Below are 42,405 nucleotides of genomic sequence, written 5' to 3' on the forward strand. Positions count from 1 at the left end.
GGGAGTAGGGAGTAGGGAGTAGGGAGTAGGGAGTAGGGAGTAGGGAGTAGGGAGTTAGGAGTTAGGAATTAGGAGTTAGGAGTTAGGAGTTATTAATAAAGTGTCTGTTTATCTGCTTATCTCTCATCCCCAATGCCCAATGCCCACTCCCCATTGGTAATTGATAACTGCTCACTGATTACTGATGACTGTCTGTAATCCTTGCCAGCGGCCGCGTAATGATGCGAGTAATTTTTTACCTGCTAGCAATCCTTCGGAGGGAAGAAATCTTAACCACTGAATGAAACCCATTGCTTCGCGGGTTCCTATTGTTGTAGCCCAGAATAAAAATGCTAATTTTTGCAATGGTGAAAAGTATTCTAATAAAGCTACAGTTTCATTGTGTACGGCGTTAGCGAAGGCAATTTGATTAAAGCTGTTGCGTCGATCTTCGTCAAATCTCTTGGCTGGATAATGATTAACCGCTACTTGTGGATCGTAAATTAACTTCCAACCAGCTCGTTTTAATTTTAAAGAAAAAGCTAATTCAAAGTGAACTTGAGCGCCGGTACCTTTCATCCGTTCGTCAAAGTGCCAGCCTTGGATGGCAGCACGTCGAAAGCTCATGTTTACTCCTTTGAGTACGTCAACTTCCCGCGCTTCGCCAGTACCTATATGATGATTGCCGATGACTCTACCAAACCAGCTTACTTGCCCGACTGTTCCCGAATTACCATCTTCTAAATCGCTGCCATGATAAACCCAATCGCGCCCCCCAACTCCACCGACGCGCTCGTCTGCTAGATAATGACTTTCAATACGCGCCAACCAATCGGGATGGGGGGCTGCATCATCATCAGTAAAAGCTACAATATCTGAACAAGCTTCATCAAGTCCGGCATTCATGGCTGCAACTACTCCAGTAATAGTTACCGTTGCGGTGCGTAATGGTAAGGTTGTGCTGTCAAAAGCTGAGAGGAATGACCAAGTTTCAGCATCCGTATCGCGCACTACCACTATGACTTCATCAGCCGGTCGAGTTTGATTTTTCAAGGCTTCCAAGCAGCGAGCTAAATCTTGGCTGCGTCGGTAAGTTGGTATGATGAGTGCGATCGCCATTATTAATTAATCTCCTCAAATAAGTCTACATATTGTTGTGCCATGTTCTTCCAGGTGTTTTGCAGGGCAATTTCTCTAGCAGTTCGACCCATGTTACTTCTTAAATCGGGATTAACGCTTAATTTTTGCATTGCTGAGGCTATTGCTTTAATATCGTCTGGGTTTGGCAAAACTATCCCGGCTTCTGGAGTAATCAAAGGAGCAGCACCCGTACAGCCTGCGGTAATTACTGGTAAACCTGTCGCCATTGCTTCTGTAATTACTAAACCGAAAGGTTCGTAGCGCGAAGGAAATACGAAAAAATCTACAGCTTTCATTAAAGAAGGGACATCGCGGCGAAATCCGAGGAAATGCACTCGGTCGTTAATTCCCAGAGATTTCGCTAATTGCGGATAAGGGCTACCATCGGTAACACCTACCACCGCTAAATGTAAATCGGGAACTTCCACCAAAGCTTTTAGTACGGTGTCTAAATTTTTCCGAGGTAGTCTGATGTCACCAACAAACATTGCTAAGGGAACTCCATCGGGTAAATTCCATGTTTGACGACTGACACCGTTACCGGGTGAAAATTCCTCGATATCTACCCCATTACTAATGACTCGAATTGCCTTTTGAGGTACCCCGATTTCTTGTAAATCTTCAGCGACTTTATCGGAAACTGCAACTACTATTTTTGTATTGTCAAATGCTTGTTTTTCCCAACGGGTGTTGAGTTTCGTATACAGCAACTGATATGAATTATATAAAAATAGGTATGGATTAAAGATAGTTTTTTTGGCAGCAGGTGTAGCTTCTAATTTAGAAAACTTCAACCAGGAATTATGCACGAAATGTACCGCATTCACATCTGAATTAGCCCAGGTAATAGCACCATTTACTTTAACTAAATCGAGGCGATCGCGATGTTTTTTTAACCAATTAGTACTTTTGTAAGCAAACACCATATTCCGCATTAATTCTGTGGGAACTTTTGCGGAAATAGGAACCCAATTAATAGAAGAGTGTTTTTCTAATTCCGGAGCAATCTTACTTGCTAATACCGTTACATGATGCCCGCGACGAATAGCTTCCCAGGCAACTTCATAATTTACCCTTCCTTGACCATCACCTTTAATTAAACTGTGAGTAACAATGCAAAGCTTCACGATACTATCAGCCTGCTATAAGATTAATAAATAATTTAGGTTTTTCAGTACCTACTATGCCAAAAGTTTACAAAAAAAGCTGCGATACTTATTAAGCAAAAATTATTCTGTTCCCTATTCCCTAATCCCTCTTTATTCAAGAAACAATTACTGAAGAAACTGCTTCCGATTGAGGAACTTCTTTCTGTTCCCATAATAGATGAATGCGAGAACGACGAATAATTTCCGGCCAAGCTTGGATTGCTCCTCGCTTCAATAAATATCCGCTCATATGAACAAAATATATAGTTAAAAAAGCCAATAGCTTAACGGGATTGGGAAACAAGTTTTTATAACGTTTAATACCAATATAAAGTCTCGCTGCTTCTATATGTAATTCATAATTACTTACGCCACCAATACCGGGTTCATTAAGTACGCTATCGGTGCTTTTTTCATTTACTTGTAACTTAAGGCAAGATATGATTTTGTAACCGTATTTAATCGCTCGCAAACAAAGTTCTGCATCTTCATAACCAAAATAAATATCTTCATCCCATTGTTCCTGAGAGAAAAACTGTCTGGGAAATAATGCAGCATGAATTACGACTGTTTCCGGAGTACCTTCAGTAGCGCAAAAGTAACCTCGAAAAGTTAGTTTAGAAGGTAGCAGTTTCTCTCCTTGAGTACTCGTGCTAGTACCAGTGAGAATAGTATATTTTCTTTGCTCGTTTGGTATCTGAGAATATCTTTCTACAGCATTAGCAATAAAATCAGGTTCAACACAAATATCATCATCAACAAAAGCTACAAAATCTGTTTCCAATGCCGAAGTTGCATTAACTGCGTTATTACGATTGGCACAAACACCGCGTCTGGGGCCTGTAATATAAGTTGTTCCTGGATATTTTTTGACAACTTCTCGATTAATTTGCTGTACTTCAAAATCCTGTGAATCATCAGAAACAACCACCGAATGGGGTTTAACTGTAGAATTCCATAAAGCTTCTAAACAATCATTAAGTTGCTTGGAACGATTTCTGGTTGTGATACAAGCTGCAATTCTCATACGAAAATACCTTCCTTGATTTTGTAATAGTTGAAATACTTTTGATGGGGAGTAGCAAGTAGCATTGGTAGACTACTAAAATTTAGCTGCTATTTTAGGTGGAGTAAAACTTAATATTAGTGCGGCTATTGTCCGCAAACTAAAGTGTCTCTTTAAAGAATGGCAAAAACGAGTACGTGCTTCTGTAGAATTTTCACTCCGCATCAAGCCGATTCCCAAATTTGTATTAATTTGTCCCCATTTCTGATGAAAATGAGGATAAAGTTCTTTTAATTGCTCATCTTTCATAAATTGCTCGTAGCAGAAAAGATCGGCTTTAGCTTTGCGTATTTTATTTTCAAAATTCCGCCTCCCACTTTGCATAGTTTCGGTTTGTTCGTGTTCGCGATATCTGGTCAATTTAGCAGGGAAATAATAAGCTCCCAAACTAGAACGACAACACAAATAATTTAAATAAATATCCCACGAACCACCTACTTCTGGGGGAATGCTATCCCAATCAACAATCTCTCTACGAATTACAGCCGCAGTCGCACTGGAAACGGCTCTATCTATTAAACCCAATTTATGAAAAGGTTGGTAGATCCCTTCTTTTAAATTTGCCCGTTTATAAAAATGCGAGCATCTTTTTGTTGCAGCAGCATCAATTGTGCCGTCTGCTTTAATAACGTGATGGTCGCAAAAAGCTAAAGCTAAATCGGAATTGGCTTCTAATGCAGGTACGAGCTTGGCTAAAAAGTCTTTTTCCCATATATCATCGTCTAGCAAACTAGCAACATATTTACCACGTGCCTTTTTAAAAGCATTCATAGTATTGGCAAACATTCCCAGGTTGGTTTGATTGCGAAAGAAGCGAATTCTATCATCTTCAAAAGACTCAATTATTGACTGAGGATTTTGAGGACTGCAATTATCGGAAACAATAATCTCAATATTCTGATATGTTTGTTGAACGGCACTTGTTAATGCTGCTTTCAAATATTCCGGGCGATTATAAGTGGGAGTTATAATACTGACTAAAGGTTGATTTTTTTGGTTATTGCTTGTCATATTATTACTTGTCATATTTTAAATCTATACACTTTTTCTAGTTACGCCGAATTTTACCATTTTTTGAATAACACTAATTGTTCTATTCAATAAAATTATACGACTTGCCGCCCTGACAACTTTAGGAGATTTACTATATTCTAATGCCCTTTTTATTTGCAGTAAACCTTCAGGTATTTTGCCTTTTCTGATTAAATAATCTGCTGATTGTAAAGCGAGGAAAGCACAATTTTGTTTTACAGTTCGAGCAAGCTTAGTATTTGTTTCTTCAGGTAAATAAGATTTAAAGATAGTTTCTACAGTATTGTAATTTTCCTGAATAAAAATATTGCTTTTGGCATTAACATTATTTGCAGATTCTAAATGTACGCGCCACAGAGCTAAAGGTTCTGCTTCAAACCACATTGGATAATGAGCAAAAATTCTGACCCACATTTCCCAATCTGCACTGATACCGCAACGTCTATCGAATCCTCCCAGGTTTTCATAAACCTCGCGGCGCACTACCGCAAGAGAAGGTACGGAAATACAGCAAAGTTCGGCAATTCTGTGCAGCCAAGTTTTGGGCAAAATACCACTGTTAGGCATCTCAAAATTGGATAAACCTTGCCATTGATTATGTTTATCAATCAATACACTGCGACAAAAAGCAGCACCAACCTCTGGATGCTCCTCGAAAGGCCGTGCCATCTTTTCATAAAAACCCTCTCTGACGCAATCGTCACTACACAGCAGATGAATCAACTTTCCTTTCGATAATTCAAAGCAGGTTTGAAAGTTATTCATAATACCTACATTGCTCGGCTGACGGTAAAACTCTACACGCCCTGCACCTAATTCCTCTACAACTGCTGCTGGGTCATCTTCTGTAGAATTATTATCAACAACCACAATTTGCATTTTATCTATACCTGGATCTTGTGCCAAAACGGTCGCTAATGTGTACCGTAGATATTCCGCACAATTATACGTAGGAATCATCACAGACCAAAGCGGACGCTTTACTTCTTCGGAAACTGGCAAAATGCTTGGGCGATAAGGATTTAAGTCATTCATAGCTTACTTTACAAGGATTTTTTTGTATAAATCGAGTACGTAATTAAAAGCGGAAATTTTATGCTTCGCTTGTTAAAGCCATAATTAGTTTGCCATCTTGAACGTTATGTACCGCAATCTAGATTTAGAAACATAAATAGGCTTTTTAGTCAAGCTCAATAAAACTCTATATATTGAGTTGTCATTGATACTTTTTATCTAGCTACAAAAAAGTTATTTGTAGATAATTGCTGTCTGTATCTTTTCAATAGGTTATATCAAAATATATGTATGTTAGGCGAGAGCTTTTTGATGATTTTTTGGAATTAAAATCTTATAGATAATCTTCTTTATGAAAGCTTTAAATAAGGACTCGGTAACTACCAATATTTACCTGAAAAAGAGCGACGAAAAATTTTAGTTAGAAGAATATTACGCAACATATCTTTTAATCTTTTTATATAGATGATGCAACGATTAATATAAGCAAGACACAATCTATAGATAACTGCAAGTTAATTTTTTGAAGAAAGTAGCGATTATCAAGTTCAATATGAGATATGGCAGTACAACGATTAAAACTCCATTATATTTGCTTGACCCATTCAGCGGCAATACAGTTTTCTGCAATAAAAATTGTCAAAGTTGATTTTATTTTTTGTTAATAACCATTAACAAATTATTCTTTTTTTACATAAAAATAAGGCTTGCCGATGACAAGCCCAAAAAATATTATTCTTATATATTCCAAGAGTAAGCTTAACTTTTTTAACTTGCCTGACCGACTTCATTTTGTATTTGATGATATTTCCATAACTTACCGCGTTGTTGTAGTAAGTCTTGGTATTTTCCTTGCTCAACAATATATCCTCCCTCCAACACAACTACCTTGTCGGCTTTAGCGATTGTAGAAAGTCTATGAGCAATAGCGATAACTGTTCTACCTACAGAAAGCTTTTCTAAAGATTCCTGAATCAAGCGTTCCGATACAGAATCCAAAGCGCTGGTGGCTTCATCCAAAATCAAAATCTGGGGATCGCGAAGTAATGCACGCGCTATGGCTATCCGCTGTCTTTGTCCCCCAGATAATCGAACTCCGCGATCGCCAAGTTGGGTATCGAAGCCTTGAGGCATATCTTCGATGAATTCTAGTGCATTAGCAAGCCGAGCGGCTTCTTTAATTTCCGCTTCGGTAGCGTCGAGGGTACCGTAAGCAATGTTATTCCAAACTGAAGTATTGAAGATAAAAGTATCTTGACTGACAACAGCCATATTTTTTCGCAGCGAGTAGATGTCAATCTCTTTTAAATCCACTCCATCAATATAAATATGCCCTTGTGTTGGATCGTAAAATCGAGGAATCAAATCTGCTAGGGTTGTCTTTCCAGCCCCAGATGCTCCCACCAAGGCAGTTGTTTTGCCCTTTTCCAGGGTAAGGGTAATATTGTGTAGCACTAAATTGGTTGGTTCGTACCCAAAATCAGCAGATACTATATCAATAGAACGATTTAACTGCTGAAATTCGGTAGAACCGTTTTGGAAGTAAGCTTGGTTATCGCTTTCTAACAACTGTTTAACATTATCCATCGAACCGTTCAAAGTACTAAGGAAAGCTAACGTTCCATTGATATCTTGAATGCTGGGTACAACGCGCATCAGAACAAAGAAAAATGTCAATAATGATGCGACTTGTAAGGTAAATACTGTAAAAGAAAGAATAATTAAACCGATGATAGCAGTAGTTGCAATAGCTGAAGCTATTGGTTTTACTAAAGTCCAAGCCTTGGCAACTTTTATGGAAGCATTCAATAATTGACTGCTAACGCCATAAAAACGCTGACGTTCAAAGTCTTGCGTACCCGATGCGTGAACCGTGCGGATACCGTTAATAAATTCCGTGGCTGTTGAATGAAAAGCACCGTTAGCATTAGAAATACCAAAGCTCGATTCTCGAACGCGAGCATTGAGCGTTGAAAGTCCCACACCTAAAAGTGCAAATAGCAAGACTGAAACAATTGAAAGCTGCCATGATATGGCAAACATGGTGATAAAGTAAACAGCTACTGCCATGCCTCTAATGATCACGAAAGCAACACCACCGAAGCCTTGTTTTAATCTCTCAATTTCAGTGGTGATTGTATTTATCAGTTCGCCGGAACGGGTTTTGACAAAGTAACTTAACGGTAATGCTTGTAAATGTTCAAACATCCGCTTACGCAAGCGGTCTGCAAGATGCAGTTGTGCTGATTCTGTATAGATCGAACTGAAGTAATCAAATGTAGAACGCAGCCAAGTGCTTAACAATATTAAGATTGATATTCGATACATACGGCTGGTTGCCGAAGTTTTAATTCCTAGTATCCAGATATCAAACCAAGCAAAACCTGTTTGAATTGGTTCCGCATCGGCTGCATTCGTTAAGCTTTGTAGAAAAGTTAGCAAAAAACCAATACTGAAACCTTCAAAAGCCGCTGCTAATATCGAAAAAACTATAGCGTAAATAGTAACCTTACGGAAGTGTTTAAATTCTCGCAGTACTAAATAGTTATTCTGCCAGAATTTGGTAGCTTTAAATAAATTGCTGAATGGCTCGTATATTTTTGAATGCATATATATTTTTTTAACTATTAGAGTCAGAGCGATATTTGAATTGTGTTTTATTTGAGAAGATTTTGGGCAATATAGTCACTCCCGCCTACTACCAGTGTTTTTGTAATTATTGCGCTCGCGGCTAAAATGCCAACACGAGAGGTCAAATATCGCTCTTAAAAGTGCTGGCACTTATTATCATTCTTTGTAAACTTAGTCTTTGAAACATGAATGATATTAATTCGATAGAAAAAGCTAATGTATTAATTAAGATGTTTGACTATCTAAATGTAATATATTTGATTCTTCTGCCTCTACTTCCCAAGAACCCATAATTCCAGGTAGATTATTCAATTGCTTCTGTGATTTGGGAGTTAACCTTACCGCATCTTCTAAAGTCCAGCAGCGAGAACCGAACAAGCCCATTTCGCCCCGGATTACATTCAACAATTGCGGTAAGTTATTCAAACCGTACTTACACATCCAGTTTCCTAATTGTGTAGTTTCTTCATTTTTCTGCAAAACAGATGTTGTGCGAAATTTGATTAATTTAAATAATCTGCCTCTTTCACCGACATACCAAGAGCGTTCAAACAATGGTGCTTGAGCATCAATTTTCATTACTGTAGCTAATAACAGCATCAGTGGACTCACCATAAATAGAACTACGGTGGCGATCGCCCATTCGCCAAGACGCTTCATCGATGATAAAAAGTAACTGTTGGGTTTGGGTTGTTTTCGCTCGGCACCTATCTGTAAATATATTGGTTTAGAAGCACAGTTCGCAGCATCTGCCCAAAGCTTTACTTTCTCTTCCCCTAATTTTGGATCTATACGAACTAACTTCACGGAAGAATGTTCCAAGCAATTTTTTAAAGATTCATAGGTATCTAATAAAGGCATATAAGGCTGCTTAACCGTACCGATAGGCTTTACCAATAATTGATTGCGTCGCCATTGAAGAGTGCAGTAAGTAGAGCTATTAGCTTCAGATACACTAGAGCTATTGTTTACAGTTGGCAGTAAGTTGGTTTTCATATTAATTTCAACTAATAGAGTGGTAGGCAGCTAGTCTTATATAGAACGTGTCAAAATGTCCTTAATATCCGTATTTTTTGGCTTGACTTCCAAAAGATGGAAGTTGTCCAGGCAAATATTCTTAGAGAGAAAAGTTCCGTTACGGTAATTTCATACCTTACCGGATCGATTTTTGAAGATGTATGTTGAAAGAATATGCTAAACGTAGATAAATCTACCTGCGCCTCGCTATGACTTTTTCTTTTTGCAACGGTATTCAATAAATAGGATATAGGAAACCATAGAAATAACGTTATCTAAAAATGAATTCTTTATTTACTCTTCAAATATTTACTACTTTATTCTCAGAATTATTAAGGTAGTATGAATTCTATTTTGGTAACACTTAATCACCGTATTCCGGCGGAGTCTAAGCGATTGTAACATAAATATTTTTTACGATTTAATCAACCTTTATCTTTATCTGAGGTTTTTTCGTAAATAGACGAAATATACAGGGGAATTTACGCAAACTTCATATACATCCCCTCAAACATGGTTCAAATTTAATAAAACTATATTGAAAAGCAAGTTATTCGATTTTAAATTTGCCTCATTGAAAAATATTCTTGTGCGCGGCTTGCCGGTAGCAAAGTAGCTAAACAATAAAAATCATCGAGTCAGGCTAAAGAGTAATAAAAAGAGTTTTTAAATTTTACATTTTGTTACATATCTCGTTTTTTAGTGCCTGCCTATCTACTTACTTCCCCTTGAAATCAATTGATGCGGTTGGGATCTAAAGTAGGTTGAAACTGACACAACAGCACGATTCTCGTTAAGCATGAAGAAACCTAATTTTTAGTAGGGCAGGCGAACTACCTAATTAAAAATAAAAAAGGCATACGCTTAAATAAAAGCGCAGCCTTAAAGTTTATTTATTCAAGATTACGGTTAATTCAACATCTATTCTTCTACGGCTCCTTTCAAGGCTAATTGCTGTTGCTTGACGTTGGGGACGTAGCTATAGCCAGTTTTTGAAACTCCATTTGCGACAACCCCAAGTAAATTGAGTTTACCCAGCATGGCTGTAGCTTGTGCGAGTTGGCTGCGAGTTACTCCTCCAATACTTGCTACCATGACTACCCCACGACAAGTCGATGCGGTGAGCAAAGCATCTACCAAACCGAGAACTGCTGAAGCATCTAGGATAACCAAGTCGTAGTTTTCTTCAAATGCGCTCATTAAATCTTCCATGCGAGGAGAGCTTAATAGATTCGCAGGGTCTTCTGGAACTGGCCCTGCGGTTAAAATATCTATATAAGATGAGCCTGAAGATTGAAGAGTTATCTGGTTAGGTAAAGCTACATCGCTTGTCAGCAGAGTCGAAAGTCCTTGTTCGTTGGGTAAATTCAGATGTTTGTGTACGCTGGGGTCGCGTAAATTCGCATCAATTAATAGTACCTTTTTATGTAGACGAGCAGCACTCATTGCTAAACCTAAAGCCAAAGCTGATTTACCTTCATCGGGTAATGCCGACGTTATCATTAAAGATTTAAAGGCGGAAACAGAATTGAGTAATTCTATATTTTTATAAATTAGGTCGAGCGATTCCCAGCGCGGTGGCGATTGCAATACCTGAATCGTCCAGGGAGCAAGAACTTCTGGCTTGCCAAACGGTAGTTTAAATACCGATTCTTTACCTTTAGCAGCCGGTAATTTAGGAGTTGTTCCTAAAAGTGGGATGGCAAATTGTTTCTCTAATTCGGCGGTAGTGCGAACTGCATCGTCTCCTGCTTCCCTAGCAAAGGCTGCTATACCTCCCAACATCAAACCAACTACTCCACCTAATAACAGGTTTTGTTGCAGATCCGGACCTAAACGATCTCCTTCCTGGGGTTCTTCTACTACTTCCCAGTTAAATCCACCTTTGTCAAGTTCTTGTTCTACTTCTTGCTCTGCTGTCAATAGCTCCTGCAAGCGGTTTCGACTGCGTTCTACCTGGGGTTGTAACCGATTATACTCAGCTAGCAAACGAGGAAATTTTGTCAGCTCTTGCTGTAGCTGCTGTTCTTTTTCTGCCAAACTTTGGTCGCGTGCGGCTAAAGCAAACAGGTTTGTTTGGGTTTCTACTAAGGTGCTAGCAAGGTTAAGATCCGTTTGAGAAAGCTGTCCCTGGCTGAGTAATTCACCAGTATTTACGTCACTTGCATCAACATTACTTCCTCCCAAAGCTCGTCCTACTTCTTGTTGTAGTAGCTGCTTTTGTTCTGTAAGCTGTTCCTTGAGCTTTAAAACATCGGGATGTTCGGCTGTAAAACGTAGATTTGCTTGGGCGATCGCCAGTTCGGTTGTTTGGATTTCGTTAAGCAAGCTTTGGTAGCGAGTGGATTGACTCAAACGAGAAGAGACAAGTGCTTTCTGGGGAGTACGTTTTAATTGTTTTTGTAATGAATCTAAACGTGCTTCAGCTTCTTTATATTGATTGCGAGTTGTAGTTCGTTCTTGTTGAATGTTATTTAAAGCATTTTCATAAGCTTGAGCTTGTGTTTGGGGGTCTGTTAAATTCTGAGAGTTACGAAATCTTAACAACTGTGATTCAGCTAGGTTTAAGTCGTCTGTTACCTTTTTCTTCTGTTCCCTAATAACTTTCAGACCATCTCTTAAACGCCTTCTCTGCTGTTCTTTGTTGTAATCGAGATAAACTTCCCGTATGGATTCTAATACTCTTTGTGTCTTTTGCGGGTTTTTAGCTGCATACTCGACTTGAAAGATTTTAGTTGCAACGTCATCGTCTTTTGACCTTAATTGCTTTAAAGACAAAGAACTTTTTATATCTTTTACGGTAATTTCCGGGTATTCAGGCTTAAGTTTTTCAACTGCTTGTTGAATAAGTGAAGAACTACCCATCAAGCTTAATTGAGTCGCGGTATCTATCTTCACATTCGAGTCGGTAAACTGATTTTTATCTAGCCCAGTTCCTTCTGCTTTTCCCTGATAGTTTTGCTCTACCAACAGTTCCATCGAACTTTTATAACTAGGCGGGGTTTTTTTATAAACATAATAACCCGCGCCTACAGAAGCTAAAAATACTATCAAAAACCAAGGAAATCGCCGGATTAATACCGCAAACAACTGCCCGTAACCCGGTTCTGAATCAGCAGCTGGATTGACATGGGGACTTAAACTCGTTTGCATAACTTTTTTTATTTCCTCAGCTAACAAATCAGGGACTGCGATCGCTGTAAGCTATTAGTTTGGTCGATGACTTTCTCGACTTTACTAAAAAATGCTTCTTCTGAAAAATTTGCTACAGCATGATTGCGGATGTTTTCGTAATTCCAATAGATTTCCCTGGCTTCTAATAAGGCAGTTTGTAGGGAGTCAGGCGTTTGCCTTTTAAAAAACACTCCTGTTTTTCCTGGCACCTGAGTATCTAAAACTCCTCCCGCACCGAAGGCAACTACCGGGGTTCCGCTAGCGTTTGCTTCTACCGGAACCAACCCATAGTCTTCTAAGGCTGCGACTATTACAGATTTTGCTTTCGCAAATAACTGGGTACGTTCTAAGTCGGATACGTGACCCACAAATTCAATATTTTTCAATGCTTTTGATTGTAAGCGTTCTCTCTCTGGGCCGTCACCTGATATTTTCAGTTGCCACCCCAGCCAGTTAAAAGCCTCCACTATTATATCAAGTCGTTTGTAACCTATCATCCTAGCTGATGCCAGAAAATAGTCATCTTTGGAATGCGAATAAATAAACTTACTGGTATCAATTGGATAGTTAATAACTATTGCTTTTTTTCCATAAATGCTTTTGATACGACGCGCTACAACGCTAGAATTCGCAATATAAAGGTCTGGCTCTTGTGCATAAGTTAGGTCAACATTTCTCATTAATTGAAATACTCTTTCAATTAACGGAGCAAAATACTGATAATCAGCATATTCTCTTAAATAAGTTTCGGTATCCCATAGAAAACGGGTAACATTATGACAGAAGCAAACGTGTCGTGCCTTCGGGTTTTTTCGTACTGCTTTAGCAAAACTAGTGCTGCTACTGATAATTAAATCATATTCTTGCAAGTCTAAAGCACGAAAGGCAGGAAAATAAAAGGGAGCCATTAACCGGAAATATTTGGCTGCACCAGGAATATGTTGTAAATAAGTTGTCTTAACTATCCTTTCGCCTAAGTCAATGGTTTTTTGAGCATCGTATAAAGATGTAAAAACGTCAGCTTCAGGAAAGCGCTTACAGAGTAATTCAAATACTCGTTCTGCGCCACCTCTTTGGGTTAAATAATCATGAACTAAGGCAATTTTCATTTTTTTTCCTATGAAATTACAGTTTGCCTGTAAGCAATGTTTAAAAATTCTATTGGATTTTTCTCGGAGCTTATATTTTAATCGGAATATTTAACATTTTTATTCTTAGTTTTACAAATGTTTTTTACTTTCAAGAGTGAAAAATAGATTTAATCTTTAAAAAACATTTCGTATGATGAATATATTGCCTGCTTAAAGCTAGAAGGCAAGTTAGGGGTTTGCGATTTATAAGCTGCAATCGCTTGATGTTTTTTTTGTTTAAAGCTACCAAGAGATAATCGGTACAGATGACTATTTTTATGCAAATATTCATGTTTTGACAGCGGATTTCGCCACAGCATCCAAATTGGATATTGCAAAAGTTCTATCTGCATTTTCGATTTCTCAATCGCACTCTTTACTAAAGAGTAAGTAGCTTCATGGTCTGGATGTCCATCATGGTAATGTGGAACGTAAACTTCTTGTGGTTCAAAGGATTGGATAATTTCGACTAATTTAGCAATTAATAAGTTTTGTTTCTCTGGAGACAGTTGACCTAAAGAACCATCAGTTTCGCCAAGATATAAAGCTTGTGAAGGTTCGATACCCAAAATATCAAGAGCTTCCATCGCTTCTTCTTGGCGAAATTGAACAACATTCTCCGGTTTAACCCAATCTGGTTTACTACCGAAACGTCCATCTGTAAGAAACACCACTTTAACGGGTATTCCTTGAGAACGCTTGAGAGCGATCGTTCCTCCACAACCGATGGTTTCATCATCTTGGTGTGGAGAAAATACTATTGCTGGTTTATTGTTCGCCTCTATTGGTTTGCTTTTGAAGCGTAGTAACCAATTATAAAATACATTGTAGTTTGCATCTCTAACGGCTGCTCCTAAAGTTATTCGTAATTGGTTTAAAGGCAGTTTAAACATAGGTTAATAACTCGTTTTTAATTCCGTATTGCAGCATAATTTTTTCAACTGTTTCTCTATAGACTTGAGCAAAGTGTTCTCTTGTATGATTTTCTCGCACAAATTCCCAAGAGTTTTTAGCCATTTGTTCGAGTATTGATGGATCTAATTGTGAAATATTCTCGATGCTTTGCTTAATTTCTTCCACAGTGTTTTCTTTTAAAATAACACCATAATCATCGCTGATATCTACGCTAGATTCATAACTCACAATTGGAATTAGACCCGTATGCATACAGTTGATAACGCATCCGCCGCCACCTTCGGAAGAAGAAGGATAAACAATAGCTAAACAACTGTTAACAATGTCTAGAAATTTTTGAGAGGTAACATCAACCCAACCAACTGTATGAATGTTAGGAGTTTGATAAAGTTCTTTATAAAAAGCTGTTTCAAAGTCTTTTTCTTTATTAATCGGGCCGCAAATAGTTAAGTTGTAATCCGGCATTTGGGAAAATGCATCTAAAAGTAAATCCAATCCCTTATGAACGAAACCAGCGCTACCAAACCACAGGAAGTTTTCACGGCAAGCGGCAAAATCTTTATCTGGCCAAGGATATAGTGTTGGAGCAGAAATAGGAACTCGGTACAGCGGTTTATTTGCGTATCTAAATGTATTCATCGTAAACTCGTTGCCAAGAACCGTAGCGCAATCGGCATACTCGATGGCTTTGTTTGGCTGCTCGAATCTTTTAGGACTTAAAGTAATGCCGCGTCTTTGCTGCAATCCTAATAATCTATTGGCTTCAGCGGCATTATGAAATAATAGATGCGCTGTATCGGCATGAAATATTTTGATGCAATCCTGATTTAAAAATGGTAGGCATCTTTGCAAATTCCAACGTGTTTCAATAAAAAAGTTATAGTGTTTTTTAGGAATAAATACATCGTTGTAAAACCATATAACATCAACGTTATAACCAAAATCTAAATAGGTTTTAGCCATTTGCAGGCATTCCCAATGCTGGGTATGAGAAGTTGGGAGGGGTTGCCCTGGTTTTAACGTAAATGGATCTACAACATAAGAAAGCAGTACGTTTCCGACTGCTGGTTGATTTGGCCCAAGTGAAATCATCCGCCGTCTTTCGAGACGACCTTGTATTTTATCGGTTAATACAGTAACGTTGTCCGTTACGCGCTTAATTAAATTGGTTTTCATAAATAAATGTCCCTGAGAAAGCTAAATAAAGTTTGAACTAACAATAAATAAATTGAATGTTGTGAGAAGAATCTTGAGAAAGACTCTTCGCTACACAACTCATGTCTTCTACGCTACTAAGGTAAAATGATAGCGTAAAGCATCACTTTCAAAACCGTTATTTTGTCAAGCTATTGCCAAGGTTTTAGATGGAGTGAATTTTGCGTTTTGTTCGTCTCGCAGTTTGTCGCACAGTCTACCTTGTGGTAATTCTACGTCATCGTAGGTGAGAACTTGGTCTTTAGAAATGTCTCGTTTTAAACGGCATCCTTCGGCTAATCCCATCGGTAATAGATTTTGTTCGCGAACTACTTCGGAGTTCTCACATTGCCCGTAGCTCATATAGTAACCAATGCCATCAAGGGTATCTCCAGCTTTGAGGTTAATTTTAGCGGTGGCTACCACGTCTACAATCGGACCACCCAAGGGAGACATGACAGCATCGCCGAACAGTACCGCACGGGCTACTGATAGAGGTACTTCAAAATGGCACAAGTGATAAGGGGTATAGAAGCTGTAAAGAGGGCCTTCACCTAACTTGTAAAGGTTAAGATAATGCTGCTGTTTGGGGTCGTCATGAGTTGCAAAAACGAATACTCCAGGGCCGGGTTTAGCACCGACAACATAATCAACGATACCGCCAAGTTGCTTTAACTGCTCTATATCATACATTGAGGTCATTTCATCAACATGACCTTTGAAGTCGTAGCCGAGCATTCCTCTTTGAGCAACTTTCATTCCCGTCGCATTAGCAACAATTGCTTGCTCGAAGGAGATTTTACTGCCGTCAGCGAAGCTAGTTACCATATGAGGCTTTTGTCCCCAGCGTTTGGCAAATGCTTCTTGAGTAGTTGGGTTGCGGTAAGGATCTTGCAATCCCTTGATATTTCCACAAAGTAATGGAGTTAAACCAATACTTTTAACAAAGCGATAGAGATTCATTTCTACCCCCGGTTGATCGCCATCACAAGCAGAAAGGATAACTCCGGCTTTGTCAGCGTAAAGTTTCAAAATAGAACCGATAGTACCGTCAAGTTCGGCATTCATCATAATGATGTGCTTGCGATGAGCGATCGCCTCCATCACAACATGAGCGCCAAATTCAATTGCTCCGGTTACTTCGATAATTGCATCAATACCTTCGGCACGACACAGCAGCATTGCATCTTCGGTGATTGCGTATTCACCTTTTTTTACCGCATCTTCCAAATCCGCTACATTGGAAATTTCTTTAACAGCGTCAATTCCTGCCTCTGTATAAGCTCGTTTTGCAGCATCTACACTACGGTTAGAAATCGCCACCAATTCCATTCCAGGAACCGAGTTCGCAATTTGATTGGCAATTCCCCTACCCATAAAACCCGCGCCAATCATTGCTACCTTAACTGGGTTTCCTGCTTCGGCGCGTTTTTGTAAAGCGTTGTCTATGATAATCATAAATTTAATTCCTATTTAGATATCCTGGTTTGAGTAATTCTTTGTATTTTCCTGGTTCCCAGGCTGAGCCTGGGAATTAAGGTTTAGAGGCTCTGCCTCTTGGTTATTGAAACTAGTACAAGTCGGCGTAAATAAGGCAACCATTAAAAATAGCTGAAAAGCCTAGAAAATCAAACTTCTTACTTCTTACTTCTTACTTCTTACTTCCGCGAAGCGGTACTAGTGCATTCCGGTGAATTAAAAAAATAGCGATTAAGAAGCGCCCCCAACGCTCATCATTCTCATCAAAGGCCACTTGGTGTCTTTTTCAGACATTTCAGTTGCTTCTAGAGGCCATTGGATGTTGAAAAATGGGTCGTCGTAGCGCAAACCTTTTTCGTATCCGGGGGTATAAAATTCACCGACCATGTACATAACTTCACAACCATCGGTTAATGCTTGGTAGCCGTGAGCAAACATTTCAGGTATGTATAAAGCACGGTGGTTATCTGCCGATAATTCCACGCCGAAATGCTGTAAATAAGTAGGAGACTCGGAACGCATATCAATGATTACGTCGTAAATAGAACCTTTAGTACAGCGAACTATTTTTGTTTCTGCTGCTGGTGCGGTTTGATAGTGCATTCCCCGCAAGGTGCCTTTTTTATGGTTAAAAGACAAATTACACTGAGCAACCACTGGCTTTAAACCATGCTCTTCAAGTTCTTTAGCGCAGAAAGTACGAGCGAAGAAACCACGGCTATCGTGTTTTTCTTCTAAATCAATGGTGTAAGCTCCTTGAAGTCCGGTTTCGGTAAAAATCATAACTACCCTTTTGAAATAATTGAATTTTTTGATGTGGTACGGGAATACTCAATAGCCGTACCTGTTTTATTTAAAAGCTGGAAATTTGAAACTTAAATTTTGCTCTTACTTTTTAGCCCAGAAGAAATCTTTATCGATTTGCTGAGTGCGAATCAAATACTCTAACTGTTTCAAGCGGGTGAATCCTCTAGAGAAAAATATCTCCTCTGTCATGTCAATTTGGTTAAATACTTCAAATAGTTGCTTGGCTCCCAGACGGGCATCCCAATCGCATTTAAAGCCAGGTAAAACAGTATTGATTTTTTCAAAGGAAACTCGGTAGCTGCGGTTATCTGAAGCATTATCGCCAAAGCTCAATTTACATCCAGGAAATGCTTCGGCAACGAATTCAGCTATTTCTTTAACTCGATAATTATTAGCGGTATCTCCGACGTTAAATATTTGATTGTGTATGATATCGCGAGGAGCTTCCAAAGCACAAATAATAGCTTTAGAAATATCTAGAGCATGAACTAATGGCCTCCAAGGAGTACCATCGCTAATCATTTTTATTTCTTTGGTAGTCCAAGCTAAACCAGCTAAGTTATTTAAAACAATATCAAAACGCATTCTTGGAGAAGCACCGAAAGCAGTCGCATTCCGCATGAATGTAGGAGAAAAATCATCGTTTGCTAGCGGTTGGACATCTCTTTCTACAAAGGTTTTACATTCTGCATAAGCAGTTTGGGGGTTCACTGGGGATTCTTCAGTAACATCACCCTCGGTAGCAACACCATAAACGCTACAGGATGACATATATACGAAGCGGCGTACACCTGCCTGTTTTGCTAGTTTGGCAAGACGAACCGAACCAGCATGATTGATATCGTAAGTAATAGTTGGCGATAATTGTCCGGTAGGATCGTTGGATAGTTCGGCCATATGAACTATAGCTTCTACCCCTTGTAAATCCTCCAAGGAAATATTACGGATATCTTTATTTAAAGTTTTAGCAGTAGTTTCGGTACCGTTGTACAACCAACCTACTTTGTAATAACCAGTGTCTACACCAATAACTTGATGTCCCCGTTCAATTAACAATGGAGCTAATAAACAACCGAGATAACCTTCTGTACCAGTAACTAAAATTTTCATTGATTTTGATTCCTATTAATTATTAGTCATTCAGATCGGGATTTTTTACGAAATCAAACTTTTAGCAGTTGACTGCTGTTGGTTTGAGATGTGCTTGCTCTGGAATTTCTGCCGCTACAGCTTTGCCAATTTCTATAGAAGAGGTAGCTGCTGGAGAAGGTGCATTGCACACATGAACGGAGTTTTGACCTTTGACGATTAAAAAGTCGTCTACTAATTTCCCATCGTTCATCAAAGCTTGAGCGCGAACCCCTGCATGGGTGGGAACTACGTCTGACGAGCGAACTTCAGGAATCAGTTGTTGCAAGCTTTTCACAAAGGCTGCTTTACTAAAAGAACGAATAATTTCTTTGATTCCTTCATCTGAGTGTTTTGCAGCGAGTTTCCAGAAGCCAGGATAACTCATTACTTCCGCAAAATCCCGTAGATTAAAATCTGTTTTCTTATAACCTTCACGCTTCAAACTAAGTACGGCATTTGGTCCTGCATGAACTGTACCGTCTATCATCCGGGTAAAGTGAACGCCGAGGAAGGGAAAATCTGGATTGGGAACCGGATAAATCAAACCTTTTACTAAATGACGTTTTTCTGGGATAAGTTCGTAATATTCACCGCGAAAAGGTACAATCTTAGCCTGGGGATCGACGTTTCCTAATTTGGCTACACGGTCAGAATGCAAGCCAGCACAGTTGATTACGAAGCGGGTTTCAAAACTGCCATTGTTGGTTTCTAAAACCTGATTTTGACCTGTAGCAACTATCTTCTCAACTTTAGTGTTGAATTTGATTTCGCCGCCTTGTTGCTGGATAATTTCCGCGTATTTCTGGCAAACTTGCTTATAATTTACAATCCCAGTTGATGCTACCCAAATTCCTGCAACACTAGTTACGTGGGGTTCTTTTTCCTTAACTTCTTCACTCGTGATTTTTTTAACATCTAAACCATTTTCTAAACCTCGCTGGTAGAGCTTTTCTAAACGAGGAATTTCTTGAGGAGAAGTCGCAACAATAACTTTACCGCAGACTTCATGGTCAATGCCGTGTTCTTGGCAAAATTGTACCATCGAACGGCAACCTTCGCGGGAAAACTTAGCCTTGAAGCTACCAGGTTTGTAATAAATACCCGAGTGAATAACACCGCTATTATTACCAGTTTGGTGAAACGCTACTTGATTTTCTTTCTCTAAAACTAAAATCTTTGCTTTTGGATAGCGTTCCCCTAAAGCCATGCTAGTAGAAAGACCGACTATACCCCCACCTACAATTACGAAATCATACATCTGTTTTGCGGCTCCCCTGTAACTAAAGTAATTAAAGTAATTGAAGTAATCAAAAATGAAATTATCCGGCGTTAGAAATCAAAAGTTACGAGTGTCATAATTCATAACTCCGGTGGTACTAACTGATTTACCAAACCTTCCAAGGAGCTTCGTCATTTTTCCAAAGGTTTTCTAAATAATTTTTATCTCGTAAAGTATCCATTGGTTGCCAAAAGCCATCGTGTTTGTAAGCAGATAGCTGTTCCATATCAGCCAGCTTTTCCAATGGTTCTTTTTCCCAAATAGTGGAATCACCTTCAATAAAATCAATCACTTGAGGTTCTAATATAAAAAAGCCACCATTAATCCAAGCGTTGTCTCCATCTTGTTTTTCCCGGAAACTAGTGATTTTGGTTTGTTCTTGTCCTAAAACAATTGCACCAAAACGCCCCGGTGGCTGTACTGCGCTTAATGTTGCTAAAGATTGTTGTTCTTGATGAAATTTTAGAAGATTGGTGACATTAACGTTACTAACACCATCACCATAGGTAAAACAAAAAGTTTCGTTACCAATATGTTCTTTGACTCGCTTTAATCGTCCACCTGTTAAGGTATGATCGCCTGTATCTACCAAAGTGACGCGCCAAGGTTCGGCATAACCACAATGTACGTTCATCTGATTAAATCGCATATCAAAGGTTACGTCTGACATATGCAAAAAGTAGTTAGCAAAATACTCTTTAATTACGTACCCTTTATAACCACAGCAAATAATAAAATCATTAATACCGTGAGCGGAATAAATTTTCATAATATGCCAAAGAATTGGCTTACCACCAATTTCTACCATTGGCTTCGGTCTAACGCTAGTTTCTTCACTTAAGCGCGTACCCAAACCTCCAGCCAAAATTACTGCTTTCATAAAAACTGCCTCTAATGTTTCTAAGGTAGATGATTGAATAGTTCTCTTGTGATTCAGATTGAGATAAATTTTTATTTTCTCAGTATAAATTTAACCGTATTTTTACTATAAATTGTAAAGACGAGATAAATATAGCAGTTTTGTCTGTGAAAAAATGAAAAAGCTTAGTTTACAATAAAAGCACAATTCAAGACTTTTGATTTTACGAAGTTAAAAATCACAAAATTCCTTTATTTACTTCTATAAAGTTAAGAATAAATAAAGTTATATAAACTATTTTTGATATATGAAAAAGCCAGAAAAAGAATCGATAAATTGACAATATTTTTTCTGTATTGCTTATCTAAAGAGTTATTATATCAAGTCAGGATAATTACATATTATTCTCCGAATAAAAGTAAAAAAAAAATGGTTTTCTGTGCAAAACCTGGTTTCAAAGGGATTTAGCGCTAATTTAAGACCTATAGTTCCGTTGGGCTGCCACCCTTCAAGAATAATCTGGTAGGTTGAACAACTGAATATTTATTCTTTACTCTTATTCGAGACAACCTATCAAGCATAATTATTATATTGATTACAAAAGCTTTTAGTACTTTAGTTTTGTTTACATTATGGATTCGTGATTTATTCTTACTATACGAGTTATGTGGCACAGAGAAGCAGTCGATACAGCATGAGGGCGCGATCGCAACGCATTCACTCTTCAATATATCTGGCAATAAACAACAGAAAATCAAAGAAAACCGTGAATTAAGCTAGCTTAGTTAAATAAGTAATATTACATAAGAAGTATAAAAAAAATTACATTTAAAACGATATAACTTACGCAATCGCAACGAAGCGTATAGCGTGTCCCCTAAGAAGCATAAAATTAAGGATTCCACAGCGAACCGATTACCCCCAACCCCCGCGCTAATTTGGGGGGCTTTGCGGGCCGTCTTAAAAGTTTGATCGCACTGGGTAGATTAAACCTAAAAATTAATCAGCGCGGATGCAATATAAAATCGCATCCGCGCTTAATATGTAAATTAAACTGTTTTTGACTTATGTGGTGGAGTACTAGTACAAGTCGGCGTAAATAAGGCAACCATTAAAAATAGCTGAAAAGCCTAGAAAATCAAACTTCTTACTTCTTACTTCCGCGAAGCGGTACTAGTAATAAGCATTCGGACATTAATTGTTATTGGTCTATCACACTTGTTTTTTGAAATAAGGTATCGCATTTGTTGTCAACAACAACGCAGATGCTGCTAAGTGCTTGCTGGTAATTATCCATATCATCTTTTTCCAGGGAAATTTTAGCCGCTTTTTGCAAATCTTCTATTGCTTGCTGACGATATACATTGGACTGTCCTCCGCCATATTGTGCTAGTTCGTAACGAACTAAACCCCGCTTTAGATAAACTTTTGGCAATTTAGAATTCAGATCCAATGCTTGATTAAAATCCTCCAGAGCTTTTTTGTATTCTTGCTCGAAGTTACTGCTGTATTGAGCTAATTGATAGCGAACTAAACCTCTTTGATAAAAAGCTTCTGGTCTAGAGGAATTAATTTGTAATGCTTGATTAAAGTCGTCAATTGCTCTTAAATAATCTTTCTGAGAATCGCCGCTGAATTTTGCTATTTGAGAACGGACGATACCTCGTCTAATGTAGGCTTCTACCTCGTCACGGTCAATTCTTAACGCGTGATTGTAGTCGTCAATTGCCAATTTATATTCTTTATCGGGGTCGCTGCTATATTCGGCGAGCATATAACGAACATTACCACGATTGACAAGAGCTTTTATTGCCTTTGGATTTAATTTAAGAGCATGAGTGTAATCTGTAAGGGCTGCTTCATATTCTTTAAGGTTATAGTGCGAATTGCCGCGATTTACGTAAGCTTTGGGACTATCGGGATTTTTTTGTATTGCTTGAGCAAAACTAGCAATGGCTTCTTCGTATTTTTTCCCTTTGTAGGCAGCACGACCTTCTTTGTAATAATCTGTAAAGTTGCTTTTGTTCTCGGCTGGTTTGGAAGTTATTAAAGTTTGTTGAGCGTATTGGTTTTCTTCAACGTTGGATGCTGTAAATTTAGTAACTATATCTAAATAGCCCAATGTCAAGAAGCCCAGCAAACATAAAATGACTGGATAAAATTTTGGCTTATTGTTTGGCTGATAGTAAGAAATCTTTCTACCGACTGGCGAATGACGCTGCGGACTAACGTATCTCGATGTAGGTACCGTCGTAGCAGCAGTTCTTCTTCTTGGAGTTGTAGTTGTACGTCGCCGCTTCGCCGGTCTGGGACGAGGTTTTAAGTGTTTCTTGCTTGCAACATCTTCAATTGATGGAAAAGGATCTCTTCCACCTAATTTTGCACTACGTTCGCACCAAGGACATTTATGTAGGTGGTTGCTGTAAAGATGTTGCGGATTTTTCTGACAAGTACGTAGGGCATCTTCTGCTTCAGCTAAAGCCAACAGCCACGTTTGAGCGTTCGGACGAATATTTGGGTTGTTATGACCATCTTCAAAACAACGTACAAAAAGTTGTTGCAAGGTAGGATGAAGAATCTCCCAAGATGGTGCAATAGGTGTAGGACTATAAGGTACGCGCTGATTCACGCTGTAGGTAAAGTGCCCGCTCGCAATACGGGCTTCATATGGTGGCGGTTCGCCTACACTCTGGTAGATTCCAGAAAACGGATGAGTACCTTCCATCAAAAGTTGGAATATCAGTACCCCTAAACCAAATAAGTCATGGGGAGTAGCGCGATCGTACTCGGAAAATGTTTTGTTTTGTAGTTCTGGAGGAGTAAATTCGGGTTTACCTACAGGAGTACGATAAACGATATTAGTTTTTGGATCGCGAACTTGAAACGAATCGGTATCTACAATAGTCACCAATGCCGTATCGCTAACTAAAATGTTCGATTCGTTAACATCACCAACGCAATATCCAGATTGGTGCAAAGCAGCAAACGCCGCAGCCAAGTTACGAGCAGTGCGTATGAGATACTGATAGTTGAATAAAGGACAGTGTTGACGGCGAGTTCTTGGGTTATAAAAATCGATCGCCGGACGCATCCCCCGAATGCGCGGCATCATAAAACCAATAATATTATTACTACCGTCTGCGGCCCGAATTAGTTCGGAAGGCCAAGCAATAGAAATATGTCCTAAAGATGCTGTAGGATTTTCCGGAGGGTTAAGCACCATCACTTCCAGCTTACTAGCCTTTTCCGCATCAGGCTTATGGTAAACTTTGGCGACGGTTTGAGCATCTGAAGGTACTGTGTAGATGCACGCTTCACCACCACGCCCCAAGCTTACGCTAAGGTCGATCGGCACAGTTTTTTGATTGGGAAGACAGTGTAGTACCTGCATTTTTAAATTAGACTTTTATTGTTTAAATTTGACTGCGGTTCGATAGCATCGGCTTTTTAATTGATTAATCGCTTAATGCTGCTATTATTAAAGTCAGATCGTCATCGGTACGTTGAGTAATTTTATCGGAACGCAAAAATTTCACTAGCTGTTCTTTTGCCCCTTTCAACTCTTCGGCATTAGCTACAAAGTCAAATAAAGGTAGGAAAAACGGCTTGTGCGGTAAACCTACAGACATATTAATCGCCAACATTTGCAGCCCATCAGTAAGAAGTGCAATATTGGTAATACCCTGTCTCCATACATTTACCTGTACTGAATCTAATGCCGTAGGTGAAGTCAAAAAGCTAGTTTCATTAATATATTCGCCGCTATCGGGAACCGTTAAAGCTGTTAAATTTCCCATATTATCTTTAGCGACTGCTACACCATCTCCTATTTGAGCCACAACAGCGACTACAGGTGTCGCTACCACAACAATTAAAGTTGTCGCTAAATCTTTGGGTGGTCTATTTGAAGCAATAGCTTCTTCCTCAACTGCTGTTTTTGCAGCTAAGATTGCTTCACTCAATAGCGACTTTGCCGAGTTATCTTGATCTAGGGTATCTCGATTTATTTGCTTGAGAGATATATTCTCAATCGCTGCTTCTACAGCAACCATTGCTCCTACCTTTCCCAAGCTAGCACTGCCAGCACCATCTGCTGCGGCTGCCACCAATATATTATCTGGCAGCATTTCCCAGTGGTGAGCATCTTGACAAAGTTGAGAATTCCTCACGTGACTGGTTCCGCAAACCGAAGCACCTACTACCCTCCAACGAAGCTGTTGTATTGAGCTGTTCATATTAACAATGTTTCGGGCTGTTTAATTGCTGTACTTGCACTATATTAAACAGAACCCCAACCAATTGGTGGCAAGGCAACTTGTTCGTCTACTTTTGAATGAGAAACTGCTGACATACTAGCAGATAACCATACAAACATTTCAACAAAATTCAGTCCATTCAATTTTAAGGGGGTACGCACGGCTAATTGACTTAAGCGCGTCATGTTAGCATTTTCGACTCCTACGGAGAAAAAAGCAACACGTTTACTTGTTTCATCACCCTGCAACCGCCGCGATGCCTGCTCTATAGCTTCATCGAGTTCTCCTTGTGGTTCGCCATCTGTAATCATAAATATCCAAGGGCGATAGTAAGCAACACCGTTAGAACGGTATTGAGCTTTACGCTCTTGAATCAAATCTAAAGATTTGTGAATGCCAGCACCCATAGTAGTTAATCCTTGGGCTGTTAATATAGGCGGAGTAAATTGGTCGGCTGTCACAAAATCTTGTACTACGTTGATATTACTATCAAAGGTAACAATAGATACTTCAACTCTCCTCGATGCTAATGGATTTTTGGTTAATTCATCCTTAAAACTAAGTAAGCCTTGATTTAATGCTTCTATTGGCGCTCCTTGCATCGAGCCAGATGTATCTAATAACAGTACGCATGGACAACGAGGTTCCGGGTTCTCCGCGAAATCAACTACTTCGTCTAGTCTTAAGGTATCGGACATAACTTTGAGTGTTATATTAAATTTCTAAGGTTTGATTTTCGGTTGTACAAAGTATATAGTTTAAGGCCTTAAAGAAACCATAATTGTGGCACTTTAGACAATGAATATTTTCATAAAGGTTCGCAAATTACTAATGCATTATTACTTATAAAGTTCAACATATCTTTACTATTATTTAGCTAAATCATAAGCATTTTTATGAATTTCGGATTAACGACGCTAAGCGCGATTATGGGTTTATATACATAATAAATCTAGAATACAATAAATTCGTAGTTATGCATACGTGGAAACTTAAAGATTAGATGTAGAAAAAACCCTTATTGGATGAGCATAGTAAAGGATTAGAAAATATCTTTTATTAACAAGAGAGTTAATTAACTCATATCCTTAAAGGAATAGTAACATTTTGTTTAGTGTATTAAATATACGGGTATTCTTAAAATAAATGTAACAATTTAACTGTGATGTAATATTTTTTGCTGGTAATATGTCCATGTTAGAAGAGGACAAATTGATTCATACAGAATATCCACTATGCATATACTTAATGCCGGTTAAATTGATGTTTACAAATATTTTGTCTTATTTACTGTAATTTTCTATCCTATATGAATAATTTTGCGACTTTCACAAAATTGCCTCCTTTAAGTTTGTTAAGACACTTATCTAGTTGCTTCGAGAACACTTGTTTACAAGTTCAAAGTCATTCGGTTAACTGGTGGATTTACTTAGAAGAAGGAAAAATAGCTTATGCAACTCATTCTATAGAACCTTTTGATCGACTGGAGCGTCATCTACGTCGGCTTTCGGTTCAAATTCCCGCTTTAACCAGCGAAATTCGCGTGCAGTTACGCATGATGTTTGAACCAGATTCGCAGCGTTTGTCAGATAAAACTGTAGAAGATACGCAAGAATCAATATCCCCGACTCAGCCTTCAGATTATCAAGCAATTTGTTGGTTAGTTACTCAAAAATATTTGAATCCAACACAAGCGGCTGTACTAATTCAAGAGTTAGTTAAAGAAGTAATTGAATCATTTCTATTAATCAAAAAAGGGACTTACGAATTTCACAAACATTTAATTTTATCTCCGAAAATTTGCCGACTTGATGCCGATAAATTATTATCATTTTCTCAAGATAGATTGCAATCTTGGCACAATTTTAATCCACAAATTACTTCTCCATTTCAACGTCCCTATCTGTGGATTAATACAAAAACCCAAGTACAGAAAATCTCAGAAGTTCAGCCGAATTTACTCAATTGGATGAAGGGTTTTAGTTTGCGCCATCTTGCTGTAATCATGAATCAAGATGAACTTCAACTAGCAAGAAGTTTATACCCCCATATCCAAAGTGGGGCAATTTTACTACACGAACCAGATCCACCATTCGATAAGCTGCCTAAAACTGATATTCTGTTATATAAAACTCCTACAAAGGTAAGGCAACGCAATATTAAAGAAGTCGCTGACACAACGAATTTAAAAGAAACATTACCACAAACAAATACTAAACAAAAACAAGCTGTTCCCCTTCCAAAGCAGAAATTACCTGTTAACAAAGTAACAATTGCTCCTGTTACCCAACTTGCTTCTCCTCCTACAGAAAAAGTTGAAAAAGAAATCAAGCCTTCAAAGATTAAAGCTGCTCCTCCTGCCGAAACCTTACCACCACAGAAAGTTTACAAAATTGTTTCCGTAGATGATAGTCCAGTAATGCTCAAAGAAATTAGTCGTTTTTTAGAAGACGAAAGTTTCTCTGTTGTTACTATCGATAATCCTCTTAAGGCAGTAATGTCAATTATTCGACATCAGCCAGATTTAATTTTATTAGATTTAAACATGGAAGGAATTGATGGTTATGAATTGTGTCGGATCATACGAAACAACTCTAAATTTAAGAATACTCCTATTGTTATGGTTACGGGAAGTAAAGGATTTGTAGACAAAGTAAAAGCGAGATTAGTAGGAGCTAGTGGCTATTTAACTAAACCTTTTACTCGGGCGGATTTACTCAAAATGGTGTTTATGCATTTAACTTGATTTGTTTGGGCAATATCAGTTATAAAGTCGTGGCAACTCAGCTATCAATGACTCGTCAACGCGACTACTAAATATAAATAGTGAGGAAACAGCATGGCTACAGTTTTAGTTGTTGAAGACACTCCTTCTCAGCTGGAGTTGATGAGCATTTTTTTGGAAGAAGCTGGGTATAGGGTTCTTCGAGCAACTAATGCTAAAGACGGCTTAGAGAAAGCACTACTGTATCAGCCAGATGCGATTATTACAGATGTAGTAATGCCGGGAATGAGTGGTTTTGAATTTTGCCGTAAGTTAAAAAGAGATTTCAATACGAAAAAAATACCGCTTATTTTTTGTAGTTCCAAAAACAAAGATATTGACCGCATCTGGGGAATAAGACAAGGAGCGGATTTTTACCTGACAAAACCTTTCACCAAACAGCAATTAGTTGGTGCGCTGAAATTAATTATTATTTAATAATTTCACTGAACTAATATTATTCTACAGTGTATCTACCTAAAATTCAACTTTACTTTCCCAGTGAGTTAACAAAGTTTAACGCTTATTTTTTTGTCACGATTTTAAAATTGATTACTTTTATAACTTTGGCTGAGTTATCCTGCCCATAAATGTGATATGTAAATAAAATTGTGTTTTATTATATACATTCAAATCCCTTGATTTATTTTGATGAAATTGAAGTTTTAAACGATTGATACTTGATATAGTCTTCGCTTAATCACTCTGCCTTAATTAATTGAACATTTTGTTTAGGGAGGGAGTAGGCTCCAGCTTATATAACCCAATAGTAATTATATAAATATAGTAAATAACCCAGAAACCCGGCTTTGTCAAAAAAAACGGCTTTCTAAGTAGTGATTTAATTTTTGCAACACCTGTTTCTCATTCTGCGGATATTTTATGCAATGCGTTCAAGCAGAAGGCGCTATATTAACAACTTAAAAACCGACTTAGCCAATTCCTGATTGCTAATACTCCATTCCCATTTAAAATAGTCTGTGCGTGTTTATTCAATCGCTATTTTTAATCGCATAATCAAAAATATTCCATGCGTATATCTTTAAATTGGTTAGAGGAATTTGTAGAGTTACATTTAAGCCCGGAAGACCTAGCAGAAACACTGACGATGGCAGGGTTTGAAGTCGAAGAGATTGAAGACCGTCGCACTTGGGCTGATGGGGTTGTAATCGGGAAAGTTGTCGCACGCGAACAACATCCAAATGCTGATAAATTAAGCGTTTGCCAGGTTGATGTCGGGGAAGATGAAAATTTGAATATTGTCTGCGGCGCTGCTAATGTTCGTGCAGACATATATGTGCCAGTTGCAACCGTAGGTACTTACTTACCAAACAAAGATTTAAAGATTAAACCCGCTAAATTACGCGGGGTACCTTCCCAAGGAATGATTTGTTCCTTGGAAGAATTGGGTTTACCCACCGATGTAGATGGAATTCATATTTTTTCTGGGGAAAATATCAAAATAGGTGATGATGTTCGTCCGCTATTAGGTTTAGACGATGTAATTTTAGATGTCACCGCTACCGCAAATCGCGCCGATGCTTTGAGCATGGTAGGGATAGCGCGGGAAGTAGCGGCGATAACTGGGGCTGAGCTAAAAATTCCCCTGCCAGAAGAAGTATCGGTTTCTCAAGGTGCCCTCAAATTAGGTATCAAAATTGATGAGACTAAAGCTTGTCCTGCATACATTGGCACGGTTATTGAAGCAGTTAAAATCGCTCCTTCTCCCGACTGGTTGCAGCAAAGGTTATTAGCTGCGGGAGTTAGACCAATTAGCAACATAGTTGATATTACTAACTATGTGATGTTGGAATGGGGACAGCCGTTACACGCATTTGATCGCACGCGACTGCAAAATATTGCCGGTAGCGAGGATATTAGTATTGGGGTGCGATTTGCGAATAACGGTGAATCGTTCAAAACCTTGGATGGGAAAACCCGCAGTTTATCAACTCAAAATTTATTGATTACCGTTAACAATAAACCCATAGCTTTAGCAGGAGTCATGGGTGGAGAGGAAAGCGAAGTTCATGACGGCACCGAAAGCTTAATTTTAGAAGCGGCGTTGTTTGATAATGCCGTTATTCGTCGTTCATCTCGCAGCGTCGGTTTGAGAAGCGAATCCTCTACCAGATACGAACGAGGAGTAAATCACGCCGAGTTGGAAATCGCTTGTCGTCGGGCTTTATCTTTGATCGTAGAAATTGCTGGTGGTACCTTAAAAACTCAAGAAACTTCCGATACCCGTGCCGACGTTTCAACTTGGACTCGTTCAATTGAATTGCGTTTAGATCGAGTTAATCAGATACTTGGGCCTGTAGACTTAGGGGAAGAAGAAACCGGAGAAATTAAAAGCAAAGATGTTGAGCGGATTTTAACCGCTTTGGGGTGTCGGTTAACAGTTTCCGGTGATGGAACTTGGGCTGTTAACGTACCGGCATATCGCTACGGCGACTTAGAGCGAGAAATTGATTTAATTGAAGAAATCGCTCGTTTGTACGGTTACGACAACCTTTGCGATACTTTGCCGGAAAAGCCGGAAGTAGGTTACTTACCGGTAGATCAAGAATTAATTCGCAAATTACGAGCCGCATTCCGCGCTACCGGATTAACAGAATTAATGCACTACTCCTTGGTTAAACCGGGAGAAGACAGACAGGTGGTTTTAAGTAATCCCTTGTTTGCAGAATATTCAGCATTACGAACCGATTTGATCTCTGGTTTAATTGATGCATTTCAATACAACATCCAACAAGGAAACGGTGCTTGTAACGGTTTTGAAATCGGACGAATTTTCTGGCAAGAAGAAGATGGTTTTCAAGAAGCAGAAGCCGCAGGAGGAATCATCGGAGGTGATATTACTTCCAGCAAGTGGATGAGCGGAGGTAGTCAAAAATCCATAAGTTGGTTTGAAGCCAAAGGTGTTTTAGAAAGCGTCTTTAAAGTTATGGGATTGCAGGTAGAATATCAGCCAGATAGACGTGACGATCGCCTACATCCGGGGCGTACCGCTTCGCTTTGGGTGGGAGGAAACCGATTGGGGGTATTTGGACAAGTGCATCCCCAACTTCGTAGCGAAAAAGATTTACCAGATGATGTCTATGTATTTCAACTAGACTTAGAAGTTCTTTTGGATGCCATTGATGAAGATGAAGTATTGACACCCAAATTCAAAAATTATTCTACCTATCCACCATCCGATCGAGATATCGCCTTCTTTGCACCCGTTAATTTGACAGTCGCCGACATTGAAAAAACCATAGTCAAAGCCGGTAAAAATTTATTAGATTCCGTCCAACTATTTGACGAATATCGCGGCGAAAACGTACCCGAAGGACAAAGAAGTTTAGCATTTCGGTTAATTTATCGTTTAGGCGATCGCACTCTTACCGATGCAGATGTAGAACCAGTACATCAAAAAGTTCGAGATACTTTGGTGGAAAAATTTGGAGTAAGTTTAAGAAGCTAAACAATTATCAATTATCAATGACCAAAAAGATTGATAATTGATAATTGTTCACTGATAATTGTTCACAGAAAAATCATGACTAAATACATAATGTGGGGCAGCTACTGCGAGAACGTTTTAGAAAAACGCGCTCCTTATCGTCAAGAGCATTTGGATGGATTAAAAAAACAGAAAGAAGATGGTATTTTGGTTACAATTGGCCCGACAAAGGATGGTACTCAAGTTTTTGGAATTTACGAAGCTGCTGATGAAGCGACGGTTCGTAAATTAGTAGAAAACGATCCTTATTGGAAAAATGGAATTTGGACTGAGTATTTTGTGAAAGAGTGGGTACAGGCTTTTTAAAAGGTTTGTAGTTGCGCTTCAGCGCTTCCGAATTCCGAAACATGAGGCGCTATGAACGCAGTTTTCTCGCAAAGTAGCGCTACTACGAACAAAAAAATTACTTAATACTTTAGGTTGAGCATTAAAATAATCGAATATTATTAATATATTTTTTAGTTAATCTGATTTAAACCCATATGCATTCCTCAAAGGAGTCTCTTAAATGCCTGCCAAAGATATTTATCATGATACGGTGATAACTGTTCTTAAAAAAGAAGGGTGGGTAATTACTGACGACCCCTTAAAGCTAAAATGGGGATTAAGAGAATTATTTGTAGATTTAGGAGCAAGTAAACTTCTTGCAGCCCAAAAAGGTGAGCAAAAGATAGCGGTTGAAATCAAAAGTTTTGTGAAAATTTCACCTGTAAGAGATTTAGAAGAAGCTTTAGGACAATATATTCTCTATCGAAATATTTTAGAAGAAACTGAACCCTCACGCCAAATATATTTAGGAATTCGTAATCTTGTTATACAAAAAAAATCTCTACGATTGCTTGTATTTGATTCAGAAAAGGAGGTTATTGTTCAATGGATAAATTAACGAAGTATCGTCAAATAATTCAAAAAATATTGACTGAATACGCTGCAATTCCTTATTCTTATGGTGACTTAGAATATAAGCTAATTATTAGCCAAGATTGTAATAACTTTGTGCTGATGACGATGGGCTGGGAAAATGGCGCAAGGGCACATGGTTGTTTGATTCATATAGATATCATAGATAATAAAATTTGGATTCAACGGGATGGAACTGAAGATGGGATTGGTAACGATTTAGTCAAAGCTGGAATTCCTAAAGATGATATTGTTCCAGGTTTTCATCCTCCCGAGCTTAGAAAGTATGTTGAATATGCAGTTAATTAATGTTTGTTAAAACTGAAGATCAATTTATTGTCTTAGCAATTATTACCCTTTCCCATTCCAAGCTCGATAAAAATCCCCATAATTCATTTTCTCGGCACAATACCACAGCAGTTTATAACAGTGTTTAGATTCTTCTAAATTCACTTCGTTAACTTCTTCATAAAAACAATCTTTCAACGATGCAATTAATTTCGGCATTTGCTCGTTATCAAGAATCTTCTTTAAATCTTCTGCGGCATTTTTTCTGTCAGAATCTTTTTGTGCTGACTTAAGCAAGTTTACTAAAGTATTAAAAGCAAGCTGATTGTCTGGTTCTAATTTCGCTAAACTAAAAGCCCTACGTCTTTTACTATCGTCGTTTTTTGCAGATTCGATTCCTTCAACTAAAGCTGCAATTGCTTTATCATTATTTCTAGATTTATTCTTTGAGTTTCGCCGTGTTGGTTTATCCTCTTTCTTCGTTTTATTACTTAATGCAATTACGGTAAAAGCAAGTTGATTTTCTGGAGCAAGAGTTAATAAATTTTCTGCTGCATATTGCTTTTGCTGTTTATTTATTGATGAAGTAATGATTTTTTCTAAAGTTGAAATAGCAATTTGATTTTCTGGTTGGCATTTACCCAAACTAAACGCTGCTTTTCTGCGAATAGATTCTTTTTTGGTTGATTGAATAATGTTAATTAAAGCAGTTATGGCGATAGAGTTTCCTGGCTCAACTTTCGCTAAACTATCTGCTGCTTGCAAACGAAAGCTTTCATGGTAAAAAGATGTAATAATTTGTTCTAATGTGGAAATTGCGATTTTGTTGCCTGGATCGAAGAAATTTCCTAAACTATAAGCTGCATTCCAGGTATCGAAATCGCTTTGACTCGATGCAATAAACTCTTCTAAAGCAGTAATAGCACAATTGCGATCGGTTTTTAACAAGCTAACTCGCGCACCTTCCGCAATTGGCGAAGGATATCTCCACCATTTTTGCTGTGTAGAATGAAAACAACCAAAGCGCCATTTTATCAATTGTTTTAAAATTGGTTCGCATAAAGAACAATCTGCAAATTCGGCGATTCCTTCCGCTGCTAAAAAATAAGCTTGGTAACTATAAAATCCACCGCAACCGTCTTTAAATTCGATTAAATACTTGATAAATTCTTCTTTACTTGCTTGCGGTACATCATCCCTACCAAACCACAGTAGAATTACTTCTCGCCATTGGTACTCGAAGATTGGGGGATGGGGAGAGGGGGGAGAATTTATGAAGAATTGCCAATCTTCAATTGCTAATGCTGCGAAGTATTCTTGAAATGTTGGATGGTAAAAGGCGTATACTTTTTCACCTTGGGCTTCTGATATTCCTACTTGATTGAGCCAGCCTAACTGTAGTGCTAATTGAAACAAGCCTTCTTCGGGTACGCCTAATACTTCGCATACAAAACGATGTCTAAGACGGAACTTAGTTTTCTCGTTGGCGATCGCCATTAATGCGAGTTTGCCTAATGCTTGATTTAACTGGCTTCTCTGGGTTGATGTGGTGGGGAATCTATCTTGTTTCCATTCGTAAATTGCTTCTACAAATTTTTCGTAGAGCATGGCTTTAGTATTGGGTAAACCACCGCGTCTTAATCCCCAAATCCGACATAATAAAGCTAATCGCAAAGGGTTTTTAACGGCATCGCGAATCCTTCTGCGTGGGGGTTGTTCTAATTCAGTTCGCAGATTTTCGCCTAATTGTAGATTCTCCTGAAACCAACAACTGATAAATTTTCCCATCAAATCTGAATTATTAGGATTGCCGTAAGTAAAATTCAGGTTGCGGAAAGTATCAAAATCTGACAAAGCATTTTTTCCAGCATCCCAAACATTTAAGCGACAGGTAACAATAACCGCCGCATCTGCTACCCAACCTTTGAGATAGTCAGCAATTTTACTTAAAGATAAACTTGATTCTATTGCCATTTCATCCACAGCATCCAGCAGCAACCATACCTTTCCTTGGTTAAACTGTTCGCAAAACGAATCTTCTATTTCTGGGGAAATCTTGCGTTTACGAGTAGCCGCTTTCAACCAATCTTCAATCAAATAATCTTCTAAACTTTTTCCCTGTAAATCCGCAAGAGAAATCCAAATTGGTAAAAATTCCGTATTATCGGTTAACCAGGTGGCAATTTTTTGTAAAAGCGTCGTTTTACCCGCACCAGGTTCACCTAAAATAGCAATACGACTACTTTCTTTTGATTCCAACTGTTGTAAAAACTGATCTAAAGTGAAAGTTTCGCTAACATCACCATCTTCCGACTCGTATAGCTGCGAACCCTTTCCTGGATGAACATCACCACCACGTCTTTCACGGCGTGAGCGCTTCACCAAACCCAACGGTACGTAAACTTCATCTAGCGCAAAACTTACACCATCCGCACTTGTCAGGGGATTGGTTGTTAATCGTCGGTGATTATCTGCTTCTAAGCTTTGACGACAAATTTCGATCCAGTTAAGAGAGAGGGAGGAGGGGGGAGAGGGGGTAGAGGGGGTAGAGGGGGTAGAAAAATTCACCTTGTCCCCTTGTCCTTTTCTCAACTCCCATTCCGCATCAAATTTTTCTAAATTAGCTTCCGTTTCCCAGCGAGAGTACCAAAGATTCAAGGTAAAATGCCAATTTTCCGAACCCCCACGAGTTGCGCGATTGTCTTCGAGAATTTCTAGAAAATCTGTAAACCGTTTAAGTGCTTCTTTAATTTGTTCGGCTTTTAAAGGAATTTCATTACCTTGCAAACCCGTTAATTCTTGCAAAAACCGTACCTTAGTTCTGATAACCAACCGTTTTTCTGTTAACCAGCGAACTTGAATATGGGAACGTATTGCATCAACTACAACTTCATTACATACATCGAACTCATCGTTAGCATAAGCCAAAAGTGACTCTAGCAAACGCTTCGCTCGTTTCTGAACTTGTAAACCATAGCTAATTCGGGCCATTGAAACAGGTTAAAGGTTAAAGGTTAAAGGTTAAAGGTCAAAGGTTATGATTTATAACTCCTACCTCTTAAATCCTAACTCTAACTCTTCATTCTTAATTCTTCACTCCTAACTCCTAATTCCTAACTCCTAACTGTTTATTACTTCCTTAATCACATCACTCATCGGATGTTGTTCGTCATTAAAATCCAATGATATTTCACATCTAGTCAACGGAAACGGTTCTAACATTTTGCCATTTTCCCAACTTTCCAAACGCCACCACAAGGTTTGAACTATTATTTCTTTACCATCTATTATTTCAAAAGTTATTTCACCAAGGTTATTTAAACCAACAATTTCCGTACCGTATTTTGTTTTACTCAGATATTCGCGATAGTTTTTCGCCATTGATAAGTATTTTTCTAAAGCTGGTTTGCGGTTTTCTCCCGGTAATGGAGCAATTACAGAAGTCGCTTCTTGGTTTTCAATTTTTGGTTTTTCTAATCCTTCGTATTTTGATGCGAGGAAATCAATTCGATACCACCACTCTGGTTTTTTAGTAATTTCTAATTTCCGAAAACTATTTCTTTGTTTAACTAAATCAATTATTCCGGGAATACCTTTAATTTTTAAAGGAGTAAGTTGAAATATATCTTCGACAAGCAGACTCATATTACCAACATTTACTTCTTTATCTTGTTGATTTTCCCATCCTAATACTTCTGCTGTTGGTAAATCGCTATTTACTTTAATAGGAATAAAACCTTGTCTGTGTGCGGAATGGCTACCACCTATACCCGCGACTTCATTTTTAAACGAACTACTAGTTAATTGAGCAATTACTAATTCGCAGTTAACAGATTCGGGACTTTCAAAAGGATGTGTTGCCGAATATTGCAAACGCGCACCAAAACCATAGTGAACGTCACCGGATAAAAATACTACACGACTTTTGGAATTAGGTAATGCTCGTAATGCCAATCTAGCAATCATTCTTTCAAAAGCCGTTTTATTTAATGCCCAAGCCTCAGTATCAAAACCCCAAGCTGCATTACCAATTTTCTCGTAAACTTTTTTGGCGATTTTTTGCAGGTTTTCTATATAAGGTACTCCGATAAAAGGACTGGGAGAAATAACAAAACTAATTTCAATATCATCTTTACGCACTTGCTTTGTTATTTGTTCGTCGTAACCTTCCTTACTAATAAGTGCGGGAAAATCAAAATCTTTGCCAGGGAATTCTCGCCAAGTGCGCGTATCGAGTACTATCACTTCATAACCGGGGCCATTAACAATATAATGCCAAGTTAAAGCTGCATCGGAATGAGGTAATTTTTGCGAGTTTTGTTGAATATCTGCAACGCTAAATAAACCAATTCGTTTAGTAATCTGTTCGGAGAATATTTTATTTGTACCACCACCAACACTCCAAGCCACAGCAGCTTTGAGTAATTCCTCACCATTCGTATTTTTTTCAAACTGTTCCGGTGTATTACCCCAAGCCTGACAAATAGCACCAGCCAGCATACCATTTTGCAAAATCCGCTTGCCCAAAGGTTTATCGAGAATACGGGAACACCAAGCCATATTCAAATACCAATCATCGGTGATTTCATGGTCGTCGAATATCATATAGGTAGGAATATTCGCTAAAGCACGTCTCACACTTTTGAGAGTTGACCAAAATTCTTTAATATATTCAACTTCTTTTTCGTAAGCTTTTCTCTGATCATTTTTAGCTTCGCAATGTTCCGAATTCACATCATTAAAATCGGGAAATAATTCAGCATCAACCCACAAGACATCACTCCAAGCAAATAAATGCATCGCCAAATATTCGCCAAAGGTAAATAAATGACTTTTCGCAATATTAGTTAAGTTATTTAATTTACCAATACTTGCCGTCAAACCAGCCGTTTTAGTCGCTAAATTATTGCGTTTTCCCGGATTTAATTCCTGTTTATTTTCAACCCCAGGTAATTTTTCAGACCATCCCAAAAGCGTTTCACTCGCATCCATCAACATAAAAAGTAATACATCAGCGACATCATCGGCATAGATTTGATCGCCAGTTAAAAACAGTTGATGCGGTCGTTTTTTTGGTTCTATTTGTAGCGCCTCTTTTATCATCTTATCCACAGCAGCAAGCGCATCTAAGCTTTCACCGTGGGGTTTGCGACAAGAACCGTGAATAATGCGTAAATCTTTTAAATTGCTTGGAGGTAAAGCAAAAGAAGGCAATGTATATTGAGGATAAGTAATATCTTTAAGGGAACCAGCCGCAGTTAATATACCAGGACTGCTAAGTAATTCTCCATTACCAAAATGTAAATCGTAGAGATAATTTTCACCATTAATAAGTATATTTGATGAAGTTTTAGCAGTCACAGCAACAACGTGTAAATTAATGCCAATTCTTGCCGTAGTTCTAGTACTTTCAAATAAGAAATTATGGTTTTTATCAAATATTGTAAGAGTGACATGACGATTTGCTTTTAAAGCCACCCATACAGTTACAGAATCGGGTTCGGTACGTCGTAAAATTGGTCCAGCAAGAACTAAAGGTAGTTCATTAATGCGTTCTCTTAATGGTATCCATCCCATCTAACTTTTGTCCCATCAACAGCTTCCTTTTATTGTTATAACGGTTTTGAGTTAAGAAGGGATGTTTGATTGGGAATTTTCGGCGATTATTTTTTGGGGGTAGGATTTTTGATTAGGGGAAAATACCTGGCGGTTGAAACCAGGATTGTGGCGCTTTTGAAGCCTTTCATCTGTTGCAAATGTTAGCATAATTGGGTATCAGTAAAGAAAACCAAAGTCGATGAAAATAAAAGCAATTATTCATCCAGCAGAAGAAGGTGGTTATTGGGCTGAAGTTCCAGCGCTCCCCGGTTGTATCACTGAAGGTGAAACTCGGGAAGAAGTATTAATTAATTTAAAAGATGCAATAGAAGGTTGGTTGGAAGTTGCAAATAGTAGTCACCAACTAGAATCAAATGCTCAAATTGTCGAGATTGCGGTATGAAATCAATCTCTGGTAAAAGCCTCACATAAATAATTAAACCTATGGCAATCCTCCAAAGTAAAAACTTATCAATAGGAGATATCCACCGTCTTTTCGGCTATCAAAGGCAATACAATGATTCATTCACATCATTGTTATCGTTAGAGCTTTTAAGCGAATTTGAAAGACAAGAACTTTTACAAATTCGCACGGATTTTGATAATTACATTATAGAAAGTAAAGTATTAGAAGGATTAGTAAAAGCGTTAACAGTTTTTCCGTTAATGCGATTAGCTGGCTTTTATCGCTCTCCTATTAAAATGGCTTTAGAAGAAAATATTGCCGATATAGTTATTGAAGACGAAGATACAAAAGTTACAGGTAGGCTGGATATTTTAGCTATTAATAAAGCAAAATCATATTTTTGGGTTTTAGTGATTGAATCTAAGAATAGTGAAGTTGCTGTATCGGCTGGTTTACCGCAATTGCTTACTTACGCATATGAATGCTTACAACATCAAAAATCAGTTTGGGGTTTGACTACTAACGGAAGAGAATATCAATTTGTGTACATTCAACAGGGAAATCCTCCGATATATCAGTTAATGCCATCATTAAATTTGATGGAATCCGAGCGAGCGGTTGAGTTGTTGCAGGTTTTGAAAGCGATTTGTGAGTTGGGTTGAGATCAAAACTGGTTCCCAGCAAGAGACTGGGAACCCATTATCTAAAGGCTCTGCCTTCAAAATACCTGGTGGTTGAAACCGCTGCTACACAAGCGAAACCCGGATGGTGCGCGGGTTAAGAATATCGTGGTAAGATAATTCAGTCATATATTTGAGTAAGACTGATGCAGAAAGTCACAATCACTTTAGAAGATGACATCTTACAATTTGTAGATTCTCAGTCAAAAGGTAATCGTAGCGCCTATATAAACGCACTTTTAGCAGAATATCGTCGTCGTAATTTAGAATCACAAATGATTACCGCTCTACAAGAGGATGCCCAAGACTCAGAGTATCAAGCTGAAATTGCTGCTTGGGATGCTGTTGTAGGAGATGGGATTAATGCCCCAGAATAATTTGACTTACCGACGAGGAGAAATTCGGTGGGTAAAACTCGATCCAACAGTAGGGGCTGAAGCGCAAAAAACACGCCCTTGTCTAATAGTTCAAAATGACATCATGAACCAATATGGGCTATTAACTATTGTGATGCCTTTTCGACCCGGAAGTAAAGAAGCTCCTTATATAGTGAATGTTAAACCAACTCCTGCAAATGGATTAGATAAAGAACGTTTTATAGATGTAGGGCAAATTCGTTCTGTAGATCATCATCGTATTTTAGGTAAGCTTGGTGAATTAGAGGAAGAATACTGGGAATCTATTCGCACTGCATTAAATATAGTTACGGGATTTGGATTGTAAGCCTTTAATAGAATTTGAACCGCAACAACTTTATCGTTTGAGTTAAATTTAGGTTTTACGCGAGATTAATTACTGCATCAACCAACGGCGAAACAATTCCACAATAATACGCCATTGTCCTTGAGTTTCTGCAATAACATCATGACGCTGTAAAGTATCGATTGCTGTTTGTAAAGTTGCTTTATCAAAACCTTCTTGAGAAACTTCTTTGATCGCATCCTCATAATTCAATCCTTCTGGATGCGGTGCAAGTACCTTCAGTACAGCTTGTTGTCCTTCTGCACCCTGCTTTGCTTGACTCCAAACCCCTTCAAAATAGTAGCGTCCCCGCTTAAAAAACTCAGTATTATTAACAACTGCTTCCACATCTTCCACCGTGAAAACTGCGTCGCGTTTACGTCCTAATTCAAAAACTTGATCGTTGTAGTGGCGAACTAGCACAAAGCCGATTAATTGCACTAAATAAGGTTGTCCGTGGGTGAATTCGTATATTTTATCTAATGCTTCTGGTTTGTAGTCGAGAAGGAATTCTTCTGTATTTTCTAAATCTTCGTTATTAATATTTGGGTTTATTAAAGAAGGATTAGCAAGAATTTGACGGGTAACAGCACGCTCCATAAAACCCACGTGAATGGGAATAACGCTAGCGAAAAAGGGCTGAAAATAATCTGCTGTCATCTCCTCCAAAGTATGCAAACCTGCAAAAGCAAAAGCAACTTGAGAATTCATTTGCAATAATCCCCGCAGATAACCAAGAAAATTTTCAGAAATTTTTCCTGCTGCAATTAATTCTTCGATTTTCTCAAACTCATCAATAGCGATAATTAAACCCCGTAAAGACGTTGCATGGAAAGTCTCTACAACCTGTTTCAAATATCTTTTAAAAGTAATTTCGGGAAGCTTGAGTAATTTATCGTCATCGGGAGGTGGAACATTAACTGCTTCGGAAACAGCATCACATATTACCATCAACACTTCCCCAACTCCCTCGGAAATGTTGCCAGAATTTAACATATTGACGTAGGCTACCCGCACCCCCGAGCCTACAGAGTTAGCAGCATTGCGTAAAATCGAAGTTTTACCCATGCGTCTGTGACCGTAAATTACCACAGATTGTAATTGCTCGCCCATCACCCATAATTCTTCAAGCTGCCTCATCACCTCTTCCCTTCCGACGAATTTTTCTCCAATAACTGGATCGCCGATAATGTACGGATTGCGGACAGGTTTAGTGATGGAAACTTCCCCAACTTCACCAGCAATTTGCAGTAAAGCTTTTTGCCAAGTTTGGGCTATATCAATAATGAGTTCTCTTTCTGCTTCGGGTAGGGTTTTGGAATTATTTAAGATGTTGGTGAGTTCTCCCAAAGCGCGGTTAAGTGAAAAAGAACGGGTTGCGCGGGATACGCTGCGCTTTACAACTTGAATATCTTCCACAACGCGGTGCAAATTTGAAATTGCCTTCCAAGTTGTTGGGCGTAAAAAGTTTTCCTGCGACGATTGTAGAGACCTTATATGTAAATTATCTATAGGAATTCTGGCAATATCATCAAAATCTTTTGTTCCTTGAAAAACTGTCAGAGCTTTGGCAAGGGCGTACATCTCTTCGCCATAAAGGAGAGGACGTACTACTGCAAAAGCTTCTTCTGCTTTAGCTGGTTTTTTTTCGTGGAGATACCAAAAACCCGCAGCAGATGCGTGAGCCTTTGTATCTAATCGAGTTTCCACTCTCAAAGGAGGAGAAAATGGATCTTTGAAATTGCGAATGAATAAAAAGTCTCTTAAGAGTTGTTTTGTTAAAGAAGCGGAAGCGAAACCGACTAACTTCCAATCAAAAGGTGCTTCAGCTAACTGAGAGACACGATAAATAATTTGTTCGGCAGAAGTTTTAGCAAGTACTTGATTAACAGCTTTGACAGCAGGGATAAATTGCAAGGTATATGCAAGCAGTTGGTTAATGTTTTTCAAACCTGTTTCCCAATCCTGTTCCAGCCATTTTCTTAAGCGAACAGAAAGAGAAGGTATGGGTAGTAAAGTAATGCGTAAAGAAACTAAGCTACTTTTTTGCAGGTATCGAATATTGAAGAATAAACCAATAAACCAACTGTCTGCACGGAGAACCGCCATGCCTAAAGCCACGCCAAAAGCCACGCCAAAAGTCACGCCAAAAGCCACGCCAAAAGCCACGCCACTTGCCACGCCAAAAGCCACGCCAAAAGCCACGCCAAAAGCCACGCCACTTGCCACGCCACTTGCCACGCCAAAAGCCACGCCACTTGCCACGCCA

At 38.5% G+C, this 42,405-nt stretch carries 32 protein-coding genes; 10 read left to right on the forward strand and 22 right to left on the reverse strand.

The genetic code is table 11. The annotated features are described in order from the left end of the window. Positions 1–171: 171 nt before the first annotated feature. The 19 genes from ACM03V_RS31340 to ACM03V_RS31430 form a co-directional block, all read right to left on the reverse strand. A complete protein-coding gene (locus ACM03V_RS31340; protein WP_414624719.1) occupies positions 172–1,098 on the reverse strand; it encodes a glycosyltransferase family 2 protein in 927 nt (308 codons plus the stop codon). Positions 1,099–1,100: 2 nt separating this feature from the next. After that, positions 1,101–2,246, reverse strand: a complete 1,146-nt coding sequence (locus ACM03V_RS31345) for a glycosyltransferase family 4 protein (RefSeq protein WP_414624720.1) — start codon at positions 2,244–2,246, stop codon at positions 1,101–1,103. A 136-nt stretch (positions 2,247–2,382) separates the two neighbouring features. Beyond that, the gene (locus tag ACM03V_RS31350) at positions 2,383–3,294 is read right to left on the reverse strand and encodes a glycosyltransferase family 2 protein (protein WP_414624721.1); all 912 of its coding nucleotides are present in this window, start codon (positions 3,292–3,294) and stop codon (positions 2,383–2,385) included. 75 nt (positions 3,295–3,369) lie between these two features. Beyond that, positions 3,370–4,344, reverse strand: coding sequence for a glycosyltransferase family 2 protein (locus tag ACM03V_RS31355; RefSeq protein ID WP_414624722.1), 975 nt, complete (start codon positions 4,342–4,344; stop codon positions 3,370–3,372). Positions 4,345–4,368: 24 nt separating this feature from the next. Next, positions 4,369–5,400, reverse strand: a complete 1,032-nt coding sequence (locus ACM03V_RS31360) for a glycosyltransferase family 2 protein (protein WP_414624723.1) — start codon at positions 5,398–5,400, stop codon at positions 4,369–4,371. Positions 5,401–6,147: 747 nt separating this feature from the next. Continuing rightward, complete coding sequence (gene hepA / locus ACM03V_RS31365; RefSeq protein ID WP_414624724.1) at positions 6,148–7,989, reverse strand: heterocyst formation ABC transporter subunit HepA; 1,842 nt, start codon at positions 7,987–7,989, stop codon at positions 6,148–6,150. 246 nt (positions 7,990–8,235) lie between these two features. Then, positions 8,236–9,006 carry a heterocyst development glycosyltransferase HepC gene (hepC, locus tag ACM03V_RS31370; protein WP_414624725.1) on the reverse strand — a complete coding sequence of 257 codons (771 nt, stop codon included), beginning with the start codon at positions 9,004–9,006 and terminating at the stop codon, positions 8,236–8,238. 942 nt (positions 9,007–9,948) lie between these two features. Continuing rightward, positions 9,949–12,180, reverse strand: coding sequence for a GumC family protein (locus tag ACM03V_RS31375; protein WP_414624726.1), 2,232 nt, complete (start codon positions 12,178–12,180; stop codon positions 9,949–9,951). A gap of 20 nt (positions 12,181–12,200) precedes the next feature. Then, complete coding sequence (locus ACM03V_RS31380) at positions 12,201–13,310, reverse strand: glycosyltransferase (RefSeq protein ID WP_414624727.1); 1,110 nt, start codon at positions 13,308–13,310, stop codon at positions 12,201–12,203. 149 nt (positions 13,311–13,459) lie between these two features. After that, positions 13,460–14,224 carry a PIG-L deacetylase family protein gene (locus tag ACM03V_RS31385; RefSeq protein ID WP_414624728.1) on the reverse strand — a complete coding sequence of 255 codons (765 nt, stop codon included), beginning with the start codon at positions 14,222–14,224 and terminating at the stop codon, positions 13,460–13,462. Then, a complete protein-coding gene (locus ACM03V_RS31390; RefSeq protein WP_414624729.1) occupies positions 14,217–15,422 on the reverse strand; it encodes a glycosyltransferase in 1,206 nt (401 codons plus the stop codon). Before ACM03V_RS31390 ends, ACM03V_RS31385 begins: the two co-directional genes overlap by 8 nt. A gap of 165 nt (positions 15,423–15,587) precedes the next feature. Further along, the gene (locus tag ACM03V_RS31395; protein WP_414624730.1) at positions 15,588–16,898 is read right to left on the reverse strand and encodes an NAD(P)H-dependent oxidoreductase; all 1,311 of its coding nucleotides are present in this window, start codon (positions 16,896–16,898) and stop codon (positions 15,588–15,590) included. A 252-nt stretch (positions 16,899–17,150) separates the two neighbouring features. After that, on the reverse strand, positions 17,151–17,702 hold the full coding sequence (gene rfbC, locus ACM03V_RS31400) for a dTDP-4-dehydrorhamnose 3,5-epimerase (RefSeq protein WP_414624731.1): 552 nt from the start codon (positions 17,700–17,702) through the stop codon (positions 17,151–17,153). Between the two features lie 105 nt (positions 17,703–17,807). Further along, positions 17,808–18,836 carry an NAD-dependent epimerase/dehydratase family protein gene (locus tag ACM03V_RS31405; RefSeq protein ID WP_414624732.1) on the reverse strand — a complete coding sequence of 343 codons (1,029 nt, stop codon included), beginning with the start codon at positions 18,834–18,836 and terminating at the stop codon, positions 17,808–17,810. Between the two features lie 61 nt (positions 18,837–18,897). Beyond that, positions 18,898–20,115, reverse strand: a complete 1,218-nt coding sequence (lhgO, locus tag ACM03V_RS31410; RefSeq protein WP_414624733.1) for an L-2-hydroxyglutarate oxidase — start codon at positions 20,113–20,115, stop codon at positions 18,898–18,900. A gap of 127 nt (positions 20,116–20,242) precedes the next feature. Continuing rightward, positions 20,243–21,016 carry a glucose-1-phosphate cytidylyltransferase gene (gene rfbF / locus ACM03V_RS31415; RefSeq protein ID WP_414624734.1) on the reverse strand — a complete coding sequence of 258 codons (774 nt, stop codon included), beginning with the start codon at positions 21,014–21,016 and terminating at the stop codon, positions 20,243–20,245. 1,180 nt (positions 21,017–22,196) lie between these two features. After that, positions 22,197–24,386 (reverse strand): tetratricopeptide repeat protein, encoded by a 2,190-nt coding sequence (locus ACM03V_RS31420; RefSeq protein WP_414624735.1) that lies wholly within the window; start codon positions 24,384–24,386, stop codon positions 22,197–22,199. Positions 24,387–24,450: 64 nt separating this feature from the next. Further along, positions 24,451–25,230, reverse strand: a complete 780-nt coding sequence (locus tag ACM03V_RS31425; RefSeq protein WP_414624736.1) for a PP2C family serine/threonine-protein phosphatase — start codon at positions 25,228–25,230, stop codon at positions 24,451–24,453. 44 nt (positions 25,231–25,274) lie between these two features. After that, a complete protein-coding gene (locus tag ACM03V_RS31430) occupies positions 25,275–25,949 on the reverse strand; it encodes a vWA domain-containing protein (RefSeq protein WP_414624737.1) in 675 nt (224 codons plus the stop codon). A 611-nt stretch (positions 25,950–26,560) separates the two neighbouring features. On the opposite strand from ACM03V_RS31430, the gene ACM03V_RS31435 reads away from it, so the two are divergent. The 6 genes from ACM03V_RS31435 to ACM03V_RS31460 all read left to right on the forward strand — a co-directional run bounded on the left by ACM03V_RS31435 (position 26,561) and on the right by ACM03V_RS31460 (position 32,732). Then, on the forward strand, positions 26,561–27,997 hold the full coding sequence (locus ACM03V_RS31435) for a response regulator (RefSeq protein ID WP_414624738.1): 1,437 nt from the start codon (positions 26,561–26,563) through the stop codon (positions 27,995–27,997). 93 nt (positions 27,998–28,090) lie between these two features. Next, entirely contained in the window at positions 28,091–28,453 is a 363-nt protein-coding gene (locus tag ACM03V_RS31440) for a response regulator transcription factor (RefSeq protein ID WP_414624739.1), read from the forward strand. Between the two features lie 592 nt (positions 28,454–29,045). Further along, entirely contained in the window at positions 29,046–31,484 is a 2,439-nt protein-coding gene (gene pheT / locus ACM03V_RS31445; RefSeq protein WP_414624740.1) for a phenylalanine--tRNA ligase subunit beta, read from the forward strand. Between the two features lie 75 nt (positions 31,485–31,559). After that, entirely contained in the window at positions 31,560–31,829 is a 270-nt protein-coding gene (locus ACM03V_RS31450; RefSeq protein WP_414624741.1) for a YciI family protein, read from the forward strand. Between the two features lie 202 nt (positions 31,830–32,031). Continuing rightward, positions 32,032–32,409, forward strand: a complete 378-nt coding sequence (locus ACM03V_RS31455; protein ID WP_414624742.1) for an element excision factor XisH family protein — start codon at positions 32,032–32,034, stop codon at positions 32,407–32,409. Then, complete coding sequence (locus ACM03V_RS31460) at positions 32,397–32,732, forward strand: XisI protein (protein WP_414624743.1); 336 nt, start codon at positions 32,397–32,399, stop codon at positions 32,730–32,732. The genes ACM03V_RS31455 and ACM03V_RS31460 overlap by 13 nt, the downstream gene beginning before the upstream one ends. A gap of 42 nt (positions 32,733–32,774) precedes the next feature. Here the strand turns inward: ACM03V_RS31460 and ACM03V_RS31465 are convergent, their stop codons facing one another. Both ACM03V_RS31465 and ACM03V_RS31470 read right to left on the reverse strand, forming a co-directional pair. Continuing rightward, complete coding sequence (locus tag ACM03V_RS31465; RefSeq protein ID WP_414624744.1) at positions 32,775–35,702, reverse strand: NACHT domain-containing protein; 2,928 nt, start codon at positions 35,700–35,702, stop codon at positions 32,775–32,777. Between the two features lie 129 nt (positions 35,703–35,831). Beyond that, positions 35,832–38,288, reverse strand: a complete 2,457-nt coding sequence (locus tag ACM03V_RS31470; protein WP_414624745.1) for a hypothetical protein — start codon at positions 38,286–38,288, stop codon at positions 35,832–35,834. A 220-nt stretch (positions 38,289–38,508) separates the two neighbouring features. On the opposite strand from ACM03V_RS31470, the gene ACM03V_RS31475 reads away from it, so the two are divergent. The 4 genes from ACM03V_RS31475 (at position 38,509) to ACM03V_RS31490 (ending at position 40,118) form a co-directional block, all read left to right on the forward strand. Then, positions 38,509–38,712 carry a type II toxin-antitoxin system HicB family antitoxin gene (locus tag ACM03V_RS31475; protein ID WP_414624746.1) on the forward strand — a complete coding sequence of 68 codons (204 nt, stop codon included), beginning with the start codon at positions 38,509–38,511 and terminating at the stop codon, positions 38,710–38,712. 41 nt (positions 38,713–38,753) lie between these two features. Continuing rightward, positions 38,754–39,377, forward strand: a complete 624-nt coding sequence (locus ACM03V_RS31480; protein WP_414624747.1) for a restriction endonuclease subunit R — start codon at positions 38,754–38,756, stop codon at positions 39,375–39,377. A gap of 164 nt (positions 39,378–39,541) precedes the next feature. Next, complete coding sequence (locus ACM03V_RS31485; RefSeq protein ID WP_414624748.1) at positions 39,542–39,772, forward strand: CopG family transcriptional regulator; 231 nt, start codon at positions 39,542–39,544, stop codon at positions 39,770–39,772. Then, entirely contained in the window at positions 39,759–40,118 is a 360-nt protein-coding gene (locus ACM03V_RS31490) for a type II toxin-antitoxin system PemK/MazF family toxin (RefSeq protein ID WP_414624749.1), read from the forward strand. Before ACM03V_RS31485 ends, ACM03V_RS31490 begins: the two co-directional genes overlap by 14 nt. A gap of 69 nt (positions 40,119–40,187) precedes the next feature. On the opposite strand, the gene ACM03V_RS31495 is transcribed toward ACM03V_RS31490, so the two are convergent. After that, positions 40,188–42,405 (reverse strand): ATP-binding protein (locus tag ACM03V_RS31495; RefSeq protein WP_414624750.1); only part of this gene is annotated, 2,218 nt, incomplete at its 5' end.

The sequence above is a fragment of the Calothrix sp. CCY 0018 genome, assembly GCF_963920925.1.
Taxonomy (GTDB): domain Bacteria; phylum Cyanobacteriota; class Cyanobacteriia; order Cyanobacteriales; family Nostocaceae; genus Rivularia.

Coding starts and splice junctions, on each gene's coding strand:
- ACM03V_RS31340 (WP_414624719.1), bottom strand. CDS start 1,098: ATGGCGATCGCACTCATCATACCAACTTACCGACGCAGCCAAGATTTA.
- ACM03V_RS31350 (WP_414624721.1), bottom strand. CDS start 3,294: ATGAGAATTGCAGCTTGTATCACAACCAGAAATCGTTCCAAGCAACTT.
- ACM03V_RS31355 (WP_414624722.1), bottom strand. CDS start 4,344: ATGACAAGCAATAACCAAAAAAATCAACCTTTAGTCAGTATTATAACT.
- ACM03V_RS31360 (WP_414624723.1), bottom strand. CDS start 5,400: ATGAATGACTTAAATCCTTATCGCCCAAGCATTTTGCCAGTTTCCGAA.
- hepA (WP_414624724.1), bottom strand. CDS start 7,989: ATGCATTCAAAAATATACGAGCCATTCAGCAATTTATTTAAAGCTACC.
- hepC (WP_414624725.1), bottom strand. CDS start 9,006: ATGAAAACCAACTTACTGCCAACTGTAAACAATAGCTCTAGTGTATCT.
- ACM03V_RS31375 (WP_414624726.1), bottom strand. CDS start 12,180: ATGCAAACGAGTTTAAGTCCCCATGTCAATCCAGCTGCTGATTCAGAA.
- ACM03V_RS31380 (WP_414624727.1), bottom strand. CDS start 13,310: ATGAAAATTGCCTTAGTTCATGATTATTTAACCCAAAGAGGTGGCGCA.
- ACM03V_RS31385 (WP_414624728.1), bottom strand. CDS start 14,224: ATGTTTAAACTGCCTTTAAACCAATTACGAATAACTTTAGGAGCAGCC.
- ACM03V_RS31390 (WP_414624729.1), bottom strand. CDS start 15,422: ATGAAAACCAATTTAATTAAGCGCGTAACGGACAACGTTACTGTATTA.
- ACM03V_RS31395 (WP_414624730.1), bottom strand. CDS start 16,898: ATGATTATCATAGACAACGCTTTACAAAAACGCGCCGAAGCAGGAAAC.
- rfbC (WP_414624731.1), bottom strand. CDS start 17,702: ATGATTTTTACCGAAACCGGACTTCAAGGAGCTTACACCATTGATTTA.
- ACM03V_RS31405 (WP_414624732.1), bottom strand. CDS start 18,836: ATGAAAATTTTAGTTACTGGTACAGAAGGTTATCTCGGTTGTTTATTA.
- lhgO (WP_414624733.1), bottom strand. CDS start 20,115: ATGTATGATTTCGTAATTGTAGGTGGGGGTATAGTCGGTCTTTCTACT.
- rfbF (WP_414624734.1), bottom strand. CDS start 21,016: ATGAAAGCAGTAATTTTGGCTGGAGGTTTGGGTACGCGCTTAAGTGAA.
- ACM03V_RS31420 (WP_414624735.1), bottom strand. CDS start 24,386: ATGCAGGTACTACACTGTCTTCCCAATCAAAAAACTGTGCCGATCGAC.
- ACM03V_RS31425 (WP_414624736.1), bottom strand. CDS start 25,230: ATGAACAGCTCAATACAACAGCTTCGTTGGAGGGTAGTAGGTGCTTCG.
- ACM03V_RS31430 (WP_414624737.1), bottom strand. CDS start 25,949: ATGTCCGATACCTTAAGACTAGACGAAGTAGTTGATTTCGCGGAGAAC.
- ACM03V_RS31435 (WP_414624738.1), top strand. CDS start 26,561: ATGAATAATTTTGCGACTTTCACAAAATTGCCTCCTTTAAGTTTGTTA.
- ACM03V_RS31440 (WP_414624739.1), top strand. CDS start 28,091: ATGGCTACAGTTTTAGTTGTTGAAGACACTCCTTCTCAGCTGGAGTTG.
- pheT (WP_414624740.1), top strand. CDS start 29,046: ATGCGTATATCTTTAAATTGGTTAGAGGAATTTGTAGAGTTACATTTA.
- ACM03V_RS31450 (WP_414624741.1), top strand. CDS start 31,560: ATGACTAAATACATAATGTGGGGCAGCTACTGCGAGAACGTTTTAGAA.
- ACM03V_RS31455 (WP_414624742.1), top strand. CDS start 32,032: ATGCCTGCCAAAGATATTTATCATGATACGGTGATAACTGTTCTTAAA.
- ACM03V_RS31460 (WP_414624743.1), top strand. CDS start 32,397: ATGGATAAATTAACGAAGTATCGTCAAATAATTCAAAAAATATTGACT.
- ACM03V_RS31465 (WP_414624744.1), bottom strand. CDS start 35,702: ATGGCCCGAATTAGCTATGGTTTACAAGTTCAGAAACGAGCGAAGCGT.
- ACM03V_RS31470 (WP_414624745.1), bottom strand. CDS start 38,288: ATGGGATGGATACCATTAAGAGAACGCATTAATGAACTACCTTTAGTT.
- ACM03V_RS31475 (WP_414624746.1), top strand. CDS start 38,509: ATGAAAATAAAAGCAATTATTCATCCAGCAGAAGAAGGTGGTTATTGG.
- ACM03V_RS31480 (WP_414624747.1), top strand. CDS start 38,754: ATGGCAATCCTCCAAAGTAAAAACTTATCAATAGGAGATATCCACCGT.
- ACM03V_RS31485 (WP_414624748.1), top strand. CDS start 39,542: ATGCAGAAAGTCACAATCACTTTAGAAGATGACATCTTACAATTTGTA.
- ACM03V_RS31490 (WP_414624749.1), top strand. CDS start 39,759: ATGCCCCAGAATAATTTGACTTACCGACGAGGAGAAATTCGGTGGGTA.